The sequence below is a fragment of the Bernardetia aquimarina genome, from assembly GCF_042180575.1.
Classification (GTDB): Bacteria; Bacteroidota; Bacteroidia; order Cytophagales; family Bernardetiaceae; genus Bernardetia.
The window spans coordinates 2,609,042-2,666,712 of record NZ_CP170094.1 but is presented as its reverse complement, the minus strand read 5'-3'; the positions used below and the strand labels follow the sequence as shown (position 1 = coordinate 2,666,712).

Below are 57,671 nucleotides of genomic sequence, written 5' to 3'. Positions count from 1 at the left end.
AAACTTAATTCTGTTTTTCAAAATGCTCGTTTATAAAGGTTACAAAGATACATAAAAACCATTTATATAATTTCCCTTATATCAATAATGCTTAAAGTGCCGTTTTATTGTGCTTAACTTCCTAAATAAGATAAATTTATTTACAAATTTTAGAAAAAAATAGTAGAATAGGAAATTTAAAGTTCAATTTTTTTAAATATATGAGTCATACAATTTTCAGTTCTCTATATTGCTTTGTAAAACTTGTGTTTAAAAACTAGATGCTTGTATTTTGTTTTGGTAATTTGATATAAAAAACCTTATTCTAACTTGTTTCTAGGAGAATGCAAAATTAAAATAAGGCTTGATAAGAAATTCAAAAAATGCTACAAAAATATCTTTTTAATATTATAAAGGGGATATAGAGTTAAAAAACGGATGTGTAACGTTTGAATATCATTTATTAAGAATCGGAATAGTGGAAGTAACTGAATAACTAGAAACTTCTAATTTTTTTGAATCTTTTTCAATATTTTGTGCAGCACTTAATGCACATTCTTCGTTACGTTCACAGGCAACCATAATTGCTAAACCGAAAAAAAGAGTTAATTGTAAAAGAATTAATTTTTTGAGTTTCATAAAATAATTAGTCTAGTGAGTAGTTTTGGGAGATGATTATATTTATTCAAATCATTTCACAATTTTATGAGCTTTGTATTAGATTCATTTTAAGGGAATGAATCAATATCTATTATTAACACAAAGTTAAGTTTTTTAATGGCTTTTATCGAAAAGAAGCCATTGCATCAAAACTGAAATTGGGTGTTTTGAAGTGCTTTTTAAAGTGTTTTACTATCAAAGATACTTTAAATTAACTTTCTATTGGAAAATATAACGGGTTTGGATAAATAAATTTATATCCTAATTGTTCTTGTAGTTTTTCTGAGTTAATTATCTTATAGTCAGGTGTTTGTTCATTGTTTGTGAATGTGGGAGGTTCAAAATTATAGTCTATTGCATTCTTTTGATAGATTTTCTGACGTATTGGATGGATTGGACAGACTACGTTAATTACTTCAAAATAGTTGCGTTTTTTATCTTTAAACAGACTTTTTTTACTTGTTTTTTTAGCAATTAGGGAAATAATGTTTATCAAATCCTTTCTATGTATGAAATTCGCAGGAATGTTGCCTGTATTTAAGTTCTTTTTGCCTGCAAAATACTTTCCTGCTACTCGCTCTGCTCCCATAAGTCCACCTGCTCGTAAGACAACAACTTCTAAATCAGTCTTTTTACTAGCTTCTACAAATACATTTTCAGCTTCAAAAATATCTTTTCGATTGGCTTCTTCTAAATTTTGGACATCGTTTTCAATGACTTCTTTATTGAGTTTTGCATCATAATTTTTATAGATAGAAGTCGAACTAATAAAAATTACTTTCCTAGTCGCTTTTTTATTTTCTAATAAATGAGTTGTGATAAAATCCATTTGAGTTTTATAAAATTCTTTGTTCTCTTTTGGTGGAGGAATATTTATCAAAACAATATCTGTTTCGAAAAAATTTTTAAAATATTCAGTTGTATTTGTTGAAAATTTAGTGATATTTTCTTCATTCAAATCTAATAAGTATGGTTTGATTCCTTCTTTTTCTAAAATATCTTTTTTCTTTTTTGAGGTAGTTGAGCCTTTTACATATATTCCTTTTTCTATAAAGAATTTAGCTGTTTCTAATCCGAGCCAGCCACAGCCTAAAATACTAATTGATTGCATAGTTTATAATTTTGATATAATTAAATGAACTTAATGTGTTTTTTATGACACTGTTGAATTTTTTTACTTTTGCAATAGCCTTTTGAAAAGAAAAAAATATTGCTAATGCTAATTATGAAAGGTAAAAAATAAATTTAGGAAGTTTACCCTACCATTTTGAAAAGTAGTTAAGTTTTAATTAGCTTTGTAGTATGAGTATTCCAATTTTATAGCAAGTAGTTATTACAACTATTTATAGATTTGGTAATCAGTTAAATATATAACAACAACAAAATAGGCTTCGTTTTCCATAACAAACCTAGTTACTTGCTAAATTAACCGTTATTAACGTTTATTTTTTTAACAATCTAATTATTTCAATAGACTTAAATTAACTATGAGCAAATTAAATTTAAAGAAAAAAGTTGTATCTGTACTTACAGAAGAGCAACAATCCTCTATAAATGGAGGGGGAACTACTTCATATTCTGGATGTACAGGTTTTTTATGCTGTAGCCCACACGGTTGTGAGCCTGCTTCTGCAGGGCAGGGCAATACCTGTTGGGGAGGCTCATGTCCTCTTCCAACTACTGCTCCTCAAAGATGTGGTATTGCAGAAATATCTGCTGAATAAAACCTCTATTTTTACTAAAGAACTGTCTGCTGAATAGAGTGTAATTGTCTATTAGTCTCTAATTATCTTATTAGTCTCTAAAAAAGATTTTAACACTTTTAATCTAAATAGATTACTTCTAGTAAAGAATATCATAAATTAATTGTGTTTAAATTAGTTTATGATATTCTTTCTATTTTACACTTATAGCCTTTTTTTTATTTATTGTATGGATATTGTTAAAGAAGTAGAAAATATAACTGATTATCTTTCTGATTGGGAAAGAATTAAACATGTACGTAATGCACGTCATATAGGATTGTTAGCAGGTATGCCAGGTTTGATTCTTACACTTAGTCAAACACAACCCTTATCTAATAGAGAGGTAATTGAAGAGTATATTCATAAAACATTTGATATCCTTAACGAATCTACCCATATAAGCCCAACCTATTGTGATGGTCTCGCTGGATATGGTTATGTTTTACTTCAATTACAGAAGAAAAAACTAATACACACTCCTTCATTGCAGCAAGATATAGATGCTGTTCTTAGCGAAATTGATGAAATACTACAAGAACAGATAGTATCATTATCAGAGCAAAATAATTTTGATATTTTACACGGTTTAGTTGGTGTTGGTCTTTATTTTTTAGAAAGAGAAAATATAGAAAATCTTGAAAAAATTGTTCAACTTACCATTTCTCAAACAAGTCAAACAGAAGATGGATTTATCTATTGGACAAAATATGATAAGTATGACTACTATGATACAATTATAGATTTTGGCAATGCTCACGGTATGGGAGCTAATATATTCTTTCTTTCAAAAGTTCTCTCAAGAAATATTTTATTATCAGAACTTAACAGTAAAATAAAGGAAATAGTTGTTGCTGCTATAGAGTTTTATTTAAATCATCTTCAAAAGTTAGACGATGTTATTTATTGTTATTTTCCTCTCAAAATAAAGGCAACAGATTTCCATAATAAATCCTATAAAGCTGAGAATTCCAGACTAGGTTGGTGTTATGGAGATTTAGGAATCTTGTACACATTGTTGCATACTATTAATCTTTTAGGAATCAATAAACATTATGATAGTATTGTAAGCATGCTTAGAACTGTTGCTCAACGTAGAGACTATGAGCAAAACTTCACTATTGATGCTGGTTTTTGTCATGGCACAAGTGGTTTAGCAATAATGTTTTTAAATATCTACAAGATAACTAATGAAGAGTTTTTTTTAGAAACAGCAAATTACTGGTTAGAACAAACAAAAGCACATAAAGAAAAAGAAAAAGGAAATATCAATTATGGATTTGTGATTGTGAACTCTATTGAGGAAAATTTATCCATTTTAGAGGGTTTGGCTGGAGTATTAGTATGTTATCAAAAATTCTTAGAATGGGATACCTCTACTGCCGAAGAGATTTTGATGATAAAATATTAATTGAATAATAAAAAAATGTTACAAAAGAAAATACGCTTTATAGTATTAGTATGTAGTATGATGATGTTCACAAGCATTGTTTTTGCCAAAAAAATGGATAAATTAGAGTCTTACAAACAATTTGGACTTATTTGGGGATTTCTCAAATATCATCATCCTAAAATAAGTGCAGGTAAGTATTCTTGGAATGAGGTGTTTTTGAAAGCAATAGATAGTATCGATAATATTCAGAAACAAAGTCATCTGGATAATTATCTAATTCACTTTATTGATACTTATGATAAGAAAGCTAACTACAAAAAAAGCACTTCGCTAAACAGGCTAGATACAACTAACTTGTTTACTAAGAATGTAAATTATAAATGGATAGATAGTGTATTTACTAATGAACAAATTAGAAAAAAATTAAGAACTCATTTACAAACCCCTAGCAAAAATTATTACTTTTCGTCAAGTAGATTCAATCTAATTCCTACTTTTGATAATGAGAAAGCAGTACCTCATTTTGACTACAAACTAAAAAAATATAGAGTATTGTTTTTTTTTAGTTTTTGGAATATGATAGCTTATTGTAATGTTAATAAATATCTTACTGATAATACTTGGGAAAGTCAATTAGTACCTTATCTCAAAGAGTTTATTTTAGCAGATTCAGAGTTTGTCTATGAGAAAGCCAAAGCAAAATTGATTGCATCTCTAAATGATTCACATGCTTATTATCTTAGTTTGACTTTACAAGACACACTTTTTCAATACAAACCTATCATCAATGTTGCTCTAATAAATGATACATTGGTAGTCACAGATATTTGGAATAAAACTTTAGCTCAACAAGATGATATTCAATTAGGAGATTTAATCCTTGAAATTGAAGGAGTGGATATTAAATCTAGACTAAATGAAAATGTTGGTGAAATTATCTCGTGTTCAAATGAAAGTTTTAAGAAAAAATGGGCAAGATGGATATTATTTAATGATAAAGACTCTATTCGTGTAAAAGTTAATCGTGGAGGAATAGTTAGAGAATCTATTTATCATCTTTATGATGATAATAACATAAAAGGACAAGGTTATACTACTTTATATCCTAAACCTTTAGCACAACAGCAATTTATTACTGAAAAAATAGGTTATATTAACCCTTATACTATTTCAAAGAAAGATCTCAAGAAAGTATTTAAGAAGTTTAAAAAAACGGATGGTCTCATTATCGATATGAGATGTTATCCAAAATATATTTCTGAAACAGACTTTGCTAATTTTTTATACCCTGATAAAACTAACTTCATTAAAATTATTGCACCTGTAAAAGGTAAGCCTTCTTATGCAAACATGATAGAAGCTCCACTAGGAAAAATCATAAATCCTTTTAGAGCTGGTAAGCGCAATCCAAATTTTTATAAAGGCAAAGTAATTTTGTTAGTTAATCATGCTACACAAAGCCGAGCAGAATATATAAGTGTAGCTATTCAGGCATCTCCGAATTGTATTACCATTGGAGAACCTACCGCAGGATCTATTATGAATATAGCTACTTTTACTACGCCTGATGGTACAACAGTAAGCTTTACGAGCCTAGGTGCTTTCTACCCAAATGGAGAAGAAATACAAAGAAAAGGAATAAAGATAGATGTTCTAGTAGAAGAGCATACTTCATCTTTGGCTGAAGAGGAATATATCCAAACAGCTATTAAATTAATTACTACCTCATCTAAACCTTGATATAACTCATTATGTATAGTTTTTTTGATACATATATCCTAAGGACTCCATTGTTATCCATAGATTCTTTTTTAGATATTACAAAGGGTAAAGAAATTACAGACCAGAAATTAAAAGATGTTTTTTTAAAAAAAGCTATACAAGAAGCTATTTATTTGGCTTCACCAAGTTTTTTTAAAGAATTACAAAAGTGGTCTATTGCTCAAGATAATAAGAGCAATGAAAAGCTAAAAACATCTTTTTTAAAATATATATCTAGAATGAGTACACGTCCAACACCTTTTGGAATGTTCTCTGGCTGTACTGTTGGTAATTTGAGTCAAAAATCTAAAATATATAGAGATAATGCCTTCAATAAAAGGCATACACGATTGGATATGAATTTAACAGGCGTTATTATCAAATATATTCAAGACATCCCTTCCATAAAAGAACAACTTCTCTATTATCCCAATGATAGCCTGTATAAGGTTGGAGGTTTACTGCGATTTATCGAATATAAATATAATGATAAATCAATACTTACTCATAAAGTTATAGAGGTAGAAAACTCAGAATATTTAGAACTTATTATTCAAGGATGTAAAAAAGGTAAAAATATTAATGAAATTGCAAAATCAGTAATACATTTTGATGAGGAGATTAGTCTTGAGGATGCTAAAGATTTTGTGTTGGAACTTATCGATAGCCAAATTTTAATTAATGAACTCACTCAAACAGTATGTGGAGAAGAGAATCTAGATAATATTATTCATGTTTTGGAACGCATAGAAGAAACTGATCAAGTAGAGGTATTCAAAGATATTAGAAATAAATTAACTCAATTAGATGCTCAACTAGAAAATGATGTCAGCACATATAAAGAAATTATAAAACTATTAAAAACATTAAATATACCTATAGAAGAGAAGTATGTATTTCAAACTGATCTCATTGTAGGAACTAAAGATAATTTATTAGAACATACTACTGGACAAGATGTAATAGAAGCATTCAAATTATTAAATAATATAGCTTATATACAAAATTTAGATGAGAAAAATGAATTAGATGACTTCAAAAAAGCCTTTCAAGAGCGATATGAATCACAAGAAATTCCACTTTCATTGGTTTTAGATAAAGAAATGGGGTTGGGATATCCAGTTAATACAGGAGCTGGTGATGTCAATCCTTTAATAGATGATATTGTTTTTGGAAGAAATGCTTCATCAAGTTTATCTCAACAAAAAAAATGGTCTGATGTTGATCAGTTAATACTAAATAAAACCCTCAAAGCTATACAAAATAAGGAAAAAACAATAGTAATAAATGAAGGTGAAATACCAAATGAAGATAAATGGACAGATCTTCATGATACACTTTCAACAATTGCTCAGTTAGCTATTATAGATGGAGAGCAGTATCTCTATATTAACTTCTTTTCAGGTTCTAGTGCAGCTAATCTATTAGGTAGGTTCTGCCATGGAGATGAAAAAATTAATGATTTTGTAAATAAAATCATAGCAAAAGAAGAACAAATAAATATAGATAAAGTTCTTGCAGAGATTGTTCATTTACCTGAAGATCGCTTAGGAAATGTACTTATGCGTCCATCTCTTCGTTCTCATGAAATTTCTTTCCTTTCTAGATCAAACAAACATGATGAACAAAAAATATGTCTAGATGATTTATTAATTTCTATTAGGTATAATCGTCTATTTTTACGAAGTAAGTACTCACAAAAAGAGATATGTCCAAAGCTAACAACAGCACATAACTACAAACTAAGCACTCTTCCTGCTTATAAATTTCTTTGTGATATGCAGCATTTAAATAAAAGAAATTTAGTGCGCTTTGGTTGGGATAGTTTGAATAATATGTTTGAGTTTTTTCCGAGAGTGATATATAAAAAAATTTTACTTTCTACAGCAAAATGGAGAATTAAAACAGAAGAAATAAAAGACATATACGAGATTGAAAACCCTGATACTATCTTACAAAAGATAAGAGAATTACAAACTCGTTTGGACTTACCATCTCTAGTATATTTTATTGAAGGTGATAACAAATTACTAATTAACTTAGAGAATCTTTCTACTGTAAAAATGTTACTTACTCTATTAAAGAAAAAAAATAGCTTTATTCTAGAGGAGTTTATCTTCTCTGAGGACACTCTGTGTAAAGATGTAGATAATAAAAGGTTTGTTAACGAATTTATATTTTCTATTTATAAGGATATATAAACATAAACACCAATTTACCATTTTTGAATCTATACATTTTATTTTTGATATTGGTCTATATAAAAACTTAATCATATGAATAATACGACTACTAAAAGAACATTTATAATTGGAGAGGAATGGTTCTTTTTCAAGCTTTATACAGGTGTAAAAACAGCGGATGATATACTGATAAAGCATTTAGCTCCTTTAATAAATAAATGGAAACAGGATAGACTTATATCAAAATGGTTTTTTATACGATATTACGATCCAGATTTTCATTTGCGTGTGCGATTGCAATTAAATGATACAAATCATCTTCAACTAATTATAACAGACTTGAAGAATTGTCTATCAGAATTACTTAGTCAAAAAATTATTTGGAAAATACAAATAGACACATATGTTAGAGAATTAGAAAGATATGGGTTTGATACAATAGATGACGCTGAAACAATATTCTGTATAGATAGTGAGACTATTTTATCAATACTGAATGATTTAGATGAAACTCTTGATGACAATTATCGTTGGTTAGCTGGTATATATCTGACTAACAAACTACTAGATACATTTAAGATATCCTTAGAGGATAAAAAAGAGCTAATAGAAAAATACATCAATGCCTTTAAGGATGAAATGGGATACAATAAATTTTTAAAGCGACAGTTAGATACTAAATATAGAAATACAAAAAAGAATATAAGAGGCTTGCTTAGTAATGAAACTAATTATAGTTTTGCTACGTCTATCAAAAACCATTACCATTTTCCAACGTCCTCTATAAATAATATATTAAATAATATCCAAGATAAAGATATATTAGAAAATATAATTTTTAGTCTTTCACACATGACTTTAAACAGACTGTTTAGAAGTAAAAGCAGACAAAATGAATTTGTTATTTATTACATGCTATCTCATCATTATAAATCTGTCATCGCACAAAACAAATACAATAAAGTTTCTTAGCGAGAATATTCTAAAATTATATTAGAAGCTGTTTGAGTTCGTAGTTCGGAAGTAAAAATGAGATAAATTTGGTCTATTCAAGACTTTTTTGAAGAGAATAGCAGCATTTCTTGATGAGAAAATAACAATGAACAGACTAGAATTTAGCCTTTTTGGAATGAAAATAATTAACGCATACAACTTCTGAGTTATATCTGTCATAGGTTGTACAAACTATAAAAAGATTCCTCGTATTTTTGAACTACTACACCACAAAAACTAACGAGGAATATGTCTAAACTACTGTACCCTACTATTTTTAAAATTAACCTGAACCTTTATTCTCCATCTGCTAGATGAATTCTTACATACAAGATAAGAAATTACATCTATTTTATCTAATATAAACCTAAAGGTTCACGTTATGATAGCCATAGCATTTTATTTATGCCTACTTATTGGAGTAGCTAAAGAAGAAATTGCAGAAAGACTACCAAAAAATTTTAGAAAAGATAGAATGAATTATCAATATTTCAAATTGGAAGGCGAATTATAGCATATTACAAAAACCAAAAATAAATTATAAAAAAAAGCTTTTAAAAAATATTTTTGTTTATGGTTTGAAATAGTTGGGTTGATAAATAACTATATCTGTCGTATCTATATTTCCCAAATATTTTTCAAGCAATAATTTTACACTTCCCCATTCTAATCCTCCCAAACCACATCCCAAAGCAGGAACAGCCATACTTTCAAACTTTTGAGTTTCTATAATTCTGACTAAATCTTTCAACCCTTCTTCAATGTATTCTATTTTGGAAGAACTGCGCCAGTGTTTTTTGGTAGGAAAGTTTATGACAAATTTCTTTTGTTCTAAAGTAGATTCATCAACTAAAAGCAACTTTCCAATATCGATAGCTTGATTCTTACAAGCTTCTTTATAGATTTTATAATTATGAGGAAACTGTTTTTTGAATGCTAAAGCAAGACCTTTTCCCATTACTCCAACTGTATTTACAGGGTTGATGATTACTTCTGTATTTGATTCTAGAATATTTCCTTTTGTGTAGTTCATAATGTGCTTAATTCAATGGTTAAGTTTACTCTATTTTTACTTTCGGAACGCAAATAAAGTTTTGTGTTTGTTGCTGTCATAGCTCGTAATAAATTATATTCATTTCTAGGTTTTGGAGGAATTCCAGAAATATAGTTATCTCTCATGTGCTTTAAACACATAATTTTGACATCTTGCAAATCATTTGTAAACCAACCTACAGTAGAAGGTCTTTTATCTGGTTCGAATTCAAACCCTTTTTCTATAAATTCTATTTCATAAGAACCAGTTGTTTCTTTGCTTATTTTTGAAAGAAAATTAATTAGACTTTCTGTATCAAAATAAAGATTTGAAAGTTTGAATATGATTTTTTTTTCTTCAATTATAACTTCATAAGAAATCTCATTAGATTCAAAGTTATTATAAGGTTCACTAGAGTATTGACCCCGAAAATCAAAAAAGCCTCTTCTTATATCATCAAATATCCATAGACATCTATAAATAGAGTATTTATCAAAATTATTTTCTGATAATGTTCTTTCTATTAATCTTAATTGTTTCCTTCTTTTATCAAGAGATTTCAAAAAAAGTATTTCATTTATTAAAATCATATTTTTGTTAGATTGATTAGAATAATTAAATATAGTCTATTCCTTCCAAAAACAGAAGTGAAATTTACCTTAAAATGTATTTGTATTCACTCCGTGTTCTCTGCGAACTCTGTGTTTAAAATGTATTTCACAAAAAAGAAATTTTTCAAAAACGAGAAAGTTGTTACCTTTGTAGAATTTATAGATACAACCCATTAAAAAAGGAAACCAAAAATCTGTTCTCATGCCTAGAAACAAATCCATTCGCCATATTCTCATCATTGGAAGTGGCCCTATTGTCATCGGACAAGCCTGTGAGTTTGATTATGCAGGTTCGCAAGCTGCTCGTTCGCTTCGTGAAGAAGGAATAAAGGTCTCGCTCATCAATTCCAATCCTGCAACGATAATGACTGACCCTATCAATGCAGACCACGTTTATCTGTTGCCCCTCACACCAGATTCTATCGAAACCATTTTAAGAGAACAAGAAATTGATGCCGTTTTGCCTACCATGGGAGGTCAGACGGCATTAAATTTATCCATAAAGTGCAACGATATTGGACTTTGGGAAAAATACAATGTCAAAGTAATTGGTGTGGACTTTGAAGCCATCGACACAACCGAAGACCGAGATAAATTCAAGGCTTGTATGGAAGCTATGGATGTAGGAGTAGCTGTCGGACAAACAGCAAAATCATTTTTGCAAGGAAAGAAAATTGCTCAACAAATAGGTTTTCCACTCGTTATCCGTCCTTCTTTTACACTTGGAGGAACAGGTGGAAGTGTTGTTTATGACAAAGAAGAATTTGATAGCTCACTTTCAAGAGGTTTGCATACTTCGCCTATTCATGAGGTTTTGATTGAGCAATGTGTTGTAGGTTGGAAAGAATTTGAGTTAGAACTATTGAGAGATTCAGCAGGAAATGTAATCATTATCTGTTCGATAGAGAATTTTGACCCAATGGGTGTTCATACTGGAGATTCAATTACAGTTGCGCCAGCAATGACTTTGCCTGATACAGTTTATCAAGAAATGAGAAGTCTTGCAATAAAGATGATGAATGGAATTGGAAATTTTGCAGGTGGTTGTAATGTTCAGTTTGCTGTCAATCCTGATAACGATGATATAATTGCTATCGAAATTAACCCTCGTGTTTCTCGTTCGTCTGCGCTTGCTTCGAAGGCAACAGGTTATCCAATCGCCAAAATTGCTGCAAAATTAGCTATTGGTTATAATCTTGATGAGCTTGATAATGCCATTACAGGAACAACTTCTGCATTTTTTGAACCTTCTATTGACTATGTAATCGTAAAAGTTCCTCGTTGGAATTTTGATAAATTTGAAGGTTCGGATTCTCGTTTGGGTTTCCAAATGAAATCGGTAGGAGAAGCTATGGGAATTGGTCGCAACTTCCAAGAAGCACTCCAAAAGGCCTGTCAATCCTTAGAAATTCGTAGAAATGGATTAGGTGCAGACGGAAAAGAAGTAAGAGACCAAGATGAAATCCATCAAAAACTAAAAGTTCCTTCTTGGGATAGATTATTCAGAATTTATGATGCCTTCAAATTAGGAATACCGATGAAACGTATTTTTGATTTGACAAGAATTGATAAGTGGTTCTTACATCAAATTGAACAAATTGTAGAACTAGAAAACGAAATTCAAAAGTATAAACTGGCTACTCTTCCTTATGATTTGTTATTAAAAGCAAAGAAAAAAGGTTTGGCAGACCGTCAGATTGCTCACTTAATTGGCTGCTTAGAAAGTGAAATTCATAAAAAAAGAACAGATTTAGGAATAAATCGTGTTTGGAAAATGGTCGATACTTGTTCTGCCGAATTTGAAGCACAAACGCCTTATTACTATTCTACTTTCGAAACAGAAAATGAATCTATCAAAAGTGATAAGAAAAAAGTTGTCGTTTTGGGTTCAGGACCTAATCGTATCGGACAAGGAATTGAATTTGATTATTCGTGTGTTCATGGTGTTTTGGCTGCAAAAGAAGCAGGTTATGAAACTATTATGATAAACTGTAATCCTGAAACCGTTTCAACAGATTTTGATATTGCTGACAAACTTTATTTTGAGCCTGTTTTTTGGGAGCATATTTATGATATAATTCTGAATGAAAAACCAGAAGGTGTTATCGTCCAATTAGGAGGACAAACAGCTTTAAAACTTGCCGAAAAACTAGAACGTTACGGAATTCCAATTTTAGGAACAAGCTATGAAGCACTAGATTTGGCAGAAGATAGAGGACGTTTTTCTGATTTATTGAAAGAAAATAATATTCCTTATCCAAAATACCATGCTATCAAAACGGCAGAAGAAGCAATAGAAAAATCTGCAGAAATGGAATTTCCTTTGCTTGTTCGTCCATCGTATGTTTTGGGTGGACAGCGTATGAAAATCGTTATCAATGAACAAGAATTAGAGGAACACATCATCAATATTTTTAAAGATTTGGGGCAACAAACCATTTTGATAGATGAGTTTTTAGATGGTGCAATTGAAGCCGAAGCCGATGCAATTTGTGATACCGAAGACGTTTATATTATTGGTGTAATGGAACATATTGAGCCTGCTGGGATTCACTCTGGCGATTCGTATGCCGTTTTGCCTCCTTTTGATTTGGACGAAAATATCATGAAACAGATTCATGACCACACCAAAAAAATTGCCTTAGCTCTCAAAACAAAAGGTGTGATTAATATTCAATTTGCCATAAAAGATGGAATTGTTTATATCATTGAAGCCAATCCACGAGCATCACGAACTGTTCCTTTTATCTGTAAAGCCTATCAAGAACCGTATATCAAATATGCCACTTGGGTAATGCTAGACTACAAAAAGGTAAAAGATTTTGATTTTAAGCCACAACAAAACGGTTATGCTATCAAAATTCCTGTTTTTTCTTTTGATAAATTCCCTAATGTAAATAAAGAATTAGGACCCGAAATGAAATCTACTGGAGAAGCAATTTATTTTATTCATCACTTAAAAGACCCTTTCTTTAAAGAGATTTATAATGAACGTAATTTGTATTTGAGTAGGTAAAAACTTATATTTATCATAAATAAATTAGAAGCCCAAACTTATATTTTATTATTCGATTTTGGGCTTTTTCTAATTACAAGAAAAGATACATGAAAAGAACTAAATGGCTAATATATACAGTTATAATTGGTTTACTACCATTTTTCATAAGGTCACTAATTTTTATATTTGATAAGAATGGCACAATAGATTACTGGTTAAACGAAGGAGATTTTATCGTACTAGGATTAGTTCTAAACTTGACAAATATAAATGAGTTGGAAGACAAGCATTTTGAAGATGAGTTGTGGAAAACAAAGTGTATTGGTATTTCTATAGTTCTTATTTTACTATTTGCATCAATTTTAGCGATTACAATGTATGCAGATTTTAAGCTTAGTGAAGATATTAATAAACTTGCAGTAAAGGGTTGGTCAATTGGTGCATCACTTGTTTCTTTTATTTTTAGTTTGGCTATATATAACCGTCTAACTACCTTAGAAAAATGAATGAGATATTATCAATTTTGGGAAGTATAATCTGTACTTATACATTGTTTTTTTCAATAAATACTTTTATAAACACTCGTAAAAAATACTATGAAGAATACATTAAACGAAAAAATAATGAAGAAACTTAGATCATTTGTATATTTAGATAATTACAAGATGTATTCTATATCTTCACAGTTATTTGAAGGTTTGACAGAATATATTGTCCAAAGTAATGGCGAAAAAAAAAATTAAAGAAGAATCTCAAAAGGGTTCTATTGCTAGTGGAAGAGTTTTAGCTGACATAATAGAAAAAGACTCAAATCAAACTGAAAAGAAATTTTTACATGATTTTTCTTATAATTTGTTTGAAGATACATTGATAAAGGAAGGGCGAGTATTAGAAATAAATGATAAAAATATAGAAGATCAAATGACAGAGATGGGTAGTTATAGCTTTGTTAAGATTTCTGGTAATGTAATTTTCAATGATTTAAAGGTTGTAGAAGATACTATTAGAAATTTCAACAATATTGGAGAAGCTTTAGGTTATATTATACATAAATCTAATCATGATGAAGAAGTAAAGGAGTTGAATGAAAAGATAAAAATATTAGATGATAGAGAGCAAAAAGCTAAATTAAGAGCTATCTTAAAATCAAAAACTGATTTTAAAAAAGTATTGAAAGAAATGAATTTGAATTATGATGAAAAATACTTGGAGAAACTAGCTTATTTGTTAGCTTATGGGTATAAGCAACAGTTCGAGGTTCAAATGCCCATTTTTTCATATTTAGAAAATTTATATTTGTTTAGTTCACAGTTGAATAGAAAAAATTTAAAGGAGGATGAGTCTTCAATTATTAGTAAATACTCTAGAGAAACTGAAAAAGAGTTTAAACTTTTTGGAATAATTACACAAAGACTAAATAGTGAAGAAAAAAGAGAAGTATATGAAAATTTAATAATCAAAGAGGAAGACGAAGAAGGAAACCTTAAAGAGGCTATTAGAAGAACAACATCGGCACTTACAAATGTAGAAGAAACATTCACAGGAAAATTTGATTATGAGTACATAATAGATCCAATAGCTTTGTATCTTGAAATATAATTTAATTATTCAGTCATCATAACCACAACTCAAAATTCCCTTCTCACGTTATTCTAAACAAAAAGTAAAAACTATATGGAAGCATTAGAATTCAAAGGAAAAATAGAAAAAGGAATGATTCGTTTGCCGTCAGAATATAAAGATTATGATGAACAACAAGTACAGGTAATTGTGCTTATCAAAAAGCCAATCAAAAATTTAGACTCAATAAATAAAAAAGAAAAAATACGTTTAGCTCTTCAAAAAATGGCTACAATAACTATGTTTTCTAAAATAGATAATCCAGTTCTTTGGCAAAAAAAATTACGTGATGAGTGGGAATAAAATTATTTTAGATACAAATGTATTTTTCTTCAACTATTGACAGCCTTCTGAAAGGACTGTCAAAGTTAAAAAAGCAAGTATCTTTTTTGTATAACTTTAAAAAAATCCTCTTTTTCTATTCTTTAAAATGCTAGTTTTGTAAACATTTTTGGTTCTTTATGAATTCGGTTGCAAATACACTTTATCACTAAAAATAAATCGTATCATTTTCTTGAAATTATGAGTGTATCTAAATCCTCTAGCTACTCTTTTAATTACCTGTATAGTTGAATTAATTCCCTCTAAAATACCATTTGTTAGTTTAGAAGAAAAGTAATTTATAATACCTTCAAAATGACGATATATTGTCTTTGTGAATGGATTTTTGGGTTTTATTTCTTCTGCAAAATCAGCCATAAACAGTAATTGTGCTTTGGCTTCTTCTATTGATTTGTTCTCGTAAAAACTTTCAAGTTTTTCCATACTAAGTACTAGACTATCATAAATTGGTGTTTTCTTTAACTTTTCTAAGTGTTTGTATAATAACTTAATTACATGCCATTTATCAAAAGTAAGAGCTGCATTTGGAAAATATTCATTGGCTGCACTAATGAAAGCAGGAGACATATCAATAGAAATCTCCTTTACTGTATTAGGATTAGGATGGTGTAGAGCTAATTGCTCAAAAGTAGCCCCTGATTTCCCATCTTCTATTGCAATTATTTTTGAAGTTTCCATATCTATAAAAGAAGTGATATAATCATGTCCTTTTTTAGTAGAAGTTTCATCTGCTCCTATTTTTCTAACTGCTCCTAGAGGTGGATTTTCATTTAAGTCTTGCGTATAATAGTGATAAATGTGTTCCACTCGCTGTGTATAAATACCTAGTTGTTTAGCTACTTTTTGAAAACAATGATATATTTTTAGTAAATCCATTACTTTTTGCTCATAAAGTAGAGTAAAACGAGAAAACTCTCTAGAAAAATCTACTTTAAGTTGAGAAGTTTCTTTAGTAATTTTGTTTTGATAAATAGGTAGTTTACAATGAATAAAACAGCGATATTCAAAAATATTTAAATGCTCCCACTCTCTATCTTTATAGCTATGAATACGCCAGTCTTCAAAAGCAGAAGGACGGTAAGTAGAACAAACTTCAACATAAACATGAACCTTTTTGGCTAATTCATCTTTATCAATTTGACGAATATGAAAAGGAGCGACAATATGTAATAATTCATCAAAAACAATTACACTATCCATAAAAATGATATTTGTAATAAAGAGAAAATAAATGCTAATTTAAACATTTGCAACTAAAATCATAAAGAACCACATTTTTCTAAGATAATAAGCGATTATTTAGTGGCATTTTTAATGAAATAATATTATTCTTGACAATGACCTTGTAGTAAAAAATATTTATAAACTCTATCAAACCAAAAACAAACATTGGGATTAATAAAACTGACAAAGCTCCCGTTGCAGTCCATAATTTTTCTTTAACTAAATAAATATAAGGTAAAAAACCTATTAGCATACTTGCAATGCTAACAAAAAATATAAATATATTTGTCTTTTGAGTTAATCTGTAAATTCCTTTTACTTCTTCCATATAATAACTCTCTTATTTAATTTTTACTCAACAGCTTCCTCCACCAGCGTACTATCTTTTTCAGGGTAACGCTCATAATAAGGAGTAGGACAATAATAACGACGTTTGATTTCGACAGAAGGTTGTAAAAAAGGAGCTTTTCTGATGCCAGAAGTTTTGTCTTCATAAAGGCTTTTCATATAGATTCCAAAAATAGGAAGTGCTGTTTTTGAGCCTTCTCCTACATCAGAAGTACGAAAACGAATTGCTCTGTCTTCTCCTCCCACCCAAACGGCAGTTACTAAATCTCTCGTTACACCCATATACCAACCGTCTGCAAAATTAGAAGAAGTACCTGTTTTTCCTCCTACATCATTGCCATTTCCCAAAATTCCATACGACCACAAACCTAATGATGTTCCGTGTGGTTCTTGTGTGCTTCCTTTAAGCATATAACCCATTAGCCAAGCTGATTCTTTGGATAAAGCACGATGAGATTCACCATGAAAATAATGAAGCGTTTTGCCATGTTTGTCTTTTACTTGCCACAAAATCTGTGGTTCTTGCCACATTCCACCGTTCATAATTGTAGAATATGCCCCAGCCATTTCGAAGAGCGATACATCACTAGAACCTAATCCAATAGAAGGAACTTCTGCGAGTTCTGACGTAATTCCCATTTTTTTTGCATAATGTGCTACGGTTGTCCAGCCTACTTTTTCGGTAAGTTTGGCTGTAACTGTATTTATCGAACGCCCCATAGCATGGCGAAGTGTCATATTTCTGCCTGTATTTGTCCAGTCAGCATTATGAGGAGTCCAAATTTTTTGTTCTCCATTTTCTTCGTATCTAATAATTGGATTGCTATCCAAAATAGTATCACAAGGCGACATATTCAGCGAGTCAATCGCACTAGCATACACAAACATCTTGAACGTCGACCCTGGTTGTCTTTTGGCTTGACGCACTTGGTCATATTTGAAATACTCAAAATCAAGACCACCTACCCATGCTTTTATATGTCCACTATAAGGGTCTAAAGAAACCATTCCTGCCCTCATAATTTGCTTATAATATTTTATAGAATCAATCGTCGATAAAGTGGTGTCTTTTCTATGTGTTGAGTTTTCCCAACTAAAAACAGTCATTTTTTTCGGTTTTTCTAGCAATATTTGAATTGAATCATTTTGTTTTCCATACTTTTCTAGTAAGTATTTGTAATAATCTGTTTTTGCGACGGCATTTTCTATATAATCTTCAATCGGTTTTTTGTTGCTATCTGTCCAAGGAACTAAACCTTTCCATTGTTCATGAAATTTCTTTTGAAGAGTAGGCATTTGTCTTGCAATGGCTGCTTCTGCGTGGGCTTGAATTTTGGAATCAATAGTCAAATAAATTTCTAATCCATCAGCATACAAATCATATCCATTTTGCTCACACCAATTTTTTAGTTTTTGAGTAACATAATTTTTATAATAGGTGCTATTTCCTGTTTCTGCTACTTCATAAAAAATGGTTAGGTCTAAAGGTAATTCTTTAAGAGAATCGTATTGATGGCGAGTAAGGTATTTGTACTTTCTCATCTGACTCAAAACTGTATTTCTTCTTTGAATTGCTTTTTTAGGTTTACGAAGAGGGTTATATGTAGAAGGGGCTTTCAAAAGTCCAATAAGCAAAGCCGATTGATGAATCTCTAAACTATCAGGCGAAGTAGAAAAATATTTTTTAGCTGCTGCGTGAAGTCCAAAGGCATTATTTCCAAAGGTAACTTCATTGAGATACATAGTTAGAATTTCATTTTTGGTATAAGAACGCTCCAAACGAACAGCCGTAATCCATTCTTTTATCTTAGCTACAACTGTACTTAAAATACCTGCATCGCCTAACTTTCCTTTGCTTTCTTCTGAGCGAGTTTTGAATAAATTTTTTGCAAGTTGTTGAGTAATTGTACTTCCTCCTCTATTATCTCCTTTAAAAATAGCTAAAAGAACACCAACAGTCGCCTCTGCATCAATTCCTGAGTGAGTTGTAAAACGCACATCTTCAGTAGCCAAAAGAGCCAAAATAGTCATTGAATCTATCTCTGAATAATTTAAAGGTGTTTTATTTTGACTATAATAACGAGCTACTTCTACACTATCAGCCGTATAAACCACAGAAGGCAAAGGTGTTTTGGGGTTTTCAAGTGCTTTCAGAGATGGAATTTCTCCAAAAAAACCAAACCAATTAAAAGCAATAGCAGCAAAAAATAAAATAATACTTATTCCACCTATACTAGTTATCCACCACAAAAGACGACAAAAACGCATTATTTTAGATTCCCCTTTTGGAAAACCAAAGAGGTTGAAAATTTTCTTCAAAACTGAAAGGTAATTAGGCATCTGTAAAAATTATGAAGTAGATAAAGCAAGTTACCCATTTTCAAGAAAAAAAGGTAGTTTTATATTGTATTTGAGGGATTTAATTACTAATTTTTCCATCTATAAATTGCTGAATATCTTTAGCTAATTTTTTATTATAGTTGAAAAATATCAAATAATTTATCAAAAAACCAAAAGTAAAGAAGATAGGTAGAAAGATGAAAAACCCAATGGAATCATAGTACCCACTTAGAATAGAAAAAAATGCTGGTAAACAAGCAACTGCTATCAAGACAATAAATAAAATCATCCCTGTTTTGAAGTTGTGATGAGGATGAATGGTAACTTTAACAAGAGTTTCGATGGGGGTATCAGGGTTTTCTTCTATTGTTCCATAGGCTGTGGGAGGGTGGTCTTTGCGTCCTCTTGAACGCCTACCAATTTCAAAAGCTGCTTTTGATACTTTTCCGTGATAGGTCAGAGGGATAATATCAAACATAGATTTTCTTTTTGGTTCTGGACTGATTTTACTTTCTAATAGTTGAGCTACTTTGTGGGTAGAAAGTGAAGTTTGATAAGTTATTTTTTTTATTGGAGCAATATAATCTAAGAATCCCATGATAGTAAAGTGAGTTTGTATTTTATTGGAGTAAAAACTATCTCATAAGTTAGAAAATAATCAGCCTAATATAAAATTTAGAAAATTAAAAAAACCTGCCTACTTCAAATAGAAATAAACAGGTTTCTAATGTTTTATAAAAAAATGAAATCAGAAATTAAGCAATCGTAATTCCTTCATTCAAATAAACATCTTGAATAGAATTAAGAAGTTCAATCCCTTCATTCAATGGTTTTTGGAATGCCTTACGACCAGAAATAAGACCAGCACCACCAGCACGCTTGTTGATAACGGCTGTTTTGACTGCTTCTGCCATATCTGACGCACCTGAAGAAGCTCCTCCAGAGTTGATAAGACCAATTCTGCCCATATAACAATTCGCTACTTGATAACGACAAAGGTCAATAGGATTGTCAGAAGAAAGGTCTGAATATACTTTTTTATGAGTTTTTGCGAAAGCAATATTATTAAAAGCACCGTTGTTTTCAGGTAATTTTTGTTTGATAATATCAGCTTGAATAGTTACTCCGATGTGATTTGCTTGTCCTGTAAGGTCAGCAGCAACGTGATAATCTGTTCCATCTTTTTTGAAGCCATTATTACGAGCATAACACCAAAGAATGGTAGCCATTCCAAGTTCGTGCGCTCTTTCAAAAGCAGCAGCTACTTCTTGAATTTGGCGAGTAGATTCTTCTGAACCAAAATAAATAGTTGCTCCAACAGCTACTGCACCCAAATTCCATGCTTCTTCTACTGAACCAAACATGACTTGGTCAAATTTATTTGGATAAGTAAGAAGTTCATTGTGATTGATTTTTACAATAAACGGAATTTTGTGAGCGTATTTTCTTGACATCAAAGCAAGGTTTCCATAAGTAGTCGCAACAGCATTACAACCTCCTTCAATAGCCAATTTTACGATATTTTCTGGGTCAAAATAATCTGGATTTGGTGCAAAAGATGCGCCTCCTGTGTGTTCGATGCCTTGATCAACAGGAAGAATAGAAACATAACCTGTATTAGCCAAACGACCCGAACCATAAAGCTGTCCCAAACTACGCAAAACCTGTGGGTTGCGATTTGAGTTAGCAAAAATTTTGTCTATAAAGTCAGAGCTAGGAACGTGTAAACGCTCTTTCGAAATGGCAGGAGTAGAAAAATTGAGAAGCGTTTCAGAATCTTTACCTAAAAGTTCAGAAATACGGTCTGTAGAAAGGTTTGCTGTATGCACCATAAGTATTTTGAGAAAAAAATGACAGAAAATGAATTGTAAAATCTTTGTTTTCCTAAAAAAACAGATTGGATTTTTTTAAAAGTGCTACAAAGGTACTAATTTGAATTCAATTTTGAATAAAATTAGGCTTCAAAAATATCCATAAATCACAATCTATCAGTTGATTTGAAATTATTACTTATGTTTTCTTCTGATTTTACAGGCTTTCCTGTTTCACTGGCTTCATTTCTCCAACCATAAGGGTTTGTGTCAGCAGTTGCAACAGATTCATCCATTTTACCATTTTCTATATTTTGAGTATAACTGACTGTTCCTTGTTGCCAACGAAGAAGTTTTATTTCATCTTTAAATTTTTGCTCATTTCCATCAAAATATTTTATAATGAGGTCTGCTCTATTTTGCGCTTCCAAATCTTTTGTCTCTCCATTTTTATAAACGACTATAAATGTACTTGCCATAATTTTATAATAATTTTGTTAAGTATTTTTTAGTACTACATTTTTATACAATGACTAACTAAAGTTAAAATGATTTGTTTTATCTAGATTTCTTTGTTTTTTTGGTGCAATACATCAAATAAGGTATGCAAATACTTTATTTTATTCCTAACTTTGTATTCTTTCATTCAAAAAATTATTGTTTTGATTGAATATTCTGTTTTTTTACAAAAAAAGCATAAGATTTGTTTGATAACATACTACTACACCAATATTTCATATCTACACCAAAATCCATTACTTTACTTTTATGAAAAAAGAGAAATTACTTCCTTCGTTGTTTATCTGTTTTTTATTCATTTTCTTATCTATATTTTACCCTTCTCTACTTTTTGCTCAAAAACCAGCTACTACAAATACAGATTACTGTCATTTTGTGGGTACAATAAATGGAAATTTGTCTATTGTAATGGATTTGGTTCAAAATGGAAATATGTACTCAGGAAGTTATTATTACACAAAGTATAATATACCAATAAATTTGGAGGGCAAAGTAAATAATAAAGGTGAAATAGAATTATTTACAATGGATGAGAATGGGGAAAAGGTAGAGTTTATTACAGGAAATATAAATCAAGATACTTTTGTCGGCAACTGGAAAAACAAAGACCAAACGAAAAAATTATCTATTTCTTTGGTAGAAGATTATTCAAAAAGTATTGCTTTCACGTTTACTTCTATACAAGACAGCGTAAAATTATTGAAAAACAGAAAAGATACTCCTCAAGCTAGATTTTCAGATGTAATTGTAGAAGTAAAACAAGTTCCACAAGGAAGTAATTTATCTAAAATTAAAGAATTACTTAAAAAATATCAGTCTATTCAAGATTCTGAATCTTCTAGTGCTAATCAGAGTGCTAGGCAGGTTGTAGAAAACAATAAAAACTCTTTTTTTAAAGAATATTTGGAAGTAAATAAAGACCAAGATGAAGACTATTTGTATGCTGCAAATTGGGTAAATGAAAGTGATATAGAAGTTGTTTTTAATGACCATTATTTTGCGACACTTTCTTTTTCTAATTATATGTATATGGGAGGAGCGCACGGAATGTATGGTGAAAGCTACCTTGTTATTGATACAAAAAGTGGAAAAGAGATTAAATTAAATGACATTTTTGATAAGCAAAGTCTGACTACATTAGAAAAAAGAATGATAAAAAAGGCTTATGCTTATACAGGTTTTGAAAATCCTGTTTCTTTGCAAGATGCAGGGTATTTGGTAGATAAAATAGAAGTTACTGATAATTTCTCATTGACAGCTAAAGGAATAACTTTTGTTTATCAGCCCTATGAAATTGCACCTTACGCAGCAGGAATGCCAGCTTTTTTGTTTACTTGGGAAGAACTTAAAGACCTTATAAAAACCGATTCTTCTGTTCGTTCTTTATTAAAAATAACAGTAAAATAACATGAACTTGGAATTGAATATTTATTGTTTTTCCTGTTGGATATCTTAGAGATGTCAGTACAGTTAGAAAGTAAATTATCTGAAACATTGGAGGTGTAATGAGTAGCACATAAATTAGACTCTTCTTACATCAAAAAAGCCTATTTTTTCAGAACCTGTTACTCATACTAATTTTAGAAATGATGAAAATGAAATGTATTTGTTTTTTGAATAGATAATTTAGGAATAATTACGAATGTAATGCACTGAACATCAATAACTTGTTGTTTTTAAATGAGTGTGTTATTTAATTTCAATTCCTTATTAAAACGTGGTTCACTTTTTCTAAGAATAGGTTAAAGCAATAGATTTATCAATCGTTTGGTAATTTTCCATCTCTCCATTCATCAACAGTTATAATTAAAAGTCCATTCAATCCAAAAAACACCTTCTTTATCAGTAAAGCATCCACTAAATTTAATTTTTTTAGCTGTTTTGTCTATTATAACGTGAACTCGGTATTTAACTACTTGATATTTAGCGTTTTATACTGTTTTTTAAGTAGTTGCTCATAACAATTTTGTTATTTTTGATTTTCTCTTATTAATAATGCTATTTTAATTAAGAGGGTGCAAAATTTATAGTATATTCTTTTTCTTTTCCAAACTGAGCTAATATATCTAAAACAGCCTTTTGGAGCGTTTTCACATTTGTCCAAGCTGCTATATCTAACCAATAATGCTTAATATGTTTCCACAACATTTCAATATAATTTAAGTCTGAACAATAAGAAGGAAGGAATTGAATAAATACATTTTTTTCTTTCCACTTTTTTATTGCTTTATCTACTTTATGATTGCTGTGAGAGGTCGCTCTATCTAAAATCAAGAGTATTTTCTGCCCTTTTGCTCGTTTTTCAATAAAATTATTTACACAAGCAATAAACGTATCTGCATCCATAGATTGATAGAATTCATAAAATTCGCTTTCATTATTAGTTCGCATAAATCCTAAGATATTTGCTCCTCTAGCACGGTTGGCAGGTAAAAATACTTTTTTAAGCGTCTCCAAAGTCTTTTCTTGCCAACCATACATACTATTAGGATTTAGATGAAAACTACTCTCATCACTAAACCACACTTCTACCTCTCCCTTTTCTTCTTCTTTTAACCACCAGTCAAGCTCTTTCTTAAAAAAGTCGTGCATCCACTCATCTCGTTGAGATTTTAGCGATTTTTGTATTCGTCTCCAACTCCACTTTTTTTTTTAAGAAAACGTTTTAGAATAGAAGGATTAGTTTCAATTTGATGTTCTTTTTTCAATAAAACAACGGTTCTTTTTAAATTTTGAGGTGTTTGTTTTACAGCTTCTAAAATAATTTCTGCATTTTCAGTAGCTAAACTACTTTGAGAATGAGCCATGTTTTTATCTAAAAGCCCCAAACAGCCCATTGATTCGTACCTATCAAACCAACTTTTTATACTATTTTCACTCACATCAAATTGTGCTGAAAGCTCCTTAATAGTAAACTTATGTTTGGAACTCAAACAAATTGAACTAAATCGTTTACGTTCTCTTGGTAAGAGTTTTACATCACTACTAGATAAATAACGACGAAGTTCCTGTTCTTGAAAAATACTTAGGGGAGCTATAAAACGCATCAGAAATATAAAATTGTGTTTTTTGAAATAAAAAATCAAATCTAACAAAATTGTAGCATATAACTACTTAAGAATTTTTTATCAAAAAAGGCTCAAAAAGGTTATTTTTGAATAGCATTAATCAACTTTAACCCTTTTTCGCCTTATGAATGACAAAAATATAAAATTTGATGAAGACCAACTAATCGGTATTTTTTATTTAGTAGATGAGTTCTGTTTACAAGCTCAATCCTATGTTTCTAGCCATTGGGTAGGTAGCAAAAGTCAATCTTCTTCTCATTCTCCAACTCGTATTCCTGAATTAAGCGCAAGTGAAATGATGACTATTTTGATTTATTATAACTACTCTGGTTACAAGAATTTTCAATACTATTATCAACGTCTTGTTAGTACAGATTTACTACCTTATTTTCCTAAACTTTGCTCCTACAATCGTTTTTTAGAACTCATAGAAAGAGTGAGCCTTCCCATGTATGTGTTAGCTAAATTACTCTGTGCTAAAAGTCAAAAAACAGGAACTTATTTTGTAGATTCTAAGAAAATAGTAGTTTCTGATAATCGTCGTATTCACTCGCATAAAGTGTTTAAAGACCTTGCAAAACGAGGAAAAGGCTCAATGGGCTGGTTTTTTGGTTTTAAACTTCATTTAGTTATCAATCAATTAGGAGAGGTGATGGCATTTGAAATCACAGCAGCTAACAAGGCTGACAATAACCACAATCTATTGAAAAAATTACTCAATAACTTAGAAGGAAGTTGCTTCGGAGACAAAGGCTACTTGACAAAATTATGGCAAGAACTCTATGAAAATGGACTTAAATTAATTACTAAAGTCAAAAAGAACATGAAGAATCAACTTATTACGTTGAAAGAAAAATACACCCTCAGAAAAAGAGCAGTTATTGAATCTGTAAATGACATTCTGACTTCTGTTTTTGACATAGAACACTCTAGACACAGAAAACCAATAAATGCTTTTACACATATGTCGGCTACCATAGTTGCATATCATTTATATCCAGAAAAACCTAGAATTTTTGTACCCAACTAATACCGAGTTCACGTTATTATACTCTTACCAATTGCCTGCCATAACTTTACAATATCTTTTGGAGCTTCAATCGATTTTTTTATTCCTTCTTTATGAAAATAGCCTGTAAACTCTTCATTTGAAACTCCTTTTATACTCAATTTGGTTCGTCCTAATACAATACCTTCATTAATATTATTTTCTACAAAGTTATCCAAACTTGCCCAATCAAAAGCCAGTTCAATATTTTGTCCTATGTGTTCTAGGTTTGTAAAACAAGAGTCATGCAAAAGACAGCCTAATTTTGAATAGTAATTTATATAATCTTTAAAGAATACTATTTAATTTTCTATTTAAAATAGAAAATTGGTTGTGTAGTGCTGTGTTAGATGGTATAAAAAAAGCGAAACAATCTGTTTCGCTTTTAGTTTTCTGAAATATAATAATAAAACTACTTATTGCCGTACAAAGGTAGAATTTACTATTGTTCCATTTAATGTATAAGTATCTGTCCAACGAAGAGTAATTGTTCCTGTTGCTTCATTCCAAGTTCCTCCTAGTAGATTCCAACGAAGACCAAAGAAAACTCTAGAGAGAGGTGCAATATTTCCACATGATTCAGTAACTGTCATAAAGATAGGAACTCCTTCTCCTACACATTCTGATAAATGATTTGCAGTAATATCAGGAATAATATACTTTTCTTGACTTCCACTAACAGTATCTTTAATGATGTTGAGTTCTAGAGGAGTAGTTTGACAAAAATCATTAGTTGCAATATATCTACCTTCCATGTTTGAAGGACAGATGTATCTCATTTCTGTAGTATCAGCAGGTGCTAATGTTTTTCCACTAGAGGTTACTTCCCAACGAATATTCCAAAATGAGCCACCTGGAATTTCGTCTTCAGAGTTATAGCCTGTTCCAGCAAGAAGTTCTGATGTACTAAAAGTTATCTCACTAGGTATTTGAGAAGTTTTTGATAAAAAAGTTTCTTCACTTCTTACAGTTTCCTCAGAGCCTAAAACAACAGGGCTTTCCAAACTTTTATAAAAAGTAACTTCACTTATTTTATCAGCATTAAGTCCATCTGAAGTTTCTATTTCGAAGGTAATAGATTGTTGCCCTTTTACAAATACTGTATCAGGAAGAGGGTCTATTAGATAGAAAATATCTGTTTGTTGTCTAGTTGTTTCATCTTCTGGAACACAATTCCAACTAAGAAGTGCCACTCCTAGTAGCAGTATGTATGCTAAACATGATTTGAAAATATGCATAGTATTATTTTTAGTTTTTGATATTTTAATCAACTACTATTGTATAATTAAATAGTAGTTGATTTTATAATGATATTAAAGGTTATATTTTTTATTCTGCTGAATCCCACCATACAGGAATAAGCATAGAAGAAAACCCTAAAGGAATATTGCGAGTGGCTACATTTCTAGGGTTATACTGCCATTCAGAGTTAGGATAAGGAAAACGTAAAGCTATACCATCATAATCAAATCTGTCTTTAAGTACAGATCCAGAACGGAAGTTATAAGATAGGTTTGCACGACGTAAATCATTATATGCCTCAAAACTAAGAAAGTTTACGATATTTTTTTGTGTCATTAATGTAGTATAGTCATCTCTTTCGACTATGGTTGAGATGTATGTTTCAATCATATCATTTAATGCTGCAGTATTACTTAAGGCTGCTTCATCATTAGCTGTCTTACTAATTTTATTTAGGTAAGGACGAATAAATGAAAAATCAGCTTCTAAGGCTTCTCTAAATGCTTGTGTTTGAGCAGCAGTGTTTCCTAAATGATAATTAGCTTCTGCTTCTAAAAATTTAATTTCTGAATACATAAGCCAAGGAAGAGGAGAATCAGGATCTGCATACAAAACTCCTAAAAAAGATTGATTATTATATGGTTCTGGTTTGAGATACAAATTTACACTACCATCAGTATTAGTAATGAGTTCGAAACCATCTCTAGTTGGGTCAGATTTACGAACATGTAAAGCTAATCTTATATCTCTTTTATTAATTTGTTGTAGAGAAGAAATATAACTAACATTAGGTGCTGTGAAAGTATTCCATCTATCATTTACAGCATATTGATTCCAAGGGTTTTCTTGTAATAATTGACTAGAGTATTGATAGAACGCATTATCATCGTTACTTGTAAAACTTTGAGATAATGCATCTAATACAAGTTGAGATTGAGTTTGGGCATTATATCCTGGAGCACTGGAAAGACGCATATAATAGCGAGCTTTAAGCCCAAATGCATATTTACGCCACTTTTGCATATCTCCACCATATATCAAATCATCAACCCCTGGAACTTCTGCTGATTGATTGGTATTATCTATATGTGCAATAGCTTCGTCTAATAGATTATGAATGCTAACAAAAATTTCCTCTTGTGTATCATAGGCTGGAAAAGGAAATTGTTCTGGTTGCCATGCTTGAGTGAAAGGAGCATCACCAAAAGCATCTGTAATCATGGCCATGTTTTGTGCCCAAATAATTTTGGCAATCGCTGCATGATAGTTTTTGTTTTTTGCAGCAGCTTGTTCTGATAATATTTTGCAATTAGCCATTACACCTACATACGAGAAGTCATTCCAAAATCCATCTATATCATTTTCAGTTATGAAATAGTCGTCATAACTTTGATTAACTGGATATACAGTTTGTTGAGTAAGACCAGCGGCCATACGTGCAGGTATTCCACCAATTACTTGAAAAGAAAAATTAGATTGAATCCCTGTTAGTAGGAGTTCTTCTGTAACCTCTGTTGGGTTTACAGGGTCTTCATTTACATCTAGGAGTTGTTCGCAAGAAGAAAGCGAGAAAGCACCTATTAGAAGTAATGAAAGTATATATATATTTATTTTTTTCATAATAGTTTGTAATAATACTATAAAAATTGTTTTTTTATAATTAAAAGGAAGTAGTTTTAGTATTATCAAAAAGTACTTCCTTAAAACAGGATATTAAATTATGGATTTAGAAAGTAACATTTAGCCCAAAAGCATAACTACGAGTACCTGGTGTAACAGCATGGTAAAAACCTTGTGCATTACCTGAACCATATAAATTACCTTCTGGATCAAAATAGCTAAAGTTAGATGAGATGTACAGGTTTCTGCCTGTTGCTGTAAATGAAAGTGTTTCTATAGGCCATTTTTCCATTAATTTTTTAGGTAAAGTATATGAAAGAGATACCTCACGTAGCTTCACAAAACTAGCATCTTCTACAAATAACTCATCTATTTGAGAGAACCAATTTTGATAATAATTTTGGTTAGCAATAACTGGAATATCATTAGTTGTTCCATCTTCTTTTACCCCTTTCCAAACTACAACATTATTACGATTTTCAGTAATTAGTGCTGTTCCTGCATTAGTAGTATAAAAAAGATCCATATTTAGAATATCTCCACCAAAACGTCCGTCAAAGAAAACAGTCAAACTAAGTCCTTTATAGCTAAATGTATTACGAATAGAACCCAACCAATCTGGCATTGTATTACCAATAGGACCAAGGCTATTAGATTGCTTTGGTCGTCCAGTACTATTATCAATGATAATATCTCCATTATCATTTCTTTCTAAACGAGTTCCCCAAATTACACCATATCCATAATTTCTATCAACACGAATTTGTGGACTACTAAATCCTCCTAAGAATAAAGATTCAATTCCTTCTTGAAGGCTTACAAGTTCGAAACGATTACGTGTATAATTTAAAGAAATAGTCCAATCTAAAGGGAATTTCTTTTGAATAAGTTTGAACACATCAGCTGTAAGTGTCATTTCTACTCCTTTATTTTGTATTACACCACCGTTTATCCAACGAGAAGAAAACCCAGTAGTACCTGAAACTTCTGCTGGCACAATCTGATTTAAAGTTCGGCTATTGTAATAAGCAAAATCTGCTCTCAATGTTCCTTTGAAAAGTTTTATATCTGTACCTATTTCAAATTCTTTTTTGAGTTGATGAGTAAGATTAGGCTCTGCTGCTCTGTTGCTTCTGTTAAAACCTACTATCTCTTGCCCATCATATACAGCAATCGAACCTCTAGTAGCATCAGATGGACTAGAACGATTAAAAAGCTGACGAGTAACATATGGTTCTGCAGCCGATCCTGCTTGAGCATACGAAACACGAACACCCCAATATGAAATAATACTTTTTGGTAATGCTGGGATAAGTTCTGAAAGAACGGTATTACTAGAAATAGAAGGGTAAAGTACAGAGCGATTACCTGGTTCAAGTGTAGAAAACCAGTCATTACGTCCAGTAACTTCTACATATATTTTTTCTTGATACCCTATTTTTGCAGTAGCAAATACACTTGTCGAACGTACTTTTTCAATAGTAGGAAGAACATCTAGTTGTGCTTGTGTATCTTCATAGTTATAATTGCCACGTTCTGCTAATCCAATACCACGAAGTACATTCATTTCGAATGAACGTGAATTGAAGTTATGTCCAATTGTGCTAGAAAACTCAAAGTCATCATTGATTTGTTTTTGTATAATAGCATATAATGTATTATCTATCAATACATTTTCTGCAGTAGCATCAAACATACGACCTTCTAAACGCCCAAAAGTACCTAGATTAGTTTTTTGTTTTTGAACATCTTGATAACCATCTACACCTAAACGATTATACACCGTTATCCAAGAGTTAACTTTATAATTAACTGTTGCATTCACAAACAAACGGTTTACATTAGAACTAAAATTATTATTTTTGGCAAGCCAAATAGGGTTATTTACATTTTCTTCAGTATATGTAACTTGAGTACCATCTGCTTCTTCAAAATTGGTGATATCATTACTAATCGGCCATCTTGATAACGTGTACATATATGCAGCAGCTCCATTTCCTTCTGCTAGTCGTGTCGTGTTAGTATTAAAATAATTTATAGATGTCTGAAAGTTGAATTTCTTTTCTGACTGGCTACCAAAATTTATAGACAAGTTATTACGTGTTAGGTCATTACCAGGAGCAATACCTTGTTCCATACGATTGCTATAAGAAACACGATATACATAATCACTAAAACCACCTGAAACACTAAGGACATTATCATATGTTTGACCTGTACGGAAAAAATCTGCACGAGGGTCATATGTATTAACACCTCCTAAATACTTTGCAATACTATCATTTGCATTTGCTTCTGTTACACTAGGTCCCCAAGATATTCCTGTTTGTTGTCCATTTCCAGGTCCGTTGGCATAAAACCCACCTTCTCCGTCAGGAAGTCCATTTCTGAATAGTCCTCCAGAACCTTGTAGGTATTGGTCTTGATATCCTTTGACAATGGCATCATTCAAGATTACATTAGAGGAAAAGTTAAATTTTGGTTTTCCTTTTTTACCTTTCTTTGTAGTGATTAAGATTACACCATTTGCACCTCTAGCTCCCCAAATAGCAGTTGCTGCTGCTCCTTTCAAAACACTTGTGCTTTCAATAATACTAGGGTCAATATCTACAACACGGTTTGAGCCTGCACCTGTAAATAAAAGACTTCCATCAGAATCATTTAGATTAGCAGAAGCATTTGTTTGACGGTTATCGATTGGAATACCATCTACTACAAACAAAGGCTGACTATTTCCTACAAGTGAGTTCTGACCACGGATTGTGATACGAGAAGATGCACCTGCTTGTCCACCAGAAGAAGTTACTTGTACACCAGCTACTTTACCAGCAAGTGCGTTTACTAAGTTTGTTTCTCTAGAGTTGGTAAGTTCTTTAGAATCTACTGTTTGTAGTGCATATCCTAGAGTTCTTTTTTGTTCTTCAATACCAAAACTTGTAACAACAACTGCGTCAAGCATATCAGAACCCAATGTAACATCAATTACGGTTTGGTTACCTACCGTAACTTCTTTTTTATCCATTCCTGCAAAACTGTAAACAAGAACTGTTTCTGGACCTGGAACAACAAGGCTGTAATTTCCATCAAAATCAGTTACAGTTCCTTTTGTAGTTCCTTTGATGACGACAGTTGCAGTAGGAAGGGTTTCTCCTGTGTCATCTTTTACGACACCAGTTACGGTGCGTTCGGTTTGAGCGAAGGCAGAAGAGCCTAACCCAATCGTAAGCATTGCCCATAAGAGCGTAAAGCTAAGAAGTATTTTTCTTTGCATAATTTAATATGATTGAATGATAAAAGAATTGAATTGAATTATTTTATTTTTAATTATTTCAACTTTTCATAAGAGTAAATCTTATAAAAACTCAAAAGATACACTAAGTTAGTTTAAAAAATTAAAACACAAAATATTTTAACAAAAATCTAATACATAGAAAATTATATTTGTTTCAACCAAATAATTTATTTGAAACAAAAAAATAATTAAATGAGTTAATTATTTGTTAATGAGATATAATATTCTATTACTGATTATATTAATTTAAAATATTTACTTAAACATAAATAACATATTATATTAAATGTGATTAATATAAAAACGGCTTAGTTTTTTTACTACAGAGAGTAATCTTGAGAAATAATTAGCGTAATTTTAGAAGGGAATAGCAAAATACGTCTTTTTTTTGTAGAATACAAAACAATATTTCTCAATTTGGTAAAATAAACTTTTCAAAGTGAAATGAAAAAAAATGATAGTATAATAATTTGTGGTATCTTATTAAGAATTGTATTTTGCAGTATTATTCAAATTATTTTTCTATTTTGGTATATAGTTTTATTCTAGTTTTTCTTTAGTCATTTTAAATAAGTCATGAAAGCAATTATTCCAGTAGCAGGAGCAGGCACACGCTTGCGTCCACATACACACACACAACCTAAACCACTTGTTCCGATAGCAGGAAAGCCTATTTTAGGGCATATTATTGATAATTTATATGAAAATGGAGTTAAAGACTTTTTGTTTATAATTGGATATTTAGGGAATAAAATAGAAGATTATGTAGTAAATACATATAAGGATACCATCAATGCAGAGTTTGTTTTACAAGAGCCTCGTATTGGTTCTGCACATGCACTGTGGATAGCTCGTGATTTTATTAAAGATGAGGAAGAATTATTAATTGTATTAGGAGATACGATTGTAGAGATGAATTATGCCAATTTTTTTGGTATTACAAATACGGTTGTTGCAGTCAGAAAGGTAGATAATCCACGTATTTTTGGAATTATAGAACCTGACAAACATGGAATAATCAAGAAGTTTATTGAAAAACCACGTATTCCAAAATCAAATCTAGCTTTAGTAGGTGCATACAAAATTGCAAATGTTAGTCTGCTTTTGGATGCTATCAAAACGATAATGAGCCATTCAGCTTCAGCAAATAGTTCTTGGGAGTATCATCTGACTGATGCTCTCATGGAAATGGTCAAGCAAGGTGAGAAAATAACTTTTGTAGAAGTTGATAATTGGTTTGATTGTGGAAAAAAGGAAACGTTATTAGAAGCCAATGCAAGTCTGTTACGAAGACATGGTTTCGAAACTTCTATCTCTACGGATTATCCCAACTGTATTATTATTCAACCTGTTCGTTTTGGAAAGCAATGTAAATTAGAAAACTCTATCATTGGTCCTAATGTAGCTATTGGTGATCACACACATATTTCAAATTCTATTATTCAAAATAGCATTATTGGTTCATTTTCTGATTTGGCTCACGCAACTCTTAATAAATCAATTATAGGAAGCGATTCTTCACTCAAAGGAATGGTTCAGAGTTTGAATATTGGAGATAGTACAGAAATTAATTTTACAAGTAATGAGTAATTAATGAAAGTATAGAAATAAAATATTAGAGCTGCAAAAGCAGCGAAGCTAATTCAGAAGTAAATACACTAATAATTTAATAAGTTATATTTAATTATATTCAAAATAGCATTAGCTGGGGTGTAACTGACCTTATGCACACTCAACAAGCTGCACGAGTTCGGCTTATCAATCTGATATGCCTTTCTTTATCTGCCGTTTTTTTGATAGGAATAATCGGTTTGCTTATACTAAATTCGTTTTGGACAAAAGGCTTGGTTATAAATACTTTTTTGGTGCTGTTAGGTTTTATCTTTCCTTTGGTTTTTAATAACCTCCATAAGGTTGAATTAGCCAAAATCTTTTTTGTCTTTCAGATTATTATAGCTCATTTTATTTTCTTTTTGGTGTTTAATAGAGAGCCTGCTATGCGAGCTTTTATTTTGCCTATTAGTATTATTATCATTATGCTATTTTCTGGTCAAGAGCAAAGTTTACAACTTTTTTTCTTACTTGCTTTTGGGGCAATTTTGGGCTGGTTAGAGTTTTTACCAAAAGGGTTTTCAGAGCTTAGTGTATATATGCCTGCTTCTACGGCTGCTTTTTTCAAAATTGTGATTTGGGCAATGGCAGTTTGTATGAATTTATTAATTGTAGCAACAGCAATGCGAATGGTAAGTCAAAGCGAAGATTTATTACGCAATTTACTCATAGAAGCCAACAAACAAAATGATGTACTACAAAGTCAAGATAGTTCTTTTAAAGAAAATCAAGAAGAATTATTAGCTATGAATCAAGAGCTAATGAATCAAAGAGAACGACTTGAAGAACTCATCGCAGAAAGAAGTACACGATTGCGTTATACAGAAGCACAACTTCTGAAACAAGTAGAAGACCTTGCAGAATCTGAAAAAGAACTCCGAAAATATGCCGAAGAAATGCAACTTACCAACGAAAGATTAGCTGCTGCAAAAACAAAAGTACAACATACTTTATTACGAGAAAGAGAAGTAAACGAACAACTTGCTACCACAATTACAGAGCTAAAGTCCACACAAGCACAACTTACACAAGCCGAAAAAATGGCAAGTTTGGGACAACTTACAGCAGGAATTGCACACGAGATAAATAATCCAATTAATTTTGTTTATGCAGGAATGGATGCGCTTCATACAAATATTGAAGAACTTTTATCCTGGACAAACAAAGAAAATATAGATGAAGAGTTATATGAAGAATATGATGAGTTGATAGATGAAACAAGAACATTAATTAAAGATATTCAGATTGGTGCTATGCGTACTTTTGAGATTGTAAAAGGACTGCGTAATTTCTCTAGATTAGATGAGGAAGAAATTAGAAAAACACATATCAACGACCATATTTCTACAACACTTATTTTACTTCGTAATCAAATCAAAGAAAATGGAATTGTTGTGAATAGAGAATTAGATGCTGCAATTAATCCAATAGAATGCTATCCTGGTCAGCTCAATCAAGTGTTGATGAATATTTGTAGTAATGCAATTCAAGCTCTGATTGAGAAAAAGGATAAAAAAGAAAAAGAAGAGGGCAACTTGGAATTAGAAAATAAAAAACGAGAACCCTTAACCCTAACCATAAAAACCAAAAACTATGAAGACCATATAACATTTACCATTTCTGATAATGGAGTCGGGATGAGTGAAGAAATACAAAAACGAATCTTTGAGCCTTTCTATACAACTAAAAATGTAGGGGAAGGAACAGGTCTAGGAATGTCTATTACGTATGGAATCATAGAAAAACATCATGGCAGAATTAGAGTAGAAAGTAAACAAGGAGAAGGAACAACTTTCAAAATACAACTACCCAAACACTTATCAGAGTAAGTTGTATAAAATCAAATTCCATATTTCATATATAAAAACAAAAAACTAGCATTTTGGAACAAAACAAACTCACATCAAAACGTATTCTTATTACAGGAGGAGCAGGATTTATCGGTTCAAATCTCTGTGAAAAATTTTTAGCTCAAGATAATAAAGTTGTTTGTCTGGATGACTTTTCAATGGGAAGAAGACAAAATATAGAACATCTTTTAGAAAATCCTAATTTTACACTCATTGAAGGCGATATTCGTAATTTAGAAGACTGTAAAAAAGCTGTTGCTGATGTAGAACTTATTTTACATCAAGCTGCTTTAGGCTCTGTTCCTCGTTCGATTGCAGACCCAATTACGTCAAATGATGTAAATATTTCGGGCTTTGTAAATGTATTGGTTGCTGCAAAAGAAGCTGGGATAAAACGAGTTGTTTATGCAGCTAGTTCTTCTACCTATGGCGACCATAAAGCACTTCCAAAAGTAGAAGAAAACATCGGTCGTCCTCTTTCGCCGTATGCAGTTACAAAATATGTAAACGAACTCTATGCAAATGTTTTTTCAGATTTGTATGGTTTGGAGATTATTGGTTTGCGTTACTTTAATGTTTTTGGTAGAAAGCAACGTCCTGATGGTGCGTATGCAGCCGTTATTCCTAAATTTATTGGTCTTTTGATGGAACATGAGCAACCTACTATTTTTGGAGAAGGCGATTTTTCAAGAGATTTTACCTACATAGAAAATGTCTTACAAGCCAATGAACTGGCAGCCACAACGACAAATCCAGATGCCATAAATCAAGTTTATAATGTCGCTTTTGGAGAACGAACAACCATAAAAGAAATGTTCGAACTTATGCGTTCGCTTCTTAGCAAATACGATTCTGAAATCTCTGAAATAGACGCAATTTATGGAGATAATCGTCAAGGCGATATTCCTCATTCGTTGGCTTCCATAGAAAAAGCACAAAAACTACTTGGTTATTTCCCTCAATATTCTTTCAAAAAAGGACTTACAGAAGCGATTGATTGGTATTGGGAGGATTTGAAAGGATAGATTTTTTTTTATTCTGTAACAAAAGTAGCTGATAAACCATTTTAAAAACCTCATTTTTGTAAGAAAAAAAACTTTATTTTTACGATGATGATAGAATTTATAGGTTATTTTTCGGCTATTTTTATTGGTGTTTCGCTCGGTCTTATTGGAGGAGGAGGAAGTATTCTGACTGTTCCAGTTTTGGTATATTTGTTTAGTATTGAACCTGTTGTGGCGACAGCTTACTCCCTTTTTGTGGTCGGACTGACGAGTAGTGTGGGTGCATTTAGTTACTTTAAGCAAGGTTTAGTCAGAATGAAAACGGCTTTGGTTTTTGGGATTCCCTCTATTTTTTCAGTGTTTCTGACAAGGAATTATTTAGTTCCTGCTATTCCTAATGAGATTTTTGATGTTGGAAGTTTTGTTCTTACAAAAGGTATTTTCTTAATGGCTTTATTTGCCGTTTTGATGATATTGGCTTCTTATAAAATGATAAAATCGGGTTCTAAATCTGTTACCAACAACAGCTTAGAAACTACTCCTACACAAAAAATAGACTCAGAACCAAAGACGTTCAATTATCCAATGGTTATTTTTCAAGGTTTAGTAGTTGGTCTTATTACTGGTTTAGTGGGTGCAGGAGGTGGATTTATTATTATTCCTGCTTTGGTTTTTCTGCTTGGTTTGGAAATGAAAGAAGCTATTGGTACTTCGCTTACTATTATTACACTCAATTCTTTCTTTGGTTTTTTGGTTTCTCAAAATCAAATGCAAACTGATTGGAAACTCCTTTTGATTCTTTCTACCATGTCTATTGCAGGAATTTTTATAGGAATGGCACTTTCAAAACGCATCGACGGAAAAAAACTCAAGCCTCTTTTTGGATGGTTTGTACTGATTATGGGAGGTTATATTTTGATTAAGGAGTTGTTTTTTTAGGAGTTTATCTATTAGCAAACCATATACAATAATCTTTCAATGGTTGATAGTTTTTACTTTTTTTGTCAATTACTTCCAAATTGCAAATAGGATAGGTTACTGTGCCACTTTCTTCTGCTTTTCCAATTCCTAAAATACCATACTTTTCATCGTAATCATCATCTATACCTAATAATTTTACTTTTTCTCCATATCTCAAACCTGCTCCTGATTCAACCACTTCTGTTTCAAGTGGAAGTTGTAATTTTTCATTCAAATATTGAATCCACATTTCATAAATTTCATACTCATTATCTACATCAACTTGAGCGAAATAGTCTAAAAAATTAGCTATATCTTTATCAAACATCCAAATCCAATACAATCTAGAGGTAGCTATTTGTTCTTCTTCGTCTGTCCAATCTCTTTCAGAAGTTAGTTCTACATCAGATGCTTCTAAACAAATTTCATTACCCTCAGCACCATCTTTAATTATTTGAATTAAATAATCAAGAGGAAAATCTGCTACTGTTTTATTATCAAATTCGATAGTCAATAGAGTTCCGTCAATTTCAGTTATTTCTCCTTGACAGTTTTCTGTAAAAATGAAGTCATAATCAGGGTCTTTAATTCCATTTTTTACTTTTACAAAATCGCCTATTTTAAATTTATTTTCCATTTTTTTGATTTTTGTTTAATGCTCAATTACAAATTAAAGTAGTATTATTCAATCTCCACCTCATCAATTTCCTTCATAATTCTATCGGTTTCAGATAACGCAACAATGATTTTTTGATAATGTAGAATATCTTCATAGCTCAATTTTCTATTTTTTCGGTCTTTTAGCCATTTTTGAGCTGGCTGATAACCACCAATATAAAATTCCCAAGCGAATAAAGGAACGTTATCAAAATATTGAGTTTCATTGATATAAATTCTGCCCAACTGCTGTTTTTTATCAATTAGTTTCCAATCTTTTTTGGCTATTTTGGTAGTGATTATATCATCGCCAACTCCTGAATAGCTAGTAATATAATTTTCTACAGTATTACTTTCTAATAAATGAATTTGACGAAGCTGACCACCCAATTTTACCAATTCCCAAAACGTCTTTGTGTTTTTTGGATACGGAACTCTAGGAAAATCTATCTTCAAAAACTCCTTGTATTTCTCTCTATAATTAGGTGAATGCAGAACAGCATAGATATAATCTAAAATATCAATAGGCGCAAATGTTGAGACGCACGACTGTGCATCTTTACTTTTCTCCAGCGTAAACTCTAAACCTAGTTTTTTAGCTATTTCTTTTACTATTTTTTGATTTAGATTGGGTTTTCTTTGCGTTTCGGTTTGTACTGTTTCTGTTTTGGGATTTTCTAATTCTTTTAATTGTTCTTTTAGATATTCTAAATTAGAAGCTAATTCTTCATAGGTGCTTTTGTGTTCTTCAAAAAGCTTTATTGCATGTTCATTAGGATTGTCTATTTTTTCAAAGTAGGGAAGAACAGTTTTATTAAAAAATTCTTCAACTTGTTTGTAATCAAATCTAGTTGATTTTATTTTACTCATCAAATCCTGCTTTTTTTGTTCTGATTTTGATGTAAAAAGGTTGTTTTCTGTATTTGTAGGATAGAGATATAAAGGGAAATTATAAGTTTCTCCAGTAATTAAATGTTTACATGCAATATTTTTAGAAACTAAACTTTCTATTCCCTGCTGTTTTGATTGCCTAACTATATTTAAACCAATATTTTCCTCCAAATAATTTGACATTAAATCAAACCTCGCTCTTTGTAATAGTTTATTGTCAAATACTGTAAAACGAATATCAAAAGGTCTGTAATAAAATGGTGTTGGCTCTATATTATATTTATCTGACAAATTACCTTCAGTAAAATCTACAAGTTCAGCATCTTTTCCTGTTGCAATTCCAATAGAATTTTTAGGAAATAATTCTCTTAAATCTAAACCAGTTTCAAACGTATCTAGCAATCCAAAATCTTTATTTACAAAAAAGTAATACGGCTTTTTACTCTTCAAAGTTTGCCATTTTATTTTTGAAAGACTGTTTTCGGTTAGATAATTATATTTTACCTCTCTTTTTCCAAAAAGGTCTTGATGATACACTTTCCCTAATTGTTTGGCTTTTTTCTTTCCTGTTTTTACAAAAATATTAATCGAAACGCCTTGCATAATATCAAATACATTTTGGTCTGGCGAACCGTCTGGAGAAACTTCTTTTTTCCTTGCATTTCCATGTAAATCTAAAATATAGACTTTATCAAAAGTTTCTAAAAGATTATTTCGCATTTGTCTGTGAATGATGCCATCAATAAAGCTATTGTTTGAAATATAGGCTAAAATACCTTCTCCATTTTTTTGAATGTAATGCTGACCATAACGAATGAATTTTATATAATCATCTGACAGAGGTTGTATGTTTCTTTCATTCAAATTCTTTTTATAATCTGCCGTAATTTTTTCAATCCACTCTCCTTTATTCGTGCTACTTACTGAATACGGAGGATTTCCAATTACACACATAACAGGTACATCCCTTTTTATATGATTTGCCTCATTAGCTTCATCACTCAGCCAACTTGAAAATAAAGTACCTGTATCTTCGTGGTGTTCTTCTAAAGAGTTGGTCAGGTAAATATGTAGTCTTTCATTTTTCTTAGATTTATAGCCTGTTTCGGTCAATAACATATCTAATTTTAGATGTGCCATTGAGTATGAAGCCATCAACAACTCAAAACCGTTTAGTCTTGGTATCAAGTGTTCTTCCACATATCCACTCCACGCACCTTGCATAGATTGGAAATTCTTATTATAGATATATTTGACTACTTCTGCCAAAAAAGTTCCTGTTCCTGTGGCTGGGTCAAGTATTTGCACTTTATGAACTTCTCGTTCTACTTCTTTGTAACCACTTTTGAAGTTTTTGTCAGCAATATCAGTTTTTACTTTTATTTTGGTTTTGCTAGTATCAGCAAGACCATAAGGCAAACCAAATTCTGTTTTCAAAATATCATCTACCGAACGAACAATAAAATTTACGACTGGTTCTGGTGTGTACCAAACGCCTCTTGCCTTACGCAGTTTTGGGTCATATTCAGCCAAAAAAGTTTCATAAAAATGAATAATGGGGTCGTTGGTTTGTGTGCTTTTGCCAAAATTCTTTAGGAGTTGTTCGATATTAGTCGCTCTAAAAACTTCGGCTAGATTGTCGACAACAGTTATGATTCGCTCATCAATATCAGCTCCTGCAACATAACCGAAGAGTTTTCTTAGAAATGGATTTGATTTTGGGATTAATTCGGCTGCTTTTTGTCGGCTAAAATCATCTAAAGTTTCGTCGTGCAAACGTGCTGCAAACATTCCATACGCCAATGTTTGAGCATAAATATCAGCAAAGTCTTTGGGTTCTAAGTCATGAATTAATATTTTTTTGAAGGTGTCGTATTGTGCCTTTATCGAAGTATTTTCTTTTGTTTTTTCATCAGAAGTAACTGCTTTTTCCAAAATATCTTGCAACAGACGAGCTTTTCCAGCCATCATTTCAGCCAATTTCTTTGATGATTTGATAGTTTGACCAATATAAGAACAAAAATCTTTTATCAGATTCTCAAATTTTGCATAATTTTCTGGAATGGGCTTAATATTATTCCCATCAATTTCTCCAATTTTTATTTCATGAATCAGTTCTCCATTTTGGAAAAATTGAAACCAAATATAATCTGTTATTATTAAATTATCTAATGCTTTTTTATATCTATCAAATTGTTCTTTGAATGATTTGCTATTCAAATCTTTACCAATATCTTTTGCTTCGATGTAACCAATCGGAATTTTTCCTTTTGTGATGACATAATCAGGATTCCCACAATCGGTTACGTTTGCAGGTTCGTTTGTGATTTCAATTCCTTCCGTTAAATTTCTAATCAGCGTTTCTAAATCTCCTCTGTACGAATGTTCTCTTGAAATTCCAGATTCAAATCGTTTGCTTATTACTTCTATGTAGTCTTTTAGTGTCATATTTTCTTTACAAAATTCGTTTTACGAAAGTTACAACAATATACATTAAAAATTGAATTGCTCTTTCTTATTTAGCTCAATTTTTTTGTAAAGGATTTACTTGTACTGATAAAAAGTATATTTTAGATGATGAAGTTATTTCTCTACATCAAAAACTCTAAAATATAATGCAGTTATAGCTCATTGCAATTAACATAAAACTTTGTTGTTTATTTGTGTAATTACAATGAGCTATCAGTAGTTTTAGGGGAAATTTTTTTATGGTTTCAATCTTTCTATAATCATGGATGAAAAATAGTTTACTCCAGTTTTTATACTGTTTTCGTCTGCTGCAAAGTTGGGTGAGTGAGGCATAGAAATTACTCCATTTTTATAATCTGAAGCACCTATTAAAAAATAAACACTAGGAGCATATTCTTGATAATAGGCAAAATCATCACTACGTCCATCTGGTATTACCCCTTGCAATGAGATTGCACTTTGCTTTCCATAAATATCACTAATACTATTGGTAACTAAAGATGTTAATTTCTCGTCATTCAGAACAAGAGCTATTTCATAAGAATAAACAATATCAACTAAATTTTTTGAGTACTTAGACAGTAAGAATTTTTGCTTTAGACTTGATAAAACTGAATCTAATTTGTATTCATTACTAGCACTTAAATAAGCTTTTATCACAATTTCATTCTCTTTTTCTTCCATACGAAAATTTGAATTTACTGTAACATAGTCTTTAAAGATAGTTTTTGGATTTGCTAAACCTATCTCAGCATCCATTAAATTTCTAACATCCCAAAATTTACTATCAGGTGCAACATTTTGAAAACTGGATAGTAGTTCTTTTGTGTAGTTAATCATTTCATCTTTGTCTTCTGTCTTTTTAAGAACAACTTTTAAATCTTTATAATCTGCAAATAAATTTCTACTTTTGGCAGCAATAACTCCTTGAGGCATAGGTGAAATATGTAAGGCATATATTTCATCTGGATTGATAATATCAAATAAACCATCATCAATCATTGCCTTTGCGCCTTTCCAATTTTCTTCTGAGGGTTGAAATACAAAATAAATAGTACCTGTAAGACTGTCTTTCAAATTTGTCAATACATTAGCAATTCCAAGACCTATTGTGGTGTGTATATCGTGTCCACAAATATGTCTTACCCCTTCATTTTTTGATGAAAATTCTACTACATCTGGAAGGTCTGATGCAAGAGCATCAATATCAGCTCTCCAAGCAATTCGTTTTCCTTTTTTATTTGTTTTGAGAATTCCAACCACTCCATATCCACCAATATTTGTATGAACTTCCAACCCAAGTGATTTTAAGTAATGTGCTATTTTTTGGGAAGTTCTTTTTTCTTGTTCAGCTAATTCAGGATAGATATGCAAATCTCTGCGTACTTTGATTAGACTATCAAAAATTTTATCAGTGTGTTGTTGTACAGTTTGATGAATTGTGTGGTCAGTCTTTGAGTTTTGTCCGAATAAGGAAAACGAAAGAAAGATAAATTGTACTGATAATGCTATTGTAATAAGTTTATTATTTGAAATCATTGTTAAGATATTTAGTTGGTTATTTCTTACAAAGATGCAGCATAACAACACTATCTACCTGACACATTTGTGACAAAATCATTTTTTGCTCATTTTATTTCTTATTCTACTCAAAGATTGCCTTTTAATACCTAGAAAAGAAGATAGATGAGTCAGACTTACTCTTTGTATAAGTTCAGGATTTTCAGATATAAACTTTAGATACCTTTCTTCTGCTGTATTGAATAAAAAACTCTCAACTCTATCACTCAAAACGGTCAAAACCATTTCTGCAATAAATCGCCCTTGCATTTCACTATTTTTAAATTTCTTATAACTTTCTTGAATCGTACTATAAGGTAATTTAATGATAATGCAAGGTTCTAAAGATTGTAAAAAATATTTGGTAGGCTTCTGTCTGATAAAAGCTGGATAGTCAGTAATGTATTGATTTTCTTTGGTAAAACCTGTTGTTATTTCATCGCCTTGTTCATTTATAAAATATCTGCGTATGAGTCCTTGACAAATAAATCCCATTTCTTTTTGAATTTCACCACTTTCTAAGAAGAATTCTCCTTTATCTAATCTTTGTATTGTTAAGTGATTTTTAATGAAGTCTTTCTCTTCAGGTGTTGAATGACTGAGTTGTTCCAAATATAATGCGTAATATTTTTTGTTTTCTTGGGTCATGTTGCATTAAAAAATAGATAGGTATTTATGAATGTGTCTAAGAGTAGAAAAAAAGTATTCTTTGGCAGATGGATAATTTTTACCGATTATGAAAAGCTCCTTTTTGATAAAGGAATTATTTTTTAACGGTGTCTTTCTTCAAATTCTCAATCGTTTTTTTGTGATGATGTTGGACATGATAAATGGTAAAATACATCATTTCACGAAGTGTCAGTTTGCCCAATAATGGATGTGGTAAAAGCAAGGTATCTAATTGTTCTTCTGAAAAGTCATTAATTTGAGTACTCAATGTAAAAACAACTTTCTTCAATGATTTTAGAAGTTCCGATTTCTGATTTAAAAGGACTTTTTTAGGTAAAAAATTGCTAGGTGCTTTTCCTCCTTCTTCTAATTTGATGTGGTATTTATCCACAATTTCGTTGTATGAATACCCTTCTCGGTTTGATTTTCCAATAACCATTTTGAGAAGTAGGTTTGGTAATAAAAAGGCTTTCGTAATTGGCTTTATAGAAATTAAAATGTGTTCTGTTTGTTGTCCTGCTGTCCATTTTTCGAAAACTGATTGTTCAAACTCTTCATCATTTAAAGAATTGATATAATCAATAAAAGAATAATGATGCTGACAAATTTGGTCTATTAGTTCTTCTTTGTTCATAAATTGGGTAAGATTATTTTTTTTGATATGTTTTACTTTTATAAATCTGACTTCTAACTTTGTCTATGCCACAACAATAATATTTTCTTCTTTAATAATAGGCAAATGTTGTATTCTCAAAAATAATTGTCCTGTCAAAATTACGTCTTTTGTATAATAAACAGCAATTCTATTCAAATCATTTTCCTTGTAATAAACTGACTTGTATTGATAATGGAAAGTTAATATTTATTCAATTTTATTCAGAAAATCAACCAAACTCAAACCCAAAGCATACGCTAAATTTACAGGAACAGCATTTCCTATTTGTTTATATTGTTGTCCTTTTGCCCCTTGAAATTGCCAATCGTCTGGAAATGTTTGTATTCTTGCACTTTCTCTGACTGTCAAAGGTCTAATTTCAATTACAGTACTGGACATGTGTTAATTTAGGTTGTATTTTGAGTTTTAGATTTTTGCACTAATTGGGTTATTATTTTTAATATTTTGTCTATAGAAGTAGCATAAAATACTACTTTTCCATATCCGATTCTAAAAACAGACTCGTAAAAGGATTCATTGTCTTTTTTTACTCTTTGTTTTGTTTTTACTCCTTCTAAGATACAGAGTAAAAAAGATGCAATTACTAATGCCATTAGAACACGAATTTTTCTTGGGTTTACCATTCCTAACTCCTCTAAATGAAATCCATTTGTTTTCAAATGTCTAAATAAACACTCTATTTTCCATCTGAGATAATAGATAGCACTAATTTTCTCCTTTGTTAAACGATATTTGTTGGTTAATAAAATGACAAACTTTTCACTTTCTTTTGCTGCTTGAGCATTATAAGAAATCACTATTTTTAGTTTTTTTGCAAAGTCAGTTTCAAATTCTTGGCTTACTAGTTTGCCTGATTTAGCTTTTTTAAGTAAGCTGTGGTATTTTTTAACTTCTAATTGATAATCTCCCTTACAAAGACGAATAATGTAAGTATATCCTTGTTCTTCTAAATACCTAAACCAAACTCTACCTTTATACTCTCTATCAGCTAAAATTGTAAATCTTTTTAAAAAAGGATATAACAATAAAGCCGATGCTAATAAACTTTTACGATGAGCAACAGTAGAACTACCTTTTCGTTCTAAATTGATCCAAAAAATAGGAATAGCCATTTTTCTATAAATAACACTTAAGACCAAAACATGATAGGTATATTCCCCTAATTGCCAAACACTACCATCCATAGCTAGATAGAAAATTTCTTTTTTTATGTCTTTTCTATTCAAAAAAGAGCCTATACTAAAAACTAGAATCAGCTTCCATAGTGTTTTTTGAACATAGACATCCAAAAAATAACGAGTAAGCCGTTTATAATGAGAATCAATTTGAACAGTAGGAGAATTTAAAAAAATACCTACTTGATTTTTTAATTTGTTTAGATTAACAGTTTCTTTTATCAGAATACAGCTAATAAGCAACAAAGTAGCGTGAACATAATGGATAGGAATATCTGAAAATTCCTTTGTATATTTGTTCAGCAGGACGGAATAGAGTTTTTTGGTTTTCACACTTCTAAATTAACTCTTTCTGTCCTTTTTTTGTCAAAAATTTAACTCATGTCCAGTACTATAAATTTCAATAGGATGACATCTTTCAGTTTGTTTCATAGCAGGCGCACAAACAATCGTTAATGAGGGTGTTTTCATTGAAAGTCTTCTTGCTAATCCAGTTTTTCCACCTTCTAAAAAATAACTACCAGCCATATATTCTCTTTGAAGCTCATCAGATAAATCTCTCCAATATCCACCTTCTGGCACTTGTTCCATTATTTCTTTTTTTCTCTTTGGATATTCCACGCCTTGGTCTTTTGGAACATCTGTATCAAATAATTCTCCTTTTTTAAAGGCATCTGAAACAGTTAATACTCTATGATATTTTTCAGGAAATTCAAATTTTGAAATATGTTCTGCTAAATCATTTCTTACTCCAACAAGTATTAAACGCTCTCTTTTTTGAGGAACTTTATAATACATGGCTTTCAAAACTCTAGGTTCAATCAATGTATAACCAATATCTTTAATTGCTTGTTTGATTACCTCTAATGTATTTCCTTTATCGTGATTTAATAAACCTTTTACATTTTCCCCAACAAAAATTTTGGGCTTAACTTCAGTAATACATCTAGCAAAATCAAAAAATAAAGTTCCTCTAGTATCTTCGAAGCCTAATTTTTTACCTGCACTTGAAAATGCTTGACAAGGAAAACCACCAGTTACAATATCTACTTTATTTTTATATTCTAAAAAATCTATATTTTGAATATTATCTTCCAAAACATTCCATTTTGGGCGATTAAATCGTAAGGTATTACAAGCGTTTTTTTCAACTTCATTGAGTAAAACATGTTCAATTCCAGCTTTTTCCATTCCTAAAGCCATTCCTCCAGCTCCTGCAAACAATTCTATTGAAGTATATTTCCTTTTGGGTTTTGTTTGAATAAATTCATTCCATTTAGAATCAAAAACTTCATTTGCAATATCAAACTTTAATAAACTTTCTTTACTATACTTTTTTGTACCATTCAATTCTACTGGTATAAGCTTTCCGTTTTTTGCCCAAGTATTCAGACGATGTAACGGAACATCTAAAAGGTTACTAACCTCATATTCATTTATTAAATCCATAGTTTATAATCACTAAATCCATTATCTTTTTCAAATGTAGTTTAATCACAAAGGTACAACATTCATTTATTTTCTCTGAACTCTTAAAAAATCTTCTAACTTTATTCCACAACAATAATATTTTCTTCTTTTATAATAGGCAAATTTTGCATTCTCAAAAATAATTGTCCTGTCAAGATTACGTCTTTTGTACAATAAACAGCAATTCTATTCAAATCATTTTCTTTGTAATAAACACCATTTACTTCACTTCCATCAATATCATCCTTACTGGTTGCTAGTCCAAAAACGGCAGCCAAAAGAGAAAGAGACGTGAAATTTTTGTAATCGCCAAACTTCCACATGTGCATGGTATCAATATGATTTATTTCCCACGGTTTTTTGCCCGAAATATCCAATGGATATGGAATATCAAGCCCATTAATAAGCATTCGACGGCAGAGATACGGAAAGTCAAATTCTTTTCCATTATGTGCCACAAACTGCAAATTCTTTCCAAACTTTTCTACTACGTTTATAAAATCCTCCAAAAGTTCTTTTTCATTATTAGAAGCTAGAGATTTTACTCTAAAAACTTGCTCTTCTTGTCCTTTTTCATTCTTTTGAGCTACAAAAAAACCAATTCCAATTACTACAATTTTTCCAAATTCGGCATAAATTCCTGCTTTTTCTTCGAAGGCTTCTTTTGCTGTTTCATCTGGAGAAATTCGTGCAGCTTTTTTCTCCCAAAGGGATTTTAAATTTTCTGGTAACTCTTCGAAAGTAGCGTGAGAAGCAACCGTTTCTATATCAATGACCATTAGATTGGATAAATTAGTTGTTTTGTTCATAGTTTTGGAAGTGGGAATTTAAAATTTGCTTACTTTTTGGAATGAGAAATAATATATCATAGTTAAAGAGATTTAACACAATTCTTTTTCTATTTTTTATTTCTAACTTGATTTTTCTTAAATTTAGCTTTTAATTTTTGAAAAAAAAATACGTAAATCTCATTTTGAATACAATCATAGAAAATATACTTCAAGTCAAAATAATAAATAAATCATTAAATCCTTTACCCTTTTATCAAACAGAAGGTAGTGCAGGAATGGATTTGTACGCAAACATAGAAACTCCTATTGAATTAGATTCTTTAGAAAGACAACTTATTCCAACAGGAATTTTTATAGAATTACCTTTGGGATTTGAAGCCCAAATTCGTCCTCGTAGTGGATTAGCTTTTAAGCATGGCATTTCGATTGTCAATTCCCCTGGTACTATTGATGCTGATTATAGAGGAGAAATAAAGGTTTTGTTAGTTAATCTATCTAAAGATAAATTTGTTATTCAAAGTGGAGAAAGAATTGCTCAAATGGTCGTGGCAAAACACGAACGTGTAAACTGGCAAGAAGTACAAAACATAGAAGAACTTTCTCAAACCGAACGAGGAAGTGGTGGATATGGAAGCACAGGAAAACAGTAATCAGTTACCAGTTAATTTCAAAATACATATAATTAAGGACGATATATTTCGTATTCTCTTTTATTCTCCGTGATTCAAAATGTATTCTCTGTGTTCTCTGTGAACTCTGTGTAAAAAAAAATGTAAACAACATAAACATAAAAATATAGTGAAAATTATTATTCCAATGGCAGGACGTGGTTCTCGCCTTCGCCCTCATACGCTTACTGTTCCCAAACCTTTAGTTCCTGTTGTAGGAAAACCAATCGTTGAGCGTTTGGTAGAAGATTTGGCTCGCAGTTCAAAAGAAAAAATTGAAGAAATTGCTTTTATTATTGGAGATTTTGGTCAAGAAGCCGAAAAAGAACTTCTGAAAGTAGCAGAAAATGCAGGTTCAAAAGGAAAAATTTATCATCAAGACAAACCTCTCGGAACAGCACACGCCATTATGTGTGCAAAAGAATCCTTAGAGGGAAATGTGATTGTCGCCTTTGCTGATACGCTTTTTAAAGCTGATTTTTCTATCAATACAGAAAATGATGGTGTTATTTGGGTGCAAAAAGTAGCTGACCCATCGGCTTATGGTGTCGTTCAATTAGATGAGAATGATGTTATCAATAATTTTGTTGAGAAACCAAAAGAATTTGTATCTGATTTGGCAATTATTGGTATTTATTATTTTAGAGATGGCGAATATTTGCGTTCAGAATTGCAGTATGTCATCGATAATGAAATTAAAGACAAAGGCGAATATCAACTTACGACAGCATTGGAAAATATGCGTCAGAAAGGAACAAAATTCCGTACAGGACAAGTAGAAGAATGGTTAGATTGTGGAAATAAAGATGCTGTAGTTTTTACGAATCAGCGTTATTTAGAATATTTGACAGACCGAAAAACAGAAACTTTAGTTTCTCCGAGTGCAAAGATTGAAAACTCTGTTATTATTGAGCCTGTATTTTTGGCAGAAGGTGTGCATTTGAAAAATAGTGTTGTTGGTCCTCATGTTTCTATTGGAAAAAATACACATATTCATAATAGCAGAGTGCAAAATTCTGTTATTCAATCAGATACACTTGTCGAAAATGCACTTTTAGAAAAAACCATGTTGGGTAATTTCGTAAAATACAATGGAAAAACTGAAAATGTGAGTTTGGGAGATTATTCAGAAGTCACAAAATAATGAATTCTGTTTCAACCTTGCTTTTACTTAAAGTAAATTAAAATTATTGTTTGTGGCATAGTTTCGCTTATATAAATCGTATAAGAAACTATGCCCTTTCTATTTTTATGAAAAAATTGCTACTATTTTTGTACATTGATACATGCATTCAAATTTGTAAGGCTATTAAAGTCTTATAAGATTGAAATAAAAATACTAAACAGAATTAAAAAAATTATGAAAAATGAAATACTATTTATAAAATCTTCTTCTATCAAAAGGATTGTTATGTTACTCTTCTTTTGTGTTTTGGTAAGCTGTTTTTCGGATGCACATGCACAACGCAAAAATAAAAAAGATAGAAAGAAAAATAAAAAAGAACAAGCAGATATTATTCAAAAAGAGCCGGTTGATGGGCAGGTCAATAATAATTTATTAGCCGAACAAGCTTTTTTTGAGGGAATGAAAGAATTTATTAAAGAAGAATACAAAAGAGCTATTCCATATTTTGAAGAATCTTTAAAACATGACCCAAACAATCCAACAGCTTATTATCAGATTTCTCTCTCTTATTATAGACTGAATAACTTGCAAGATGCCTTGATGTATGCTATGGAAGCCGAAAAAATGGAAGATAAAAACTTTTATTTTTTATCACACCTTGCTACTGTTCAGTTGGATATGCGAATGCTTGATGCAGCTGAAAAAACATACAAACAAATTCTTTTAAAAATAGGAGGAGACGAAATTACATATCTCAATTTGGCTGCCCTTTATATTGAAATGAATGACTATAAAAAAGCAATTCAGACGTATGATAGAATGGAAAAAGAATTAGGACTGAATCAAAATGTTATTCGTCAGAAACAAATTTTGTATCTGCAAATGCAAGACATAGAATCGGCACTCAATGAAGGTGAAAAATTAATACTAGAATTTCCTAATGTCATTGATTTTCAACTCGCACAAATAGAATTATTATTAAATCAAAAACGATATTCTGATGCTGAGCTTCTTTTAGAAGATATTACAAAAGAACAAGATGAGTTTCCTGCAGAAGTATATCTTATGCTTGCTCAAATCTATCACAGCAAAGACCAACCAGAAAACGAAGTACAAAGCCTCAAAAAAGCATTTCAATCAACAGAAATTTCTTTAGATTCAAAGCTCAATTTATTGATGGGATTATACCAAAATGCAAATCCAAGTACAGAAAAAGGAAAAAAAACGATTGAAATGAGTATTCAACTAGCTCAAATGCTCACAGAAATTCATTCTCAAAACCCATCTTCTTTTGGTGTTTTGGGAGATTTTTTATTAAAACAAAAAAAATACACAGAAGCATTCAAAGCCTACACAAATGCACTCAAAATAGATCCTAATAATTACTCACTTTGGGAACGTACTACTCAACTTGCTTTAGAATCTCAAAATTATGATTATGCTATCTCTACAAGTGAAAATGCTTTAGAATACTTCCCAAATCAACCTAATTTGTGGTTTCTCAATGGAGTTGCTTATATGTCTAGCACCAAAAATGAACAAGCTATTGCTTCTTTGGAGCAAGGAAAACGAATGGTTTTTAATAATCCTGAATTAGCCAGTCAGTTCGAATCACAATTAGCAGACGTTTATTACAAAAATGAAAACTATCAAAAAGCTGATGCAGCCTACGAAAAAGCATTACAACAAAATCCTAACAATGTACATGCACTAAATAATTATGCTTATTATTTGTCTTTGAGAAAAGAGAAGTTAGAACGTGCAGCCGAATTAGGCGAAAGACTCGTAAAACTTTATCCCAACAATCCTACTTATTTGGATACGTATGGTTGGGTTTTGTATGTCAAAAAAGAATATAAAGAAGCCGAAAAATATTTATCTTTAGCAGCTCAAACAACTAAGAGTTCGACCATTATTGATCATTATGGCGATGTACTTTTGAAGTTAGGTAAAAAGCAAGAAGCTATTTTAGAATGGAAGAAAGCATTTGCATTAGATTCTACGAATCAAAAACTCAAACAGAAAATTGAAGAATATGAAACAACTGAAAAGTAAGAGAGTATATATTCAGAAATTCAAAATTAATCTAGTATCTAAAAAATTATGAAAGCAACTTATTACCTTACTTTTTTAGCTGCTAATGCACTCATTGCAATTGGTTTGGGATATTTATTTTTCAAACCTCCAAATGATTATTGGCAAGGGCTTTTACTGGCTGGAGCTTTTAATGCTTTTCTTTGTTGGAAAACATATCATCAAATGAAGGATACGCAAGAAAATGATAAATAATACAGAAAAAAGTGGTTACTAAAGACTTACAGTCATAGATTTATCGAAATTTCTTGCTATTTCCAATTATTTATAGAGTAGTTTATTGAGAGTTACATCTTTTTTCGTATTTTTGAAATGAGAGATTTTATTCTATTCTTTGAGTTTTTTAAGTTACATTGTTTTATTTATTGTTTTTTAAAGGGCAATATTTCCCTAATTCCCATGACAAGTCAAGAAAAAAAGGCATACATCTTACTCAAATGCGTGATTTTTCACTATCACGGACTTGACGAAGATGAAAAGAAAATTTTGAAGGAAACAGCAGATGCTCTAGATGCTCATCAAGAGTTAGCATGGGCTAATGAGTTTATTGGTGAGGATTATTACAATGCCTTTGAGCGTGCTAGGGATGTTTTGCAGCCTACAATGTTAGAATTAGAAAAACCAAAACGATTAGAATATCTCTCAAAAGTTTGGAATGCAAACATGACCAAAGGATATATCTCCGAAATGGAAGCCATGGCAATGATAAAACTAGCCAAAGATTGGGATATCGAATCTGAACTTATAGAATCTATTAAAAAGTAAGAATTTAGAAGTCAGAAATAAGAAGTAAATACAAATATCTCTGAATTCATGCTTTATTTTTTTGCCTTTACTTCTAACTTCATACCTCTGACTTTTAACTTTATTTACTCTCTTGAAGGAAATTGAGCCTTTTTCAATAAATCACCTACTTCTGATAAAACAGTCAGCCTTCCTCCATACGTTTCTTCCAAAAGAGCTGTTGTAAGTGTAGTTTTTGTTTCTCCACTTGCTACTAATCGCATATTCAAAAGAACTACCCAATCAAAATATTCGGCTGCTGATTGCAAATCGTGATGTACAACAATAACCGTTTTTCCTGCTTCTCTCATTTCTCTCAAAAGTGTAATAATGGCTGATTCTGTCGCTGCATCTACTCCCACAAAAGGCTCATCCATCAAATACAAATCGGCTTCTTGTGCCAAAGCTCTTGCCAAAAAAACACGCTGCTGCTGTCCTCCAGAAAGTTGTGAAATCTGACGAGAAGCAAAAGCACTCATTCCGACCTGCTCCAAAGATTGTAAAGCAATTTCTTTATCTTTTTTGGAAGGACGACGCATCAAACCCATTTTTCCATATCTTCCCATCAAAACAACTTCAAAAACAGAAATCGGAAAATCCCAGTCGACGGATTCTCTTTGAGGAACATAACTTATTTTATCTCTTACCTCTTCTAAATTTTTGTCCATGAGTTTTACATACCCACTACTCAACGGTAAAAGTCCCATAACAGCTTTTATAAGCGTTGATTTTCCTGCACCATTCGGACCAATTATTCCTACTAAAGAACCTTTCGGAATCGATAAATCAATATCCCAAAGTACAGGTTTGCGCTCATAACTAACGGTAAGGTCGTGTATTTCTAAAACTGGATTTTCTACTTGTGTTATCAATTTTTATAGTGATTAGTGATTAATTGTTAAGTTTCATAAGTTTGATTATATTTTTGTTTCAAACTGTTGTGGTATTTGCTTCAAAATGGTTGGTTCTGTTTCAAACCATTTGTAAATTGCTTGTATCGGTATTTTTACATTTAATTCTTTTTTTAGCGACCTATGTCTTCTCCATTTTGGTTTCCTTTGCAGGCGAAACCGAAAAAGAAAACCAAAATGGAGTTTTATAAACTATACATAACCTTATGAAACTTTACATATATGGATGTTGTGCAGCACGAGTATCTTTGTATTTCTGCCAATCGAAAGTTTTCAAAAAATAAGCTGCTGCTTTTGCACCACGAACAAAAAGGTCTAATTTATCATCATCAGAAAGTGTAAAATCTATCCAGTTATGATTTCCGATGTCTATCCAAGTAATAAGCTGACGATAATCTCGGTTTCTTAAGATAAAATTATAATCGGCAATTTGTCGCATTGATTCTACAATAGCTCTTGTAAAAATAAATGGATTTGTAATGTCATTTGGACGATTTCGCTCTGTTCCTAGTTTTACTCCAAAGGAAGGAAGACGTGGTATGTGAAGTTTATGAAAAACATCAGCAGGAAAATTTGAAATAATCCCACCATCAACAAAGAAAACTTCTTTTGGAATATCTCCTCTATATCCTACTGTATTTTTCCAATTCTCGTGTGCTTTTTTTCCCCTAGGAATATCTGTTACCTTGAAAGGTGTAAAAAAGAACGGAATTGACATAGAAGCACGTACAAAATTAGTCGGATTTATCAAATGACTATTCTTCCAATACAATGAACGCATAGCAGGAAAAATAACTTTTGATTCGGTCGTAATATCAGTAGCTACAATAGAAATTGTTGCTTTTAGCCCTTCAATGGTATGATTTACACCTTGTCTGATACGTAATGATTTGGGTAAATCTTTAACGGCTTTTTCTAAATGTTTTGATGTATAAACTCCTTCTTTTCCTAGAGCTTCTGTAAACCAATAATAAAAATGTGTTCCTGGATTTAATCCCCAATCTTCCCATAACTTACTGAATGCTTTTACACCTCTCCATATTAGCTTGCTCCAATGAATTTCGCCTTCATTTTCACTAATTGCAATGGCAAATTCTCGTGCATTTTCATCACCATCAATAAAATCTATAAAATTTTTGTTGGCAATAAGTTCTATCATTTTATCGGTTTTGAGTTTGGTTCGGTCGCCAAGAGAAGCCATATAAATTGTGTTTATTGCTCCTACGGAAGTGCCTGCATAACCCAAAAAACGAATTCCCATTTGTTCCAAAACGTGTACATAACCAATTAAGGCAATTCCCAAAACACCACCACCTTCTTGCACCAAATCAACATATTGATGTCCTTCATCATCCAAAACATCAGAAAAAATTTTGCGATGTACTTTCTGTTTTTTGAGTTGTTTGATGAGATTGGTTATAATATCGTGTTGGGTAAAATCTTCAGGAATCATTTTTTTTAAGGAATACACAAAATAGCCTCTCAAAAAAATAAGTTGCTATTCTAATTTTTGAAAATTAAAAAAGGATTCTAAAAGTACAAATAAAATTTGATTTTGTTTAGTTAAGCTAACTAGAAGCTATTTGAGCTGATACAAAACTTAAAAACTCTAAAACCTTATCTTTTTTTTATGTAAATTGGTTCAATGAAACATCCTTTTTTTAAAATCATTATTTTTTAACCTAATCCAAAATTATTTATGTATCACAAATCAATTATTCTAAGTTTTTTACTTTTCTTTATTTCCTCTACATTCATGACAGCATTTTCTCAAACCAATAATAAGGGACAACGAGTAGCCGTTTTTAAAAATGGAACTGGCTTTTTCTTTAATCCAATGACTTTAAAAGCCGAAAAAGAGGGAGAACAAAAAGGAAAGTTTATCATCAAATCTTTGCCACAAGCACTTTTTGGAACATTTTGGTTTTATACCAACGGAAAACCCATCAGCAGCCTAAAAAGCTATGAAAGTGAAGAAGAAACAGACTCTAAAAAAGCAACAAATCTACTTGAAATGCTTTATGCAAATAAAGGAAAAAATGTAGAAATTACTTTAAAATATGGAACAGAAAATAGTACTGAAATTGTAGGTATTATTCAAGACGTAAATTTACAAAGTGGAATGATTTTTTTGGAAACAACAAAACCCAAAGTTGGTTTTATGTCTGTTTTGATGAATGAAATAAAATCAATTTCTTTTCCCAAAAAGCCAAATACAGACTATTCACCTCTTTTGAAACAGCGAATTATCGAAGTAGAAATTGATAAATCAACAGCACAAGAAAATGTAGAAATGGCTTATTTGCAACGTGGAATTGGTTGGTTGCCATCTTATTTAGTCCATTTGAAAGATGATAAAAAAGCGCAAATTGTGCTGCGTGCTGAACTGGTAAACGACGCTGAAGATATTAAAGATGCTACACTTAGTTTAGTAGTTGGAGTTCCAAATTTTAAGTATGATAGGCTGGTTTCTCCTTTTGTATCTAGTCAGAGTTTAGAATCGTTTTTGAACCAACTTAATGGGTCGGATAATTCACAATATGGAGGAAGACAGCGAATGTTGATGTCGAATATGATAACGACACAAAGTACAGGGAGTTATGAGTCAATGGACATGGATTTAGCAGGAGGTGGAGGAAATACAGACGAAGTAGAAACTCAATCTCAAGAAGATTTATTTTTTTATACTAGAAAAGGGGTTTCGCTTCCAAAAGGTGGACGAGCTTTGTATTCACTTTTTAATGAAGAAGTTGATTATAAGCATATTTATGAAGTAGAATTAGCTCAAAACAATGGTTATAATGTAGTCTATAAAAAAGACAGCGAACAAAAAAACGATGTTTATCATTCTTTAGAACTCAAAAACACAACAGATTTTCCTTGGACAACAGGAACGGCAATGGTTACACAACCTAGAAAAACAAAAGATGGAACGGTAAATACGACTAATGACCCACAAGTTTTGAGTCAAGATATGATAAAATATACAGCCAAAACTTCAAAAACAATGCTTCGTTTGACAGTTGCGCCAGATATTATGGTAAAAGACAACGAACAAGAAACTGAAAGAGAAACCAATATCAAACAGAAAAAAATTGTTTATGATTTGGTTACAGCAACAGCTACTATTGAAGTGAAAAATTATAAGAATAAGGAAATAAATCTGAAAGTAAGTCGTACTATTACTGGCGAAATGCTCAAAACAGATTCAGAATGGGAAACCAAAAAACGTCCCAATTATTACGCTATCAATCCTGTAAATGATGTTACTTGGGAATTGAAACTTGGTAAAGGAGAATCAAAAACAATTACGTATTCGTATCAGTTTTATGTAAGGAAGTAAGTTAAAAAAATTGTAGGGGCGATGCATGCATCGTCCTAATACAAATGTATCACATTTCTCCTTCCTTCAAATAACGTACTTTCTCTTTTTTGAATTTTGGACAGTTTACAGTATCTCCAAAAGGAGTAAACGTAATTGCTATAAATCCTAAAACACCTCTATTTTTGAAAACATTATTATTATTAAAATACTTTTTTGGGGTTAGGTATTCTGTAAGAAGATACTGCATACCTAAGCGCAATCGCCAACGAGGATTAAATTTATAACCTACAAAAAGTTCATTATTTAAAGTTCCTCGGATTTTGTAAGCACTAACAAGCGAACGAACCTCTGCTTCCACAGAAAGCGTATCTCTAGTCAAGGAATTAATTAAAAAAGCATTTTTATTGCCTCCAAAACCAAAACCTACCAAATCGGTACTTGCTCCAATTTCCCACCTATCATTAATATCATAACTTATATAAAAACCTAAATTAGCACTTCCCAAAAAAGGTTTTTCTACCAATAAAGAATCTCTATACGAGTTATCTAAAGTATCTCTATACGACCTAGAAAGATAAGGAACACTATCAGTAACTCCCAATGCTAGATTTAGACGGATTCCTCCACCAATACGCAAACGCTGCGAATCTCCAAATCCGTACATAGCAGCATAACCCAAAGAACCAGCACCTAGCTCATTACCCACACCTAAAGCAAGTGTAAACCGATGCTGCCAATGAGAAATAGTTTTGTGTTTTTTTACTTTTATCATTTGCCCAAATGATAAGTTTGTACAGATAAAAAACATCAAAAAGCTACCAAGAAGAGAAAATACTAATTTTGAAGGTAATTTTTGCATAAGCATAAAATGTGTAACAGACTTCCTAGCCTGTTCGAAAAAATCAAATTATATCAATAGATTAGAAGCCTGTTATACCTTATTTTATTATTTTAAAAAGCAAGAATATTAGCAATCTGTAAATCTATCAAATCATTATACTTTGCATATTCATTGTCATTGATGATTTCTCCATTTTTAAAGTGTTTGTCAATAAATGGCATTCTGGCACGCAAAGCCAAAACAGTTGCTCCCAAATAACCAAAAATATCAGACAGATGACTGGTTGCCAAAACAGCTCCCTGCGAACCCGAAG

The 57,671-nt window shown here is 31.2% G+C and carries 52 protein-coding genes (1 of these 52 cut by a window edge); 23 read left to right on the top strand and 29 right to left on the bottom strand.

The genetic code is table 11. The features are described 5' to 3' along the window. Positions 1-435: 435 nt before the first annotated feature. Together ACE193_RS11320 and ACE193_RS11315 are read right to left on the bottom strand one after the other, a co-directional pair. Positions 436-618, bottom strand: a complete 183-nt coding sequence (locus tag ACE193_RS11320; RefSeq protein WP_375563081.1) for a hypothetical protein — start codon at positions 616-618, stop codon at positions 436-438. A 232-nt stretch (positions 619-850) separates the two neighbouring features. After that, on the bottom strand, positions 851-1,750 hold the full coding sequence (locus tag ACE193_RS11315) for a hypothetical protein (protein WP_375563080.1): 900 nt from the start codon (positions 1,748-1,750) through the stop codon (positions 851-853). Between the two features lie 376 nt (positions 1,751-2,126). Between ACE193_RS11315 and ACE193_RS11310 the strand changes: the two genes are divergently transcribed. From ACE193_RS11310 to ACE193_RS11285, 6 genes are all read left to right on the top strand, one after another. Beyond that, positions 2,127-2,363, top strand: coding sequence for a class I lanthipeptide (locus ACE193_RS11310; RefSeq protein ID WP_375563078.1), 237 nt, complete (start codon positions 2,127-2,129; stop codon positions 2,361-2,363). A 208-nt stretch (positions 2,364-2,571) separates the two neighbouring features. Beyond that, positions 2,572-3,792 carry a lanthionine synthetase LanC family protein gene (locus tag ACE193_RS11305; protein ID WP_375563077.1) on the top strand — a complete coding sequence of 407 codons (1,221 nt, stop codon included), beginning with the start codon at positions 2,572-2,574 and terminating at the stop codon, positions 3,790-3,792. A gap of 93 nt (positions 3,793-3,885) precedes the next feature. Continuing rightward, positions 3,886-5,514, top strand: a complete 1,629-nt coding sequence (locus tag ACE193_RS11300) for a S41 family peptidase (RefSeq protein WP_375563075.1) — start codon at positions 3,886-3,888, stop codon at positions 5,512-5,514. A gap of 11 nt (positions 5,515-5,525) precedes the next feature. Then, positions 5,526-7,736: a lantibiotic dehydratase family protein gene (locus tag ACE193_RS11295; protein ID WP_375563074.1), complete on the top strand. Its 2,211-nt coding sequence runs from the start codon at positions 5,526-5,528 to the stop codon at positions 7,734-7,736. Between the two features lie 75 nt (positions 7,737-7,811). Continuing rightward, entirely contained in the window at positions 7,812-8,690 is an 879-nt protein-coding gene (locus ACE193_RS11290; protein WP_375563073.1) for a thiopeptide-type bacteriocin biosynthesis protein, read from the top strand. A 403-nt stretch (positions 8,691-9,093) separates the two neighbouring features. Next, positions 9,094-9,225, top strand: coding sequence for a hypothetical protein (locus tag ACE193_RS11285; protein WP_375563071.1), 132 nt, complete (start codon positions 9,094-9,096; stop codon positions 9,223-9,225). A gap of 57 nt (positions 9,226-9,282) precedes the next feature. On the opposite strand, the gene ACE193_RS11280 is transcribed toward ACE193_RS11285, so the two are convergent. Continuing rightward, positions 9,283-9,744 (bottom strand): macro domain-containing protein, encoded by a 462-nt coding sequence (locus ACE193_RS11280; RefSeq protein ID WP_375563070.1) that lies wholly within the window; start codon positions 9,742-9,744, stop codon positions 9,283-9,285. Beyond that, complete coding sequence (locus tag ACE193_RS11275) at positions 9,741-10,334, bottom strand: hypothetical protein (protein ID WP_375563069.1); 594 nt, start codon at positions 10,332-10,334, stop codon at positions 9,741-9,743. The genes ACE193_RS11280 and ACE193_RS11275 overlap by 4 nt, the downstream gene beginning before the upstream one ends. Before the next feature lie 223 nt (positions 10,335-10,557). On the opposite strand from ACE193_RS11275, the gene carB reads away from it, so the two are divergent. From carB to ACE193_RS11250, 5 genes are all read left to right on the top strand, one after another. After that, a complete protein-coding gene (gene carB, locus ACE193_RS11270) occupies positions 10,558-13,371 on the top strand; it encodes a carbamoyl-phosphate synthase large subunit (protein WP_375563068.1) in 2,814 nt (937 codons plus the stop codon). Positions 13,372-13,460: 89 nt separating this feature from the next. Continuing rightward, on the top strand, positions 13,461-13,859 hold the full coding sequence (locus ACE193_RS11265; protein WP_375563067.1) for a hypothetical protein: 399 nt from the start codon (positions 13,461-13,463) through the stop codon (positions 13,857-13,859). Further along, entirely contained in the window at positions 13,856-13,990 is a 135-nt protein-coding gene (locus ACE193_RS11260; RefSeq protein ID WP_375563066.1) for a hypothetical protein, read from the top strand. Before ACE193_RS11265 ends, ACE193_RS11260 begins: the two co-directional genes overlap by 4 nt. 86 nt (positions 13,991-14,076) lie before the next feature. Continuing rightward, positions 14,077-14,952, top strand: coding sequence for a hypothetical protein (locus ACE193_RS11255; protein WP_375563065.1), 876 nt, complete (start codon positions 14,077-14,079; stop codon positions 14,950-14,952). 75 nt (positions 14,953-15,027) lie between these two features. Continuing rightward, on the top strand, positions 15,028-15,276 hold the full coding sequence (locus tag ACE193_RS11250) for a hypothetical protein (protein WP_375563064.1): 249 nt from the start codon (positions 15,028-15,030) through the stop codon (positions 15,274-15,276). Between the two features lie 156 nt (positions 15,277-15,432). On the opposite strand, the gene ACE193_RS11245 is transcribed toward ACE193_RS11250, so the two are convergent. From ACE193_RS11245 to ACE193_RS11220, 6 genes are all read right to left on the bottom strand, one after another. Continuing rightward, the gene (locus ACE193_RS11245; RefSeq protein ID WP_375558860.1) at positions 15,433-16,515 is read right to left on the bottom strand and encodes a transposase; all 1,083 of its coding nucleotides are present in this window, start codon (positions 16,513-16,515) and stop codon (positions 15,433-15,435) included. Between the two features lie 79 nt (positions 16,516-16,594). Next, positions 16,595-16,867 (bottom strand): hypothetical protein, encoded by a 273-nt coding sequence (locus ACE193_RS11240; protein WP_375563063.1) that lies wholly within the window; start codon positions 16,865-16,867, stop codon positions 16,595-16,597. Positions 16,868-16,890: 23 nt separating this feature from the next. Then, positions 16,891-19,227, bottom strand: a complete 2,337-nt coding sequence (locus tag ACE193_RS11235) for a transglycosylase domain-containing protein (protein WP_375563062.1) — start codon at positions 19,225-19,227, stop codon at positions 16,891-16,893. Positions 19,228-19,306: 79 nt separating this feature from the next. After that, on the bottom strand, positions 19,307-19,825 hold the full coding sequence (locus tag ACE193_RS11230) for a hypothetical protein (protein ID WP_375563061.1): 519 nt from the start codon (positions 19,823-19,825) through the stop codon (positions 19,307-19,309). 157 nt (positions 19,826-19,982) lie between these two features. Further along, a complete protein-coding gene (locus tag ACE193_RS11225) occupies positions 19,983-21,059 on the bottom strand; it encodes a class I fructose-bisphosphate aldolase (RefSeq protein WP_375563060.1) in 1,077 nt (358 codons plus the stop codon). Between the two features lie 146 nt (positions 21,060-21,205). Next, a complete protein-coding gene (locus ACE193_RS11220; protein WP_375563059.1) occupies positions 21,206-21,517 on the bottom strand; it encodes a hypothetical protein in 312 nt (103 codons plus the stop codon). A gap of 289 nt (positions 21,518-21,806) precedes the next feature. On the opposite strand from ACE193_RS11220, the gene ACE193_RS11215 reads away from it, so the two are divergent. Continuing rightward, on the top strand, positions 21,807-22,964 hold the full coding sequence (locus tag ACE193_RS11215; RefSeq protein WP_375563058.1) for a DUF3298 and DUF4163 domain-containing protein: 1,158 nt from the start codon (positions 21,807-21,809) through the stop codon (positions 22,962-22,964). 600 nt (positions 22,965-23,564) lie between these two features. Here ACE193_RS11215 and ACE193_RS11210 read toward each other — a convergent pair. Both ACE193_RS11210 and ACE193_RS11205 read right to left on the bottom strand, forming a co-directional pair. Beyond that, positions 23,565-24,149, bottom strand: a complete 585-nt coding sequence (locus ACE193_RS11210) for an IS630 family transposase (protein ID WP_375558686.1) — start codon at positions 24,147-24,149, stop codon at positions 23,565-23,567. 20 nt (positions 24,150-24,169) lie between these two features. Continuing rightward, positions 24,170-24,604: a hypothetical protein gene (locus ACE193_RS11205; protein WP_375558687.1), complete on the bottom strand. Its 435-nt coding sequence runs from the start codon at positions 24,602-24,604 to the stop codon at positions 24,170-24,172. Between the two features lie 145 nt (positions 24,605-24,749). Here ACE193_RS11205 and ACE193_RS11200 point away from each other — a divergent pair, with 145 nt between their 5' ends. Continuing rightward, positions 24,750-25,655 (top strand): IS982 family transposase, encoded by a 906-nt coding sequence (locus ACE193_RS11200; protein ID WP_375558897.1) that lies wholly within the window; start codon positions 24,750-24,752, stop codon positions 25,653-25,655. Positions 25,656-25,663: 8 nt separating this feature from the next. On the opposite strand, the gene ACE193_RS11195 is transcribed toward ACE193_RS11200, so the two are convergent. From ACE193_RS11195 to ACE193_RS11180, 4 genes are all read right to left on the bottom strand, one after another. After that, the gene (locus ACE193_RS11195) at positions 25,664-25,924 is read right to left on the bottom strand and encodes a hypothetical protein (protein WP_375563057.1); all 261 of its coding nucleotides are present in this window, start codon (positions 25,922-25,924) and stop codon (positions 25,664-25,666) included. A gap of 165 nt (positions 25,925-26,089) precedes the next feature. Further along, on the bottom strand, positions 26,090-26,911 hold the full coding sequence (locus ACE193_RS11190) for a hypothetical protein (RefSeq protein WP_375563056.1): 822 nt from the start codon (positions 26,909-26,911) through the stop codon (positions 26,090-26,092). A gap of 91 nt (positions 26,912-27,002) precedes the next feature. Further along, on the bottom strand, positions 27,003-28,535 hold the full coding sequence (locus ACE193_RS11185; RefSeq protein WP_375563055.1) for a SusD/RagB family nutrient-binding outer membrane lipoprotein: 1,533 nt from the start codon (positions 28,533-28,535) through the stop codon (positions 27,003-27,005). 106 nt (positions 28,536-28,641) lie between these two features. Continuing rightward, positions 28,642-31,806, bottom strand: a complete 3,165-nt coding sequence (locus ACE193_RS11180; RefSeq protein WP_375563054.1) for a SusC/RagA family TonB-linked outer membrane protein — start codon at positions 31,804-31,806, stop codon at positions 28,642-28,644. 597 nt (positions 31,807-32,403) lie between these two features. Between ACE193_RS11180 and ACE193_RS11175 the strand changes: the two genes are divergently transcribed. The 4 genes from ACE193_RS11175 to ACE193_RS11160 all read left to right on the top strand — a co-directional run bounded on the left by ACE193_RS11175 (position 32,404) and on the right by ACE193_RS11160 (position 37,231). Further along, on the top strand, positions 32,404-33,417 hold the full coding sequence (locus ACE193_RS11175) for a sugar phosphate nucleotidyltransferase (protein WP_375563053.1): 1,014 nt from the start codon (positions 32,404-32,406) through the stop codon (positions 33,415-33,417). A 134-nt stretch (positions 33,418-33,551) separates the two neighbouring features. Then, the gene (locus tag ACE193_RS11170) at positions 33,552-35,267 is read left to right on the top strand and encodes a sensor histidine kinase (RefSeq protein ID WP_375563052.1); all 1,716 of its coding nucleotides are present in this window, start codon (positions 33,552-33,554) and stop codon (positions 35,265-35,267) included. 53 nt (positions 35,268-35,320) lie between these two features. Next, positions 35,321-36,313: an SDR family oxidoreductase gene (locus ACE193_RS11165; RefSeq protein WP_375563051.1), complete on the top strand. Its 993-nt coding sequence runs from the start codon at positions 35,321-35,323 to the stop codon at positions 36,311-36,313. A gap of 87 nt (positions 36,314-36,400) precedes the next feature. Then, positions 36,401-37,231 carry a sulfite exporter TauE/SafE family protein gene (locus ACE193_RS11160; RefSeq protein WP_375563050.1) on the top strand — a complete coding sequence of 277 codons (831 nt, stop codon included), beginning with the start codon at positions 36,401-36,403 and terminating at the stop codon, positions 37,229-37,231. 4 nt (positions 37,232-37,235) lie between these two features. Here ACE193_RS11160 and ACE193_RS11155 read toward each other — a convergent pair whose 3' ends face one another. The 9 genes from ACE193_RS11155 to ACE193_RS11115 form a co-directional block, all read right to left on the bottom strand. Next, the gene (locus ACE193_RS11155; RefSeq protein ID WP_375563049.1) at positions 37,236-37,889 is read right to left on the bottom strand and encodes a calcium-binding protein; all 654 of its coding nucleotides are present in this window, start codon (positions 37,887-37,889) and stop codon (positions 37,236-37,238) included. A 44-nt stretch (positions 37,890-37,933) separates the two neighbouring features. Further along, positions 37,934-41,248, bottom strand: coding sequence for a type ISP restriction/modification enzyme (locus tag ACE193_RS11150; protein WP_375563048.1), 3,315 nt, complete (start codon positions 41,246-41,248; stop codon positions 37,934-37,936). A gap of 258 nt (positions 41,249-41,506) precedes the next feature. Continuing rightward, the gene (locus tag ACE193_RS11145) at positions 41,507-42,808 is read right to left on the bottom strand and encodes a M20 family metallopeptidase (protein ID WP_375563047.1); all 1,302 of its coding nucleotides are present in this window, start codon (positions 42,806-42,808) and stop codon (positions 41,507-41,509) included. 78 nt (positions 42,809-42,886) lie between these two features. Next, a complete protein-coding gene (locus tag ACE193_RS11140; protein ID WP_375563046.1) occupies positions 42,887-43,477 on the bottom strand; it encodes a Crp/Fnr family transcriptional regulator in 591 nt (196 codons plus the stop codon). Between the two features lie 115 nt (positions 43,478-43,592). Further along, positions 43,593-44,132, bottom strand: a complete 540-nt coding sequence (locus tag ACE193_RS11135) for a DinB family protein (RefSeq protein WP_375563045.1) — start codon at positions 44,130-44,132, stop codon at positions 43,593-43,595. A gap of 228 nt (positions 44,133-44,360) precedes the next feature. Further along, positions 44,361-44,552, bottom strand: a complete 192-nt coding sequence (locus ACE193_RS11130) for a DNA cytosine methyltransferase (RefSeq protein ID WP_375563044.1) — start codon at positions 44,550-44,552, stop codon at positions 44,361-44,363. An 8-nt stretch (positions 44,553-44,560) separates the two neighbouring features. Next, positions 44,561-45,682, bottom strand: a complete 1,122-nt coding sequence (locus tag ACE193_RS11125; RefSeq protein WP_375559008.1) for a transposase — start codon at positions 45,680-45,682, stop codon at positions 44,561-44,563. 33 nt (positions 45,683-45,715) lie between these two features. Continuing rightward, a complete protein-coding gene (locus tag ACE193_RS11120; protein ID WP_375563043.1) occupies positions 45,716-46,798 on the bottom strand; it encodes a DNA cytosine methyltransferase in 1,083 nt (360 codons plus the stop codon). A gap of 101 nt (positions 46,799-46,899) precedes the next feature. After that, complete coding sequence (locus ACE193_RS11115) at positions 46,900-47,628, bottom strand: 3'-5' exonuclease (protein ID WP_375563042.1); 729 nt, start codon at positions 47,626-47,628, stop codon at positions 46,900-46,902. A gap of 137 nt (positions 47,629-47,765) precedes the next feature. Here ACE193_RS11115 and dut point away from each other — a divergent pair, with 137 nt between their 5' ends. From dut to ACE193_RS11090, 5 genes are all read left to right on the top strand, one after another. Then, a complete protein-coding gene (gene dut, locus ACE193_RS11110; protein WP_375563041.1) occupies positions 47,766-48,260 on the top strand; it encodes a dUTP diphosphatase in 495 nt (164 codons plus the stop codon). Between the two features lie 148 nt (positions 48,261-48,408). After that, positions 48,409-49,422: a sugar phosphate nucleotidyltransferase gene (locus ACE193_RS11105; protein WP_375563040.1), complete on the top strand. Its 1,014-nt coding sequence runs from the start codon at positions 48,409-48,411 to the stop codon at positions 49,420-49,422. 216 nt (positions 49,423-49,638) lie between these two features. Beyond that, on the top strand, positions 49,639-51,459 hold the full coding sequence (locus ACE193_RS11100; RefSeq protein WP_375563039.1) for a tetratricopeptide repeat protein: 1,821 nt from the start codon (positions 49,639-49,641) through the stop codon (positions 51,457-51,459). A gap of 48 nt (positions 51,460-51,507) precedes the next feature. Beyond that, positions 51,508-51,693, top strand: coding sequence for a hypothetical protein (locus tag ACE193_RS11095; RefSeq protein ID WP_375563038.1), 186 nt, complete (start codon positions 51,508-51,510; stop codon positions 51,691-51,693). A gap of 204 nt (positions 51,694-51,897) precedes the next feature. Then, a complete protein-coding gene (locus tag ACE193_RS11090) occupies positions 51,898-52,263 on the top strand; it encodes a hypothetical protein (protein ID WP_375563037.1) in 366 nt (121 codons plus the stop codon). A 104-nt stretch (positions 52,264-52,367) separates the two neighbouring features. Here the strand turns inward: ACE193_RS11090 and ACE193_RS11085 are convergent, their stop codons facing one another. Continuing rightward, entirely contained in the window at positions 52,368-53,153 is a 786-nt protein-coding gene (locus tag ACE193_RS11085) for a metal ABC transporter ATP-binding protein (RefSeq protein WP_375563036.1), read from the bottom strand. A 253-nt stretch (positions 53,154-53,406) separates the two neighbouring features. After that, a complete protein-coding gene (locus ACE193_RS11080) occupies positions 53,407-54,645 on the bottom strand; it encodes a patatin-like phospholipase family protein (RefSeq protein WP_375563035.1) in 1,239 nt (412 codons plus the stop codon). Between the two features lie 246 nt (positions 54,646-54,891). On the opposite strand from ACE193_RS11080, the gene ACE193_RS11075 reads away from it, so the two are divergent. Next, positions 54,892-56,535, top strand: a complete 1,644-nt coding sequence (locus ACE193_RS11075) for a hypothetical protein (RefSeq protein ID WP_375563034.1) — start codon at positions 54,892-54,894, stop codon at positions 56,533-56,535. Between the two features lie 49 nt (positions 56,536-56,584). Here the strand turns inward: ACE193_RS11075 and ACE193_RS11070 are convergent, their stop codons facing one another. Both ACE193_RS11070 and ACE193_RS11065 read right to left on the bottom strand, forming a co-directional pair. Continuing rightward, complete coding sequence (locus ACE193_RS11070; RefSeq protein WP_375563033.1) at positions 56,585-57,376, bottom strand: hypothetical protein; 792 nt, start codon at positions 57,374-57,376, stop codon at positions 56,585-56,587. A gap of 92 nt (positions 57,377-57,468) precedes the next feature. Next, positions 57,469-57,671 carry the end of an NADPH-dependent FMN reductase gene (locus ACE193_RS11065; RefSeq protein WP_375563032.1) on the bottom strand. Its footprint extends 334 nt past the window's final position, so the window shows 203 of its 537 coding nt (coding positions 335-537); the start codon falls outside the window, past its right edge; the stop codon is at positions 57,469-57,471.

Excerpts from the sequence above, each read along its gene's own strand:
- ACE193_RS11320 (WP_375563081.1), bottom strand. The coding sequence starts at position 618 with ATGAAACTCAAAAAATTAATTCTTTTACAATTAACTCTTTTTTTCGGT.
- ACE193_RS11315 (WP_375563080.1), bottom strand. The coding sequence starts at position 1,750 with ATGCAATCAATTAGTATTTTAGGCTGTGGCTGGCTCGGATTAGAAACA.
- ACE193_RS11310 (WP_375563078.1), top strand. The coding sequence starts at position 2,127 with ATGAGCAAATTAAATTTAAAGAAAAAAGTTGTATCTGTACTTACAGAA.
- ACE193_RS11305 (WP_375563077.1), top strand. The coding sequence starts at position 2,572 with ATGGATATTGTTAAAGAAGTAGAAAATATAACTGATTATCTTTCTGAT.
- ACE193_RS11300 (WP_375563075.1), top strand. The coding sequence starts at position 3,886 with ATGGATAAATTAGAGTCTTACAAACAATTTGGACTTATTTGGGGATTT.
- ACE193_RS11295 (WP_375563074.1), top strand. The coding sequence starts at position 5,526 with ATGTATAGTTTTTTTGATACATATATCCTAAGGACTCCATTGTTATCC.
- ACE193_RS11290 (WP_375563073.1), top strand. The coding sequence starts at position 7,812 with ATGAATAATACGACTACTAAAAGAACATTTATAATTGGAGAGGAATGG.
- ACE193_RS11285 (WP_375563071.1), top strand. The coding sequence starts at position 9,094 with ATGATAGCCATAGCATTTTATTTATGCCTACTTATTGGAGTAGCTAAA.
- ACE193_RS11280 (WP_375563070.1), bottom strand. The coding sequence starts at position 9,744 with ATGAACTACACAAAAGGAAATATTCTAGAATCAAATACAGAAGTAATC.
- ACE193_RS11275 (WP_375563069.1), bottom strand. The coding sequence starts at position 10,334 with ATGATTTTAATAAATGAAATACTTTTTTTGAAATCTCTTGATAAAAGA.
- carB (WP_375563068.1), top strand. The coding sequence starts at position 10,558 with ATGCCTAGAAACAAATCCATTCGCCATATTCTCATCATTGGAAGTGGC.
- ACE193_RS11265 (WP_375563067.1), top strand. The coding sequence starts at position 13,461 with ATGAAAAGAACTAAATGGCTAATATATACAGTTATAATTGGTTTACTA.
- ACE193_RS11260 (WP_375563066.1), top strand. The coding sequence starts at position 13,856 with ATGAATGAGATATTATCAATTTTGGGAAGTATAATCTGTACTTATACA.
- ACE193_RS11255 (WP_375563065.1), top strand. The coding sequence starts at position 14,077 with ATGGCGAAAAAAAAAATTAAAGAAGAATCTCAAAAGGGTTCTATTGCT.
- ACE193_RS11250 (WP_375563064.1), top strand. The coding sequence starts at position 15,028 with ATGGAAGCATTAGAATTCAAAGGAAAAATAGAAAAAGGAATGATTCGT.
- ACE193_RS11245 (WP_375558860.1), bottom strand. The coding sequence starts at position 16,515 with ATGGATAGTGTAATTGTTTTTGATGAATTATTACATATTGTCGCTCCT.
- ACE193_RS11240 (WP_375563063.1), bottom strand. The coding sequence starts at position 16,867 with ATGGAAGAAGTAAAAGGAATTTACAGATTAACTCAAAAGACAAATATA.
- ACE193_RS11235 (WP_375563062.1), bottom strand. The coding sequence starts at position 19,227 with ATGCCTAATTACCTTTCAGTTTTGAAGAAAATTTTCAACCTCTTTGGT.
- ACE193_RS11230 (WP_375563061.1), bottom strand. The coding sequence starts at position 19,825 with ATGGGATTCTTAGATTATATTGCTCCAATAAAAAAAATAACTTATCAA.
- ACE193_RS11225 (WP_375563060.1), bottom strand. The coding sequence starts at position 21,059 with ATGGTGCATACAGCAAACCTTTCTACAGACCGTATTTCTGAACTTTTA.
- ACE193_RS11220 (WP_375563059.1), bottom strand. The coding sequence starts at position 21,517 with ATGGCAAGTACATTTATAGTCGTTTATAAAAATGGAGAGACAAAAGAT.
- ACE193_RS11215 (WP_375563058.1), top strand. The coding sequence starts at position 21,807 with ATGAAAAAAGAGAAATTACTTCCTTCGTTGTTTATCTGTTTTTTATTC.
- ACE193_RS11210 (WP_375558686.1), bottom strand. The coding sequence starts at position 24,149 with ATGCACGACTTTTTTAAGAAAGAGCTTGACTGGTGGTTAAAAGAAGAA.
- ACE193_RS11205 (WP_375558687.1), bottom strand. The coding sequence starts at position 24,604 with ATGCGTTTTATAGCTCCCCTAAGTATTTTTCAAGAACAGGAACTTCGT.
- ACE193_RS11200 (WP_375558897.1), top strand. The coding sequence starts at position 24,750 with ATGAATGACAAAAATATAAAATTTGATGAAGACCAACTAATCGGTATT.
- ACE193_RS11190 (WP_375563056.1), bottom strand. The coding sequence starts at position 26,911 with ATGCATATTTTCAAATCATGTTTAGCATACATACTGCTACTAGGAGTG.
- ACE193_RS11185 (WP_375563055.1), bottom strand. The coding sequence starts at position 28,535 with ATGAAAAAAATAAATATATATATACTTTCATTACTTCTAATAGGTGCT.
- ACE193_RS11180 (WP_375563054.1), bottom strand. The coding sequence starts at position 31,806 with ATGCAAAGAAAAATACTTCTTAGCTTTACGCTCTTATGGGCAATGCTT.
- ACE193_RS11175 (WP_375563053.1), top strand. The coding sequence starts at position 32,404 with ATGAAAGCAATTATTCCAGTAGCAGGAGCAGGCACACGCTTGCGTCCA.
- ACE193_RS11170 (WP_375563052.1), top strand. The coding sequence starts at position 33,552 with ATGCACACTCAACAAGCTGCACGAGTTCGGCTTATCAATCTGATATGC.
- ACE193_RS11160 (WP_375563050.1), top strand. The coding sequence starts at position 36,401 with ATGATAGAATTTATAGGTTATTTTTCGGCTATTTTTATTGGTGTTTCG.
- ACE193_RS11155 (WP_375563049.1), bottom strand. The coding sequence starts at position 37,889 with ATGGAAAATAAATTTAAAATAGGCGATTTTGTAAAAGTAAAAAATGGA.
- ACE193_RS11150 (WP_375563048.1), bottom strand. The coding sequence starts at position 41,248 with ATGACACTAAAAGACTACATAGAAGTAATAAGCAAACGATTTGAATCT.
- ACE193_RS11145 (WP_375563047.1), bottom strand. The coding sequence starts at position 42,808 with ATGATTTCAAATAATAAACTTATTACAATAGCATTATCAGTACAATTT.
- ACE193_RS11140 (WP_375563046.1), bottom strand. The coding sequence starts at position 43,477 with ATGACCCAAGAAAACAAAAAATATTACGCATTATATTTGGAACAACTC.
- ACE193_RS11135 (WP_375563045.1), bottom strand. The coding sequence starts at position 44,132 with ATGAACAAAGAAGAACTAATAGACCAAATTTGTCAGCATCATTATTCT.
- ACE193_RS11130 (WP_375563044.1), bottom strand. The coding sequence starts at position 44,552 with ATGTCCAGTACTGTAATTGAAATTAGACCTTTGACAGTCAGAGAAAGT.
- ACE193_RS11120 (WP_375563043.1), bottom strand. The coding sequence starts at position 46,798 with ATGGATTTAATAAATGAATATGAGGTTAGTAACCTTTTAGATGTTCCG.
- ACE193_RS11115 (WP_375563042.1), bottom strand. The coding sequence starts at position 47,628 with ATGAACAAAACAACTAATTTATCCAATCTAATGGTCATTGATATAGAA.
- ACE193_RS11100 (WP_375563039.1), top strand. The coding sequence starts at position 49,639 with ATGAAAAATGAAATACTATTTATAAAATCTTCTTCTATCAAAAGGATT.
- ACE193_RS11095 (WP_375563038.1), top strand. The coding sequence starts at position 51,508 with ATGAAAGCAACTTATTACCTTACTTTTTTAGCTGCTAATGCACTCATT.
- ACE193_RS11090 (WP_375563037.1), top strand. The coding sequence starts at position 51,898 with ATGACAAGTCAAGAAAAAAAGGCATACATCTTACTCAAATGCGTGATT.
- ACE193_RS11080 (WP_375563035.1), bottom strand. The coding sequence starts at position 54,645 with ATGATTCCTGAAGATTTTACCCAACACGATATTATAACCAATCTCATC.
- ACE193_RS11075 (WP_375563034.1), top strand. The coding sequence starts at position 54,892 with ATGTATCACAAATCAATTATTCTAAGTTTTTTACTTTTCTTTATTTCC.
- ACE193_RS11070 (WP_375563033.1), bottom strand. The coding sequence starts at position 57,376 with ATGCAAAAATTACCTTCAAAATTAGTATTTTCTCTTCTTGGTAGCTTT.